Below are 57671 nucleotides of genomic sequence, written 5' to 3'. Positions count from 1 at the left end.
CCCTGTCTCCGGGGACTACGTTAGTGACGCCATCGCCCACAGCACTGACGATGCCGGTGGCTTCGTGGCCCAGCAGGAATGGAAAGTCATCATTGATGCCACCCTGCTTGTAGTGCAGGTCCGTGTGGCAAACGCCGCTGGTCAGGATGTCGACCAGGGCCTCGCCCGGGCCCGGATCCGGGACCAGAATGGTTTCGATGGTGACGGGTGCGTTCTTGCTCAGCACCACTGCGCCCTTGACCTTGTGAACAGTCTTGTTAACCATAAGAGCTCCTTAAGCACCGTGTTCCGCCTCGGGAACATCCATGGGGTTACTGACAGGCTACACGGAATTGGTGCTTAAGGAGTCTCTGCTAAGGAGGTGACGGGTTGGTTCAGGCATCAGATATTGCTGCCTAAAACGCAGCCTAATGTTGCTGCCCTCGTTGCTCCTGGCTAGACGCCCAGTTTGACCTTGACATCCTTCAGTGAGGGGTTGGTGGCTGCGGAACCGTCCGGGAACAGCACCGTGGGTACCGTTTGGTTGCCGTTGTTCAGGTTTTCGACGAGCGCGGCCGTGCCGGGGACATCTTCAATGTTAATCTCCGTGTAGCCAATGCCCTCGGCGTCCAGCTGCTTCTTCAGGCGTTTGCAGTAGCCACACCAGGTGGTGGAGAACATGGTGATGGTGCCGGCGTCGGGGGTGAAATCCACGGTGGATGCTCCTTGGAGGAAAGTGTGCGGTTGGTATCTGTGACAACGCTACCGGGCGCAGGGGATATTCCGGGCTTCCTGCGCCACCAGAGAAAAGCTGTGCCACCATGGATGACATGTGTGGACGTTATGTCATGGCCAGGGCCGTGGGAGACCTAGTAGCGGAGCTGGAAGCTGAAGCGGAGGCCTCGCTGGAATTGCGAGCCTCTTGGAATGTTGCACCCACCACGGATGTGCCCATTGTGCTGGAGCGTCTCATTGACGGCGCCCTTCGCAGGCAGGTTCATGTGGCTAAGTGGGGGCTGGTCCCCGGCTGGGCCAAGGATTCCGCCGTGGGGGTGCGTGCCTTCAATGCCCGTAGTGAGACTGTCCTGGAAAAGCCCACGTTCCGTGCGGCCATCAAGGCTCGGCGCTGCGGGGTTCCTGTGCAGGGTTATTACGAATGGAAAAAGTCACCGGATGGCAAGAGCAAACAGCCCTACTTTGTGCACAGTGCCGATGGTGCCCTGATTGTTTTTGCAGGAATGTATGAGTGGTGGAAGGACCCGGCCAAACCGGAAGGGGCACCCGATCAGTGGCTGTTGAGCACCACCATCCTCACCATGGCCTCCCCGGTGGAGGGGGAGCTGGCCACCCTGCACGACCGCCTGCCCGTTCCTCTGGCCAAGGAGGCGCTGGCCGAGTGGCTGGATCCTGAAAATAAGGTCCCCGGCGCTCTGCTGGAGGCTGCGCTCGCAGAAGCGTGGGCCCTGGCCGCGGACTGGGTGCTCGATCCTGTCAGCACGGCCGTGGGCAATGTACGCAACAATGGCCCCGAACTCATCGAGGCCATTACGGTGTAGTGCTTCCTGGTTGCCGGTTCCCTGACTGTTGCCCGTGCGGCTGGTGTAGGTGCAAGGAGTGAGGTGCGGCTAAACGGTGACGTGTCCGGCGTCGTCCACGGTCCAGGTGGGATTGTAGGCAACTTCCCAGCGGAAGCCATCCGGATCGGCAAAATAGCCGCTGTAGCCGCCCCACTCCTGCTGAATTGCGGGATGGTCAACGGCGGCACCGGCCTCGCGTGCCTGCGCCAAGACTGCATCAACCTCGGCTGGGCTGGCAACGTTGTGACTCAGTGTGAGGGCAGGGACGCCGTCGGAGGGCTCAACGCCGAGCTCGGCGGCCATGGCGGCTCGGTCCCACAGGGAAAGGATCAGCCCGTGGTTGAGCTGCAAGAAGATGACTTGGCCGGGGACTTCGTGATGCGCCGTCCAGCCAAGCCGTGTGAGATAAAACTCCCGTGAGCGCAAAACATCCCTGACACCCAAGGTAATGAAGTTCAGCCGCTGCTCCACGGAAGCCCTGGGTGGCGTCTTAGTCGTCGTCTTCTTCGGGGGACCAGCGGTGGAAATCTAGCGAGAGGTACAGGGCCAAAGCTGCAGAGTTGGTGGCTTCAACCCGCAGGGCAACGTCCTTGTGGCCATTGTTGAACAGGGTGTCCAGCGTGGCCAGGACCAAGTCCTCTGCCAGGCCGCGACGGCGGTGTTCCCGGTCGGTGATCAGCTCAATGATGAAGGGGGCATCCGGGGTGTCATTGCCCAGAGCATGCTCCACGACGAGCACGGCGGCGACAATCTTGCCGTCCTCATCCAAGGCAACGTGGGAAGCATCGGGAAGCAACTCGCCGTATTTGCCGGCGTACGATGCCCGCATGTCAGCCATGGCGGCTTCCAATGACTCTGCAGCAACGCCTGCGTCATAAGCGGTGAAATAGAGTTCGCCGAGACGGGCGACGTCGGATTCCTGCACTGTGCGGGAAGCTGTTTTGAGCTCCCGTTCAAGTGGTGTGGTTTTGGCGATGAGGGTGACCATGTCAGTCATGGAACGCTCCTTTAAGTTGTTGTGGCGCCTGCGGGTGGGGCTCAGCCGGTAGCCATAAGGCCATGCTAGACGCAAGAGGCGTTCTCAGCCATCTAGCTAGGTAACGTTTTGTGCACTCGTTTTGTGCCCGCTCTGGTGTTTTTTCCCAAGGCGGCGGATGGGTGCTGCGTGAAATTGAGCGTACACTTAAATTCATTCGAAGATATGTACTAATGAATCGTGTCTACCCTGAACGTATCTCGTGGTTGTCCTTGTCGGGTGGAGATTGGAGTACGCACATGGGCACCTTTACTGAGTCCGTCACCATGGAATGTTCCCCTGACGGGGAGCCTGTGCGGATGTGGTGGCGCGGGCTGTGCCACGAGATTGTTGCCAAACCCCAGAGCTGGTATCAGCGCCGTCCTTGGTGGCAGGACCATACGAGTCTGCGCCCAGGTGAAGGCGTGGGGTATGTGGACACTCAAATCTGGCGGTTGCAGGTGGTTCGGGAGGGTGAACCCGGGATCTTGACTCTGGATGTGGTGTTGTACCGGCCTAGCCTGCGCTGGCGTGTCATCAAAGTTCACACACGGGTGGAGCCGGAGCCTGAACCCGAGCCGTTGGAGAGTGACACCTTGGAGACTGGCACCTTGTTGGCAGACACGTTTGAAGCAGACGCATTAGAGATAAGCCCTGGGGAGGGTGAAGACAGTGCGTAACTTTATTCACCTGCATGCAGCCACTGCCTTCAGTGCCCATTATGGGGTGTCCTGGCCCGAAGATCTGGCCCAGGCGGCTGCAGCTGACGGTGCCGATGCCCTGGCCATCACCGATAGGGACGGGCTATATGGGGCGGTCAAGCATGTCAAGGCGTGTATGGCTGCCGGTATTGATCCGATCATCGGGGTTGACTTAGCCGTTCTCGAAGAAGGGGAACACGCGCCGGTCGTTGCCGGGCGGGTTGTGGTGTTGGCTCAGGGCGGAGCAGCGGGGAATCCGGGTGCGGGCTATGGGGCACTGTGCCGTCTGATCTCACTGGCCCACCATCACTCCAAGGGGCCTGTGGGCCTGACCTTAGAGCAGTTGGCTCAGGGTGTGGTTGATCCGGCGTCTGGGCATCCTGTGCTGACAGTGTTACTTGGCCCGCATTCTCCTGTGGGCCGGGCCATGGCGAGCCGTAAATATTTGCTGCCCCGCAGCAAGTTCAAGCAGTGGCGCGAAGCCATGCCGGTAGGCTCCCTCGTGGCGGAAATTACCAGCCACCTCAACACCCCAGGAGCTCCCCTGAGCACCACCCATGCTGTCCGCATGGTGAAATTGGCGCACGAATTTGATGTTCCAGCGGTCTTGAGTAACGCCGTCCGCTATGCCGGGCCAGAGGACGCACCGGTGGCTGATGTTCTCGATGCTGCCAGAAACATTGCCCCCTTGGCACAGCTGTCAGATCTGCAACCTACGGGGCAAGCGTGGTTGAAAAGCTCCGCTCAGATGGAGAAGGTGGTCCGGGATATTGCGGACTACGGCGGCTACGGCACCACCGGGCTTCAGCAGTTGTGGACCAACACGGCTCAACTGGCGGATAAGTGCCGGCTCGACCCGCCAACGGATTTGGGCTGGAAAAAGCCACGCACCCCGGAAAGCGATGTGCTGGGCCTGAATCAACCTGCCGGCAAGGAATTGCAACAGCGCACGGAGTCGGCCCTGCTCCAACGCTTTGGTGGGCTTGCACCCAGCCAGCTAGAAAAAGCCAAGGACAGGTTGTCGGTAGAGCTGGACACCATCTCCAGGTTGGGTTTTGAATCGTACTTTCTCACCGTGGCCGAGGTTTCGGAGATGATCCGCACCATGGGGGTGCGTCGAGCCGCACGAGGTTCCGGTGCGTCGTCGTTAGTTAATTACTTGCTCGGGATCAGTGCGGTGGACCCCCTGGCCAACGATCTCCTCTTTGAACGGTTCCTCTCCAATGACAGGGCTACCCTGCCTGATATTGACCTCGATGTGGAAAGCGCGCAGCGGCACAACGTGTACCGGGCCATCTTTGAGCGCTTCGGGCCCAAGCGGGTGACCCTGATGAGTATGCAAAACAGTTACCGGGCTCGGGGCGCCGTACGGGATGCGGGCCTGGCGTTAGGGGTTGAGAAAGGTGAGATTGATCAGATCGCCAAGCAGCTGTGGCGGTTCTCGGCCGGTTCCTTCCGGGAGGCGCTGGAGGAAAAGCCGGAACTGCGTGAGCTGGCAGCCCATATACACCAGTCCCGTTTTGCCACGGAGGACGGGGATGGGCCCGCACCCCAGCTGGATCTGCTGGTGGACATCACCCAACGCCTGGATAGTTTGCCCAGGCACATCTCCATGCATCCGTGCGGGGTGATCCTGGGGGATTCCACCCTGCTGAACCGCACCCCCGTGCAGCCCAGTGGCATGGGCCTGCCCATGAGCCAGTTCGACAAGCACGATATGGACGCCATGGGCATGCTCAAGCTCGATGTCCTGGGCGTGCGCATGCAGAGCGCCATGGCCCATGCGGTGCGGGAGATCATCAAGCTGCACCCCTCACGTGAGTCTGTAGCGGCCGACGGCGGTCACGCTGCGGATGCGCCGTTCATAGGGGAGGGCGGGGCCATTGACCTTGACGCCGTACCGCTCGACGACGAACCCACCTTTGAGCTGATCCGCAGCACCCACACGCTGGGCTGCTTCCAGATCGAGTCCCCAGGCCAGCGGGAGCTAGTAGGCAAGATGGCCCCCACCGAGTTCAGCGACCTCGTCATCGATATTTCCCTATTCCGTCCCGGCCCCATGAAATCCAATATGGTCAAGCCCTTCCTGGAAAGCCGGGCCGGGTTCGCCAAACCGCACTACGCCCACCCCGACCTCATCCCTGCGTTGGCCGAGACCCATGGGGTGACGGTGTTTCATGAACAGGTGCTGCGGACCTTCGCCACCTTGACCGGTTGCACCCTCTCCCGTGCCGACGAATTCCGGCGCGGGCTGGGGAACCCCGCCGTCGAACCCGTCGTGGAGCAGTACTTCAGGGACAAGGCTGCGGCTAAGGGGTACAGCGCCGACGTCATTGAGGAGGTGTGGGGGACCCTGGTCGCCTTCGGGAGCTTCGGCTTCTGCAAAGCCCATGGGGCCGCCTTTGCCGTACCCACCTACCAATCGGCCTGGCTCAAGGCCCACCACCCGGCAGAATTCATGGCCGGACTCTGGGAACACGATCCGGGCATGTACCCGCGCCGCCTACTCGTCGCCGAAGCCCGCCGCATGGGCATCCCCATCCTGCCCCTGGACATCAACGCCAGCGCCGGCGAATACCACGCCGAGCGCACCGACACAGGGGAGACGGGAGTACGGCTGAGCCTGGCCGGGGTGTATGGACTTTCCGCCACGGAGCTCAAGCGAATCCTGGCCGGTCAGCCCTACAACTCCCTTGCGGAACTGCGGGACCGGGCCAGACTCAGCCGGCCAACCCTGAAACGGCTGGCCCAACTGGGCGCCCTGGACTCACTGCACCGCCAAGCCAAAACCGTTACGGGAAGCACCGCCAACCGGGCAGACCTGGTAGCCCACGTCAACAGCCTGCCGGGGCATCATGGCAGCAAACGCAATGAACCCATCGCCGGGCAGCTGTCACTGCCCATGGATGATGTAGAGCTGGGTGCGCTCGCAGCCGAGCACCCCGATGCCGAACTGGCCGAAACCGTGAGCACGGAGCTGGACCTGCTGTCCCTGGATGTCAGCGGCCACCTCATGGAAAGCTATGCGCCGCTGCTGGACCGTCTGGGTGTGAGCCGGGCGCAGGAGCTCCTGAGCCTGCGCAACAACAGTGAAGTGTTGGTGGCCGGGGTGCGGGTGGCCACCCAAACCCCGCCCATGAGGGGTGGAAAACGGGTGGTGTTCATCAGCATTGACGACGGCACCGGATGTGTGGACAGCACCTTCTTTACGGAGGCGCAGGAGAAATCCGGGCCCTTACTCTTTGGCACCCGGATGCTGTTGATCCGCGGGCTGACCCGGCGCACCGGCCCCCGCGGCATCACGGTCCAGGCGCTGGAGGCGTGGGACCTGCAAAATCTGCCGCCAGGCCTAGAGCTGCCACTGCCGCGCGTGCCCTTGGTGACCGGCTAGTGACCCGCCGAAAATTTTGGCATAAATCGGTGCCAGCACTGATGCCAAGCACGGCCGGGACATGCATACTGAGGCATGAGTTAAGGTCTCAACCATCTCCGGTGCTGGCGCAGTCTCCAATTGGCCTCAGCTGACGGACCGCAGCCGTTACACGGAAGCCGTCAGATGCAGACCACGCAGTTCCTGACAGCAGCACTTGCAGGGTTGGGCACAGGGCTGGCACTGATCATCGCGATCGGTGCGCAGAGTGCGTTTGTGCTACGGCAGGGGCTCCGCGGCGACCACGTTGGCTTGGTGGTCTTGGTGTGCCTGCTCAGCGATGTGGTCCTTATTGCAGTGGGCGTTGCAGGGGTGGCCAAGTGTTGCGGGCTGTGCCAGCAATGGAAGCCGCAGCCCGGTTTGGCGGGGCCGGATACCTCTTTGTCTACGCCGCCCTGGCGGGAAGGCGTTGTCTGCGGGCCAGGGGCGGACTGCATCCCAGCCGCGGAACCGCCCTCACCACAAAGCCGGTCCTGCTCGCGGTGTTGGCTGTGACGTGGCTGAATCCCCACGTGTATCTGGACACCGTGCTGCTCTTGGGTTCTCTGGCCAGCGTCCACGGACAGATGCGCTGGGGTTTTGGGCTAGGGGCCTTTGGTGCCAGTCTGCTCTGGTTTACGGTGCTGGGGTACGGCGCAGCAGTGTTGCGCCCCATGTTTGCCAAGCCGCAGGCATGGCAACTGCTGGATGCTGGGACAGCTGCTGTCATGGTGCTACTGGGTGTGACCATGCTGGCCCGGGGCTGATCAGAAACCCAGGCAGGACGGTTGGGTTCCCCCTGCCGAGGAGAAGCCCGGGTTGGTTGGGGCCCCGGCAAACCGATACCATCGAAGAGGCCCACAGCAACCCCCGTATGTTGCTTGGATATGGGGCCATACATGACAAACAAGGAGTTACCAGTGTCAGTGGATTCACAGATCACCATTAATGTCGACGGCGAGACGACTACGGTGGCCACAGGCACCACCGGAGCGGAGCTGTTCTTTGAACGCCGCGACGTTGTTGTCATGCGCGTTGACGAGGTTTTGAAGGATCTTGCCGCCGTATTGGAAGACGGTGCCGCTGTGGAATCGGTCACGATTGATTCCCCCGATGGGCTCGATGTGCTCCGTCACTCCACCGCCCACGTCATGGCCCAGGCCGTACAGCAGTTGCGCCCCGATGCCAAGCTCGGCATTGGCCCGTACATCACCGACGGCTTCTACTTCGATTTTGATGTGGCCGAGCCCTTCACCCCCGAAGATCTGAAGACCCTTGAGAAGATGATGCTCAAGATCGTCAACCAGAACCAGAAGTTTGCGCGCCGTGTTGTCTCCGAGGAGGAGGCCCGCGAAGCCATGGCCAACGAGCCGTACAAGCTGGAGCTGCTGGGTAAGAAGAACGACGACGTGGCTGACGCCGCCGAAGGCGTCAACGTCGAGGTTGGCGCAGGTGACATCACCATCTACTCCAACATTGACCGTAAGAGCGGGGAAGAAGTTTGGTGCGATCTGTGCCGCGGCCCGCACCTGCCCAACACGAAGCTGATCTCCAACGCCTTTGCACTGACCCGCACCTCCGCCGCCTACTGGCTGGGTAACCAGAAAAACCAGCAGCTGCAGCGCATCTACGGCACGGCATGGCCCACCAAGGATGCCCTGAAGGCTTACCAGGAGCGCATTGCCGAGGCTGAGCGCCGCGATCACCGCAAGCTCGGTGTGGAATTGGATCTGTTCTCCTTCCCTGATGAGTTGGGCTCGGGTCTGCCGATCTTCCACCCCAAGGGCGGCATCATCCGCAAGGAGATGGAAGACTACTCACGCAAGCGCCACGTTGAGGCCGGCTACGAGTTTGTCTACACCCCGCACATCACCAAGGGCCACCTCTACGAGGTCTCCGGACACCTGGACTGGTACCGCGATGGCATGTTCCCGCCCATGCATGTTGATGCTGAGCTGAATGAGGACGGCACGGTGCGCAAGCCCGGCCAGGATTACTACCTCAAGCCCATGAACTGCCCCATGCATAACCTGATCTTCCGCTCCCGCGGACGTTCCTACCGTGAACTGCCGTTGCGCCTGTTCGAATTCGGTTCGGTCTACCGTTACGAGAAGTCCGGTGTGGTCCACGGTCTGACACGCGTGCGCGGTATGACTCAGGACGACGCCCACATCTACTGCACCAAAGATCAGATGAAGGACGAACTCACCGAGACGCTGAACTTTGTGCTGTCTCTTCTGAAGGACTACGGCTTGGAGGACTTCTACCTGGAACTCTCCACCAAGGATCCGGAAAAGTTCGTGGGCGATGACGACATCTGGGAGGAAGCCACCCGCACCCTGGCAGAAGTGGCCACCGAATCCGGACTGGAGTTGGTTGCTGATCCCGGTGGCGCAGCGTTCTACGGTCCCAAGATCTCCGTGCAGGCTAAGGATGCGCTGGGCCGCACCTGGCAGATGTCCACCATCCAGCTGGACTTCAACCTGCCTGAGCGTTTTGAGCTTGAATTCCAGGCTGCCGACGGCACCCGCCAGCGTCCCGTCATGATCCACCGTGCCCTATTCGGTTCCGTGGAGCGTTTCATGGGTGTGCTGACCGAGCACTACGCCGGCGCGTTCCCGGCCTGGCTGTCCCCTGTCCAGGTCGTGGCCATCCCCGTGGCTGAGGCGTTCAACGATTACATGTTCGACGTCGTCGCCCAGCTTAAGAAGGCAGGCATCCGTGCCGAGGTGGATATCTCCAGCGACCGCTTCCCGAAGAAGATCCGCACGGCGTCCAAGGACAAGATCCCGTTCGTGCTGATCGCCGGCGGGGATGACGCCGATGCCAACGCAGTGTCCTTCCGCTTCCGTGACGGCAGCCAGGACAACGGCGTGCCCGTTGAAGAAGCAGTCCGTCGGATTGTTGAAGCAGTACGGAACCGCACGGCGTGAGTGAACTCGGTGGGGCGTCGGAGCCCGTTGTAGTTGATGACTTTGAACTCCCCGGGGTTCCGGACGCCTTCCAACGACTCTGGACGCCCCACCGGCTCGCCTATGTCAAGGGTGGGCAGGAGCAGGTTACCGGCAAACACGATTGCCCGTTCTGCGAGGCCCCTGGTCGTAGCGATGAGGATTCCCTCATTGTGTACCGCGGTGAACTGGCCTATGTGGTCTTGAACTTGTTCCCGTACAACCCGGGGCACCTCTTGGTGTGCCCGTACCGGCACGTTCCCGACTACACGGATCTGACTCTTGCAGAGACGGCAGAGTTTGCTGCCCTCACACAGCAGGCCATGCGGGTGTTGCGCGCAGTTTCCAACCCCTCCGGTTTCAACCTGGGCATGAACCAGGGCGTCACCGGTGGGGCTGGCATTGCAGCTCACCTGCATCAACATGTGGTGCCGCGGTGGGGAGGTGACGGTAACTTCATGCCGATCATCGCCGGCACCAAGGCCATTACCCAGACCCTCGGTGACGCCCGCCAGCAGGTGGCTGCCGCCTGGAACAACGCCGAATAGGGGCAGTGATGCTCAACAAATACGCCAGGGCACTTTTTGCCGCCATCTTCACCCCCGTTGCCGCTCTGTTGGTGCGCCTGAAAGTCTCACCCGATGCCGTGACCATCATCGGCACCTTGGGTGTTGCTGCCGGTGCGCTGATTGGTTATCCGCTCGGTGAACTGTTCTGGGGCACAGTGGTCATCACCGTCTTCGTTTTCTCGGACATTGTGGATGGGCTCATGGCACGCATGTTGGGCCGTTCAGGCCCTTGGGGAGCGTTCTTGGACTCCACCCTTGATCGGGTGGGGGACGGGGCGGTCTTCGCCGGTATCGTCATTTGGTTCTACACCGGTGGCAACAACCACTTCATCGCAGCCATGGCCCTGACCTGCCTCGTGCTTGGCTCCATTGTCTCCTACGCCAAGGCACGCGCCGAGGGTCTGGGTATGACTGCCAATGTGGGCATTGCCGAGCGGTCAGACCGGCTCGTGGTGGTCCTCGTGGCGACCGGGCTGGTAGGCCTGGGAATCCCCGAAGCCGTGCTCGCCGTCGTTCTTGTTCTGCTAGCCATCGCCAGCCTGGTGACGGTGTTCCAGCGGATGGGAACCGTCCGGCGTCAGGCTATGGCGGCGGTTACGTCGCAAGGACAGTAACACTTGTTTTTATCCCCTCTGGGGGCCGGAATAGACTGGCCGCACCCGTGAAGCATGTCACGTTTGCGGGTTCGTGAACTTTTTCCGTTCCTTCCCAGAGGGGTTTTTTGTGTCTACATCTGAGGTAACACCTGTGACCGGCAGCAGCCGGGTCAAGCGCGGCATGGCCGACATGCTCAAGGGCGGCGTCATCATGGACGTGGTCAACGTTGAGCAGGCCAAGATCGCCGAAGACGCCGGCGCCGTAGCCGTCATGGCACTCGAGCGGGTCCCTGCCGACATCCGGGCACAGGGTGGCGTGTCCCGCGCCAGCGATCCGGACATGATTGACGCCATCATCGCCGCCGTGTCCATCCCGGTCATGGCCAAGGCCCGTATTGGCCACTTCGTTGAGGCGCAGGTCCTGGAGTCCCTCGGCGTGGACTTCGTGGATGAGTCCGAGGTCCTCACCCCGGCCGACTACGAGCACCACATCGACAAGTGGAACTTCAAGGTGCCCTTCGTCTGTGGCGCCACCAACCTCGGTGAGGCCCTGCGCCGCATCAACGAGGGTGCTGCCATGATCCGTTCCAAGGGTGAAGCCGGCACCGGAGACGTCTCCAACGCCACGGGCCACATGCGCAAGATCCGTACGCAGATCGCCCAGCTGGCGGCACTGCCGGCGGATGAGCTGTACGTTGCCGCCAAGGAACTGCAGGCCCCGTACGAGCTCGTGAAGGAAGTTGCGCAGGCCGGTAAGCTCCCCGTGGTGCTGTTCACCGCCGGCGGCATTGCGACACCGGCTGATGCGGCCATGATGATGCAGCTCGGCGCCGACGGCGTGTTCGTTGGCTCCGGCATCTTCAAGTCCGGCAACCCGGCACAGCGCGCAGCAGCCGTGGTCAAGGCCACCACGTTCTTCGATGACCCTTCCGTGATTGCGGGTGTTTCCCGCGGCCTCGGCGAAGCCATGGTGGGCATCAACGTGGCCGACATCCCCGAGCCGCACCGCCTGGCCGAGCGCGGCTGGTAACCCGCCCTACCAACGCCGCATCACTTTACGGCGTGTTTTTCTCGACGCGGCACCACTTTACGGCGCCGCTGGCGTGCAAACGGTTGAGGGAGATTTAGTTCTCCCTCAACCGTTTGTGTTCTTGGCTCCTCCCAGCCAAGATTGACACCATGACGCAGCCCTTCGCTGGCCTTCTGGCCTACCCCATCACGCCCCTGAGGGACGACGACGAACTTGACTTAGCGTGGCTAGCTCACCTCGTGCGCAACGCGTCTTTTGCGGGCATATCAGGGATGACCGTGCTCGCCACCTCTGGTACGGGGGTAACTTTCGACCGGGGTGAACGGCAAGCAGTTGTGCAAATGGCTGTCGAGTCAGCAGTCATGGTAGGTACCTCGGAAGGTTTGCGGGAATCCGCCATGCCCGTGTATGCGGCAGTGAGTGCCCCGTCCACACGCGAGGTGGTGCGCTTGGCGCAGGATGCCGAGAGTGCGGGAGCCTCCGGGTTACTTCTAGCCCCGTTTTCTTATTTGCCGCTTTCGGATGCGGAAGTTCGTGCGCTATTCTTGGCGGTCTCTGAAGCAACGACCCTGCCGATCTGCTTTTACAACAAGCCGCTGCAGACGCATTTTGATGTCAGCCCCGCAACCCTGGCCTATTTAGCAAGCAATACCCGCCTACGCGCAGTTAAGGACACCATGCGTCGCGAGGATGTCGCGGGCCGCGTTAGCGAGCTCAGGGCAGCAGTCGGTCCTAACTTTTCCATCGGACTCAGCGCCGATGTTCAGTTGCTGGCCGAACGCCCAGAAGTTGATGCCTGGCACACTGGACTGGCGGGACTGCTGCCGGGTGACTACATCGAGGTGTGGCGGCTCGCCCAGGCAGGAGCGCCACAGGGTGCCAGCTTGGCGCGGTTGCAGGCCATCGCGCACGCCCTGGCTGGCATGCCTCACGCCATCGGCGCACTCCACGCGCTGTCCAACGTCATCGGCGTTCCGACGGCTGCGCCCCGGGGTCCTTTTGCCGCGGCCACTCAAGAGGAAACCTGGCAGCTCAGCGCCGCCCTTAACGGGTAGCCAGCTGCGCGATCGTTGGGAAAGGGCCGTAAAGTGGTGCGGCGTCGCTCAAAAAGGGCCGTAAAGTGGTGCGGCGTCGGAAGGGGTTACTGCGGCGGGTGGAACCACCACGTCTGGCCTTTGCCAATGAGTTCGAAGCCGCGGTTGCGGTAGAGCCGTTGCCCATCCGGGGTGGCGTTGAGTAGCAAGTGCTCTGCTCCGGCGTTGAACGCCGCTTCGGCCAGAGAATTCAACAGGGCGGTACCGAGCCCGGTGCGGCGATGCTCGGGATCCACCACCATGTCAAAGATGCCCGCCAGGTTTTTTCCGCCCTGCTGGTTCGGCGGCAAAAACGCATAGGAGCGTCCCGCCCAGTCCTGCCCATTGCGGGCAGTCGCCAGCCACACTTGATCGTCAGCGAGACAGGTCAACTCCACACGGTCATCGGAAGTTTCGCTAGCGGCCGCCACACTCTCAACGTCCAGGGCGCGGGTCATCCACCACGGCTGCCAGCCGCGCTCAAAACGGTACGCCGGCAAGATTCCCTCCCGCACGGCAGCATTCATCCACACACCGACAGCGGTGGCACCGCGGCGTTCGGCTTCGGCCAAGGCAGGCTGTAGGCCGGCGTCGGTAATTTCCTGGGGGAACAGGCACAACATTTCCCGGGTTTCCGGGAGCCACACCCAGTCCATGCGGTGCGTGGAAAACGCCCGCCCGCCCGTGGCCTCAGCCAGTGCACGGAACCATGCATGCTGTGTACGTTGGCAATCTGCAAGTGTCACCATGCGCTTAGACCAACCCCCGTCGGGCAAGTAGGGGAGCGGTATCGGCGTCGCGGCCGGCAAAGTCGGCGAAGGCTTGAAGGGGGTCAACGGAGAATCCACGACTCAACAGTGTGGTGCGGAAGTGCTCGCCGTTGGCGCGGGAAAGCCCGCCATTGGCTTTGAACCAGGCCACGGTGTCGGCGTCGAGTACCTCCGACCAAATGTAGGAGTAGTACCCCGCCGCATATCCTCCAGCGAAGATGTGGTTGAAGTAGCCTGTCCGGTAGCGTGGCGGTACCGCGGCAAGATCCACACCTGCAGAGGCCAGCGCTGCGGCTTCGAAGGCCAGCGGATCCGTTACGGGAGCGCTTGGTGGGAGCTCATGCCATGCCAAGTCCAGCAACGTTGCACCCAAGTATTCGGTGGTGGCAAAACCCTGACCCCAGAGTGCTGCTGCCTCGAGTTTCTCCGCCGTCCCAACAGGCAGTGGTTCACCCGTGTGGTGGTGCTTGGCATAGTTGGCCAGCACCTCCGGCCACAGGATCCACATCTCATTCACCTGTGACGGGTATTCCACAAAGTCACGCGGAACATTGGTCCCGGAAAACTTCGGGTACCTGACGGCCGAGAACAAGCCATGCAGGGCATGACCGAACTCGTGGAAGCAGGTCACCACTTCATCGAAGGTCAACAGTGTTGGTTCGCCCGCCGGAGGCTTGGGGATGTTGAGGTTATTGACCACCACGGCATGGGTTTCCTCGAGGAAGGACTGCTCCACGAAGGAGTTCATCCAGGCTCCGCCACGCTTGGTTTCGCGCGTAAAGAAGTCACCTAGGAACAGACCCAGCGTGGAGCCATCGGCATTGGAAACCTCCCAGATACGGACTTCAGGATGGTAGCCGATGAGATCACTTCGACGCTTAAAAGTAATTCCATAGAGCTGTGTAGCCGCATAAAAGACGCCGTTCTCCAGCACCGAGTCAAGCTCAAACCAGGGGCGTAGCGCTGCAAGATCCACACCGTACTCATCACGGCGGACCTGCTCGGAGTAAAACGCCCAATCCCACGCCTCGATGGGGTGCCCGGCTGTGGCAGCTAGTTTCTCCGCTTCCAAGCGTGCATTGCGTACAGCCGCGGCCGTGATGGGGGTGAGCATGGCGTGCACGGCTGCCAAAGACGGTGCCGTCTGCGGTTCAATGGAGCGTTCAGCTTCGGAAGAGAAACCAAGCAACGCTGCCTTCTCTGCCCGCAGCGATGCCATGGTGGCTGCCAAGCCCAGCACGTTGGAACCACCAGAACCGCCAGAACCGCCAGAACCACCAGAACCACCAGAATCGCCAGAACCACTGCCACGACCCACCGAGGCCAGATGCAGCTTCCGCCGGGTTTCCCGATTAGTCAGCGCCTCAAGGGCAGGCTGTGCCGTGGGCAGAATTAGCGTCAGCAGGTAGCCATCCGCATGACCGGCCGCGCGGGCTGCGGCCGCCGCCGTTGCCACATCATCGGTGCTCAGCCCATCGAGCAACGCCACATCCAGCACATGTAAGGCGGCCTCGTTCCCCGCCTGCATGACGAGTTGTGAAAACTCGGTGCTGAGGGAGGACAACTGGCCATTGAGTTCGCGCAGACGTTCTTGCGACGGCCCCGGAAGAGCCACCCCGGCGCGCGTAAACGACTTGCGGTATTCCTCGAGCAAGCGCGCAGCTTCAGCATCCAGTCCCTGCGCCGGCACGGCGAGCATCCGCTCATACAACGCAGCGTTCAGCTGCACCGTATCCGCATGCTCCGCCACCAGCGGGGCAACAATTGCCTCCAACGCCTGAATCTCTGTGGTTCCATGGGAACTGGCAATGTTGAAAAACACGTTCGCCACCCGCATCAGCACGGCCCCGCTACGCTCCATGGCCAGCACGGTGTTCTCAAACGTTGCCGCCGCTGGATCTTCGGTAATGGCAGCAATCTCCGCCAACTGTTGGGCAAAACCGGCCTCAAAAGCGGGCAGGTAATGCTCCACATCGATGGCGGCGAAGTCCGGTAGCTGACAATCCAGCGTGCTGGCCATCAAAAACGGGTTGGGTGAGTTTTCCTCGGTCATGCTTTAACTCTTTCATGGATTAACCGAAGGACGACGGCGAAACGAGAGTTTCGCCGTCGTCCTTGGGGAAGGTGCCGCTAAAGGTTGCGGTGGCTTACTTCTGTGTAAATACGAGGGACATGGGAGTGGTCTCCGTGGTCTGGCCCTGCGGGTTGTCACGGAAGATGTTTTCCAGAACCGTCTTGGTCAACGCAGTATCGTGACCCAAGGCGACTACGCCCAGATCGTTGGCGTCCATGATGGCAGTGCCGGCAAACGATGCCGCGTACTCAGCCGGAACTGAAGCCCGGACAAGTGCGCTTAGGCGAGCCGCTACGCCGTCGGGGTCAATCGGTGCGTACTTCACTGAGTGGGTGGAGGTGCCCACCTGGTACCCGGCAGCGCCGTCGATCGCGTTGATGTTGTGGCCCACCACTTCATAGAACACGCCCGACTTGCCCTGCAGTTTGCCAATGACGGAACGGGCGGAGGCGTACATGATCCTCGGCAAGCCCACCTCGTCAATGGCCAGTTGCATGGACCAGGGGCTGGCCAAGCCAATGCCACCGGGGTTGCGGGTGACGAACTTGGAGAAGATGCGAGCCGCGTTGGAGACCTTGATGTCCCAGACCGGGATGGACCGGCCCTGGGTCATGGCCACAATCTTTTCCGAGAGGAACAAGTACCACGGAGCGTCCGCGGTGGCGGTGCCATGGTCCCCGCCAGCGGCAGGCAGACCGTCAAAGAAACGCTTGACGTAGGTCATGACTGTGGGGTCGAAGTCGGTTTCCTTGTAGAAAACTTCGGTGCGCAACGGGTAGCGGCGGAACGTCCCGGCGCCATCGGGAACCGTGATGTCCAGCTGCTTGTCGGCGTTGGGGATGTAGTCGCTCTTGCCCTCAATGCCGGCCTTGACTTCGGGCTCATCAAAGAACTCGCGCAGCCACAGCTCGGTGTTGATCAGGCGCCAGAAGACCATGGTGGAACCGCCGCTCTTGCCGCTGAGGAGTTCCTCGAAGGCGTAAATGACGGCATCCTGGTTCCAGTACGGGCGGTTGCCGAAAGAGGTGGAGAGGAAGATCTCGTAGATCTTTTCCTTCATGTGCCCAAACCACTCCGCTTCCGGGGTGGTGAAACCGATCTTGTTGCGGCGGTTGCTGATCATTTCCGGCAGCAGCTCACGGGTGGCGTCACGCAGAATGCGCTTGTTCCAGCCGCCCTTGATGATGGATTCGTCATCGAGGCTGAAGAGGAACTTCACCACTTCCTTGTCCAAGAACGGCACGCGACCCTCCAAGGAGAAGCGCATGGTGTTCTTGTCCTCGTAGCGCAGCACAGCCGGCAGGGACTTATGGAAAAGGTCATCGATGAGACGCAGCTTCAAGTTATCCGGGATATTGGCAAATGTCTCTGACTTGTACTTTGCCGTGAACTTCTTGTTCAACAGCGCCGAAACGCCAACTTCCTTCTTGAAGCTGAGCATGCCCTGAATCCTGAAACGAGCCAGACGGAACAGGATATCCGAGCTGGACACCAATTCCTTGGCCAGTTTGGCGTTCTGGCCGTTCTTCTTCAGCTGACGCAGGTAAGCGAAGTAGTACGGGATGTAGCCGGCCATCATTTCGTCGGCACCCTGGCCATCGAGCAGCACGGTCACGTGCTTGGAGGCCTCGCGCATCACCTGGTACTGGGCGTACGGCCCGGAGGAGATGATGGGTTCTTCCATGGTGCGGACAAAATCTTCCAAATCCTCCACAAATTCGCCCGGCTTGGGCAGAATCTTGTGGCTGATGACATTGCCCTCACAACGAGCCAGCACGGCGTCGGCGTACTTTTCCTCGTCGTTGATGGAGTTGGGGAAAATAGCTGAGAAGGTCTGCTGCTTGGCACCGAGGGAGTCTGTGGCAGCGGCGTTCTCTTGCATCAGTTTGTTGATGGTAACCACGACGGCGGACGAGTCCAGTCCGCCTGACAAGGCGGTACCCACGGGTACTTCAGACTGCAGACGCAGACGAACACCTTCCGTGAAGCGTTCCCGGTATTCATCAATGACAGCCTTCGAGTACGGCGTTTCAATCTTGGCCAGCTCGGCCAGTTCTTCCTTGAAACGCGTGTACGAGCTGATGGTGGCAGTTCCTGCCGGTCCGGCTGCCGAATCCACTGTGTTCAGCACCAGCTTCTCGCCGGGCATGAGCTTGTTGACGCCGGCGAAGAAAGTGCTGGATTCGTCGTCGTGGATTCTGAACTGCAGGTAGCGGTACAAGATCCGCTCATCGACCTCTGCGGTGATCTTGCCGGTGGCCAGCAGCGGCTTGATCTCGGACCCGAACAGCAGGGTGGGAGCCTCGGTGGTGCCGGCTGTGGCGTAGTACAGCGGCTTGATACCGAAGTGGTCGCGAGCCAGAACCAGACGGCTGTTTTTGCGGTCGTGGATGGCGAAGCCGAACATGCCGTTGAACTTGTCAAAGGCAGCGTCTCCCCATTCCTCGTAGGACTGCAGCACAACTTCGGTATCCGATTGGGTGGAGAAGGTACGTCCCAGTGCCTCCAGCTCGGCACGCAGCTCGAGGTAGTTATAAACCTCACCGTTGTAGACCAGCACAGTTTCGCCGTCGGCGCTGTACATGGGCTCCTGGCCATGGGCCACATCAATGATGGAAAGACGACGATGCGCCAACCCAACACTGCCGTGGGTGTAGACACCCTCACCGTCTGGCCCGCGGTGCACCATGCACGCATTCATCTGCTGCAATAGGGTTTGATCTTCCCCATAACCGTAGTATCCGGCGATTCCGCACATACTTACTTACCTCATCTTTAGCACGTCAGTCCTGCCGACAATGCTACTTGCTTAGCGGACCATCCCCGCCCACCATGCTCGGCGCGGGAGGGAAGTTAAAGGTGTGAGATAGAGCCCACAAAGGCGCATATATGATTAAAGCGTGACTTTTGACTCCACCTTAAACCCGGCTGTTGGCCCCACCGTAGGAATTTTGGCGTTGCAAGGTGATGTCCGCGAACACGCCCGTGCCATTGAAGAATGCGGTGGGCGTGCCGTGGCGGTTCGCCGCCCGGGCGAGTTGGCCGCCGTCGACGGTTTGATCATTCCTGGCGGGGAATCCACCACCATTGACAAACTCACCCGAATCTTCGGCATGCGTGAGCCGCTGCGTGAAAGCATTGCCACCGGATTGCCCGTGTACGGCAGTTGCGCCGGGATGATCATGCTGGCCCATGACATCGCCGACCCCGCTACGGATATGGACGGCAAACCCCAACAGACGCTTGGTGGATTGGACATTACGGTGCGTCGCAACGCCTTTGGCCGTCAGGTTGATTCTTTTGAAACCGAGCTTGATTTCACTGGTCTGGCACCAGCTGGCCAGCCCGAATCGCCGCTGCATGCCGTCTTTATTCGGGCGCCGTGGGTGGAGCGTGTGGGTGCCGGTGTTCAGGTGCTTGCCAGCGTGAAACTGCCAGATGCCGGGCAAAACGATAGGATTGGTTCAGAAGTTCGTGCTGTCGCCGTTCGTTCACGGCATTTGCTGGCCACCTCCTTCCATCCGGAAGTGACGGGGGAGCGCCGCATCCATGAACTGTTTATTCGAATGATTAGAGGAGAAGCGTAACTATGTCAGGCCACTCCAAATGGGCAACTACCAAGCACAAGAAGGCAATTCTTGACAGCCGCCGGGCTAAGTCCTTTGCCAAGCTGATCAAGACCATCGAAGTTGCTGCCCGTGGTGGTGGAGCCGATCTGGCCGGTAACCCTGCGCTGGAACTTGCCGTCACCAAGGCCAAGAAGACCTCGGTGCCAGCTGACAACATTGACCGTGCCATCAAGCGTGGCGCGGGCCTGCTCGGTGACGCCGTCGATTACCAGACCATCATGTACGAAGGTTATGGTCCGCAGGGCTCGGCGATCTTGATCGAGTGCCTGACCGACAACAAGAACCGTGCAGCCTCTGAGGTGCGTTTGGCCGTGGGTCGCAATGGCGGCAACATGGGAGATCCCGGCTCCGTTGCCTACATGTTTACCCGTAAGGGCATTGTGGGTTTGCCCAAGAATGAGCTGACCGAGGATGACCTGCTCATGGCTGTTCTGGACGCCGGTGCCGAAGAGGTTAAGGACCAGGGCGAAAGCTTTGAAGTCATCTCCGATCCTCAGGACCTGCCGGCCATCCGTGCCGCACTGACCGAGGCCGGCATTGAGTACGAATCCGATGAGGCCGGCTTTGTCCCCTCCATGCAGGTGGAACTCGATGTCGAGAACGCCCGCAAGTTCATGAAGCTCTACGATGCTCTGGAAGATCTGGATGACGTCCAGAACATTTACTCCAACGCCGACATGAGCGCAGAGGTTCTTGCTGCGCTTGAAGAGGACTAGGAACTGCGTGTTCTAGGAGTGGATCCGGGTTTGACCCGGTGCGGGCTCGGCGTTGTTGACGTCGCCGCCAACCGCCAGGCCACCCTCGTGGGTGTTGGTGTGGTGGGAAGCTCGCATGAATTGAGCCTTGACGCCCGGCTGCTGGTCATCGCGGAAGCGCTTGACCAGTGGCTGGACGCGTTTAAGCCCGATGTTTTGGCCATTGAACGCGTCTTTGCCCAAACCAACCTCAGCACCGTGATGGGCGTGGCCCAAGTTTCCGGGGTGGTCATGGTAGCTGCGGCCCGGCGCGGCATACCCGTCGCCATGCACACTCCCTCGGAAGTTAAGGCCGCAGTAACCGGCAATGGCCGCGCTGATAAGGAGCACGTCACCGCCATGGTCACTCGGCTCCTTCGCCTCGCCGAACCGCCCCGTCCAGCCGATGCCGCCGACGCCCTGGCGCTGGCCATCGCCCACGCATGGCGCAGCGGCAATTCCTTTGCCGGGAATTCGGGAAGTACGACGTCGGCCCAGCAGCTTTGGCGCGACGCCGAACGAAAGTCTGCGGTCAAGAAGAACAAAGAAAAACCCGACGCCAAGTGGCGCTAGCTGTTTAGTACGTATGTTCTATATGATGGCCAGTAAGTAGTTACCAGTTGGTCCGGTTCTTATCAGGAGACGCAAGCAATGATCAGTTTTGTCCGTGGGCCGGTGGCTTCGCTTTCCTTGGCTCAGGCCGTCATCGACGTCAATGGGGTTGGCATGCTGGTGCATGCCACACCAAAGACCCTGGGTGGATTGCGGCTAGGTGAGGAAGCCACCCTCACCACCGCCATGATTGTGCGCGAAGACTCCATGACGCTGTACGGCTTCGCCGATGCCGGTGAGCGAGAAGTTTTTGACACGCTCCTCACTGTTAGCGGCATTGGACCGCGGCTGGCCTTGGCGATCTTGTCTGTGCTGGAGCCGGAAAGCATCAGGATTGGTGTGGATACCGGCGACGGCAAGGCCTTCACCAAGGTCCCCGGCGTGGGTCCCAAGGTTGCCGGGCGCATAGTCCTAGAGCTCAAGGGCAAGCTCAAGCCAACGGGGGAGGCAGTGACAGCTGCCCTGTCCGCTACGCCCGCTATGGAATGGAAAGAGCAGGTTGTGGCTGCCATGACCAGCTTGGGCTGGAATGAACGCGATGCGCTCAAGGCCATTGACGCCGCCGTAGCTGCCGAACCCGAACTGGCCGAAGGCGCCAATGTACCGGCCGTACTGCGGGCAACGCTGCGCTGGCTCGGCCAAGATCACACCAGAGCCAAGAGCGGTGTGCGCTAGAACATGGCTGCTAAGGATGATTCAATCCCGCTGTTGCCAGGGCAGATCAGTATTAGCGAAGCTGGTGGCAACGCCGGCGCTGGCCGGGCTCCGGCTAAGGGTGCCGCCAGCGAACTAGCCGCGCCCGTGGCGGAACCTGAAGAACGCGAACTCGAAGCTGCCCTGCGGCCCAAAAACCTTGACGATTTTGTGGGTCAGGAACGTGTTCGCAAACAGTTGGCGCTGGTACTGGCAGCCTCGAAAATTCGTGGGCGCAGCGCCGATCACGTGTTGATGTCAGGCCCTCCTGGCCTGGGTAAAACCACCCTCGCCATGATCGTGGCCGCCGAAATGAACGCGCCCTTGCGCATTAGCTCGGGCCCGGCCATTCAGCACGCCGGGGACCTTGCAGCAATCTTGTCTTCGCTCACCGAGGGCGAGGTGCTGTTCTTGGATGAAATTCACCGCATGTCGCGCCCTGCTGAAGAAATGCTGTACATGGCCATGGAAGACTTCCGGGTGGACATCATCGTCGGCAAGGGAGCAGGAGCCACGGCCATTCCGTTGGAGCTGCCGTCCTTCACTCTGGTGGGAGCCACCACCCGCGCCGGTCTGTTGCCAGGCCCCCTGCGAGATCGCTTTGGCTTCACCGGTCACCTGGAGTTTTACTCAGTAGCTGAGCTTGAACTGGTGCTGCGTCGTTCCGCTGGGATGCTGGACCTGCGCCTAACGAGTGCGGGATTCGCTGAGATTGCAGGCCGATCCCGGGGCACCCCGCGGATCGCCAATAGGCTGCTACGCAGGGTCCGTGACTGGGCGCTGGTTCATGGCATCGAGTCTATCGACGCCCGCACCGCTTCAGCAGCGTTGGATATGTATGAGGTCGATGCCCGTGGCTTGGACAGGCTGGACCGCTCGGTACTGCAGGCGCTGGTCAACAAGTTCAACGGTGGCCCCGTGGGCTTGTCCACCCTGGCTATCGCTGTGGGGGAGGAACCTGAAACGGTGGAGACCGTGGCTGAACCTTTCCTAGTCCGCGAAGGACTGCTGGGCCGCACGCCGCGGGGCAGAATTGCCATGCCTGCCGCGTGGGATCACCTAGGACTCAAGATGCCTGGCAATGCTGTTGCGGCCGCCATGCTGCCCTTCGATGAGGATGACAACGATAACTAGCTGAAACATCGCGTATCCGTATCCGTATCCGTATCCGTATCCGTATCCGTATCCGTATCCCGATATATTTTGCGACGAACAGCGATTGCGCTCTGAGCGGGAAAATTCTTCGCCCCAAGAGTAGAAAAGAGTGCAAACCACGTATTTTTATCTGCAATATGTGTAAATATGGGCGGTTCTGGGTGAATACTCATCCCACGTCCAGCTTTAACCTCTAGACTGATATGACCTCCGGCACGTCCACAGCGTGCGTGGAACTGAAATGTTTGCTTAACGAATGGAACCCCAGCTGTGACCCTCAGTAGTGTTTTGGCCACCGACTTCGCCCTCCGGGGGTTTTCATGGACCCGATGAGTATTCTTCTTTTTGCCATGTTTGGTCTGCTCATCTTCATGATGATGCGCAAGCAAAAGAAGGCGAAGGCCGCTGCTGAAGAAAAGCGTTCCAAGCTGGCTCCCGGCGTCGAGATCATGACCAACTTTGGTCTCTTTGGTACCGTTCTGTCGATTGACACGGACGAGAACAAGATCCTCATGGAGATCTCCCCGGGGACCACTGCCACTGTTCACAGCCAGACCGTTGCTAAGATCATCGATCCTGCTGACGCGCAAGATGTCGAGGCCATTGTGCCTAACGATGCTTCGTCGCTGACGCTGAATCTTGACAAGCAAGCTGATGCAACGGAGTCCGTCGAGGAATCCCTTGAGCGCTTGAAGAACGAAAACAACAAAGACAACTAGCCTTATCCGGGTTGGCTGCTGCTGCACCAAGGTCTCACCCCGGTGCAGCAGCATTGCCATGTTCACAATCCCGTGACCAATAGAAGGATCCCTTGATGGCACGAACAGGTCCGGCGTCCACGGCCCGCAGAACTCTTCTGTGGCTTGCGGCGCTCATCATTGCATGCACACTGGCGGTAGGTGCTGGTGTCCTTAGCGGGGCTGCCACTTGGGCGCCCAAGCTTGGCCTCGACCTAGAGGGTGGCACCCAGATGATTCTGGCGCCCAAGGTTGAAGGTAGCGGTAACATCGCCCCCGAACAATTGGACCAGGCTGTGTCCATTATTCGCCAGCGTGTGGATGGTTCGGGTGTTTCCGAAGCTCAGATCTCCACAGAAGGCGGTCGCAACGTTGTTGTGAGCATGCCGGGCAAGCCAACCGACGAAGAGCGCAACCTCATCAAGGCTTCGGCCAACATGAACTTCCGCCCCGTCATTGCGGCCACTCAGGTGCCTACTGGTGCTGTCCCGGAGGCCGAGAGGACTCCCGAGGACCAGCTTCCAGTGCCTACCGCGGCGCCGGTGGACTCCAGCGACCCCAACTGGGTTGATGCAGCGGTCATGAAGCAGTTTGAGGCCACTAGCTGCCTTCCGCCGCTGACTGAGCGTCCCACCACCTCGGATCCTGACAAGCCACTTGTTAGTTGTGAACCCGAGACGGGCATCAAGTACATCCTTGGTCCGGTTGAGATCCCCGGCAAGTGGATTAAAACTGCGTCCTATGGTCTGCAGTCCGGCGCTCAGGGTGCCACCACTAACGAGTGGTCAGTTCAGTTGACGTTGGAGAAGCCTGAGGGTGCTGCGGCATTCAAGGCCGTGACTCAGCGCTTGCACGCGAAGTACTTGGTCAATCCCAACGATCCTCAGGCTCGTTTCGCCATCATCCTCGATGACAGCGTCATCGCAGCGCCTGCTTCCTTGGCTGTCATCACGGATGGGCAGTCCTCTATTACGGGGCAGTACACCGAGGCCACGGCCAAGGCTCTGGCTGATCAGTTGAAGTTCGGTTCACTGCCCATCAGCTTTGAAATTCAGAGCGAAGTCCAGATTTCGGCAACCCTTGGCCTGCAGCAGCTTGAAATGGGTCTGTTGGCAGGATTGATCGGTCTGGGCCTCGTGGTTATTTACTCACTGTTCCAGTACCGCGCCTTGGGCTTGGTGACGATCTCCTCGCTGATCATTGCCGGTGTCATCACTTACCTAGCCATCATCTTGCTGGGTTGGGCGGAAAACTACCGACTCTCCCTGGCTGGTGTGGCTGGAATCATCGTGGCCATTGGTCAGACTGCCGACTCATTTATTGTTTACTTTGAGCGAGTCAGGGATGAACTACGTGACGGACGCGGTCTGGTTGCCGCTGTGGAGAATGGTTGGGAGCGCGCCAAGCGCACCATCCTTGCTTCTAAAGCTGTCAACGTCTTGGCCTCCTTGGTGCTGTACTTTGTCTCCGTGGGTAGCGTCAAGGGCTTTGCTTTTACACTTGGCCTGACGGCGGTAGCAGACCTCATTGTGGTCTTTATGTTCACCCACCCCACCTTGCAGTTGCTGGCACGCACCAAGTTCTTCGGTGAGGGCCACAGCTTCTCGGGCCTGGATCCGAAGCAGTTGGGCGCAATTCCCTTGTACCGTGGCGCGGGCCGTTTCCGCACTCCGGAAGAGACCGCTGCTGTGGCCACGGGCAAGAACGTCCGTGCCGCGGGCGAAGCCGAACGCCGCCAGACTATTGCCGAACGGCGGTTGGCTGCCAAGGAAGCGCAAATGGTTGGCAGCAGGGGCGCCGGGGCTGCACAGCCCGAGTCCAGTGACTCGAAGGAGAGCAAATAATGAAGAGTTTCGCCACTTTCGGAAACGAACTGTACACCGGTGAACGGTCCTACGAGTTTGTTGGAAAACGCAAAATTTGGTTCAGCATTACGGGCGTTCTGCTGGTGTTGTCCATCCTGATCCCACTGTTTGGGGGCGGGTTCAACTTCGGGATTGATTTCCGTGGCGGTTCCCAGTTCACTATTTCCTCGGTAACCCATACAGATGTTGCCACCGGTGAATCCGCTGTTGCAGCCGCTGTGCCTGGCACCGCTGCTGTGGTCACCAACATTGCCGGTGACACCATGCAGGTGCAAACCGACCGGCTCAGTGACGACCAGACTCTGGCCGTCAAGGATGCGCTGAAGACGGCATACGGCGTCACTGAAGACCACATCACCTCCACCTTCGTTGGCCCCAGCTGGGGACAGGACGTTTCCCGGCAGGCCATCATTGGCTTCATCGTGTTCGTGCTGCTCGCTACGGTCCTGATGGCCCTATACTTTAGGACCTGGCGGATGTCCATTGCAGCCATGGTGGGCTTGTTGGTGGTCATGGTAGTCACCGCAGGAATCTACGGAGCGTCAGGCTTCGAAGTCACGCCATCAGCCATCATCGGCTTCTTGACCATCCTGAGTTACTCGCTGTACGACACAGTTGTGGTGTTTGACAAGATCCGAGAAAACACGGCAGACATTACTAAATCTGAGCGGCGGACGTTTGCTGAAGAAGTCAACCTCGCCGTGAACCAGACCCTAGTGCGCTCCATCAATACCATGATGGTGGCTGTGCTGCCGGTGGGCTCGATTCTGTTTATCGGTGCCTTGCTCCTGGGCGCAGGAACTCTGCGTGACCTTTCACTGGCGCTTTTCATCGGCATTATTGTGAGCACCTTCTCCACGGTGTTCGTGGCTGCACCTATGTACGCCTGGCTGCGTGAGCGCGAACCCGATCACCTCAAACAGGCCAAAAAGGTACAGCAGCGCCGCGCGCATGAGGCAGAACAGGATGCTACTGAGGTAGCTACTACGGCCTAGGCTCCGTCTATTTAACTCCTCAGGCACCCAACAGGGATGGGGCCGAATGCTATGCATTCGGCCCCATCCCTGTTTTGGTCAACAATGATCTTCCCTGCACCCTAGAATGGGGTAATGCCCCGCAGTAGGGGCGCACAGAACGTACGTGTGTGAGGGAGGAAATGCGTTGACCGATGAATCGCCCTCGCATGAGCTAGTTACCAATTCCGGGTCGAAAGCTGTGCCAGGCAAGGATAAATCCACTGCTGCTGGAGTTACTAGTGGTGCTTCGACTCGTGCCGGTTCAACTAATGACGTTTCCGGCCAGCGACCAGCAGATATTCGCCCCACCTTTCCTGGGCGGCGCGAACGAACCCGATCCCGCCTGGCAAGACTGGCTGGCTGGTCCACGGAGAGCTACTCGCCCATTCTGGAACCTTTGCTGCGCATTGTGCGGGCCAAGAACCCCAAAGAAGACCTGGACTTGCTCCAGCGAGCCTTCGCCGTGGCAGAAAAGTACCACGAAGGCCAAAAACGCAAGAGCGGCGATCCTTACATCACCCACCCAGTTGCGGTCGCGACCATTCTGGCGGAAATGGGCTTGGGAGGAAGTACCCTAGCGGCTGCCCTGCTGCACGACACGGTGGAAGATACGCCGTACACCTTGGCCCAGTTGGAGCATGACTTCGGCAAGGAAATCACACTGCTGGTGGATGGTGTCACCAAGCTCGACAAGGTAGATTACGGCGAAGCAGCCCAAGCTGAAACTTTGCGCAAAATGGTCGTGGCCATGTCCAAGGACATCCGGGTGCTGGTCATTAAGCTGGCCGACAGGCTCCACAACGCTCGCACTTGGCGTTTCGTTTCAGCCCAGTCATCGAGTAAAAAGGCCCGCGAAACCCTAGACATTTTTGCTCCATTGGCCCACCGCCTTGGTATGAACGCCATGAAGTGGGAATTGGAGGAGCTCTCATTCGCAGCGCTCTATCCCAAGGTATACGAGGAAATTGTTCGGCTCGTACAGGACCGCTCACCCGAGCGCGAGAAGCAGTTGAGCCTGATTCGCCGTGAACTCCTTGAAGTGTTGCGTGTTTCCAAGATCAAGGGTGAAGTCAGCGGTCGTCCAAAGCACTACTACTCCATCTACCAAAAGATGGTGGTGCGCAGCAAGGAATTCGATGACATCAACGATCTCATCGGAGTCCGGGTCATGGTGGATACGGTAGGGGACTGCTACGCCATGCTGGGCGAAGTGCACTCCCTGTGGACACCGCTGGTGGGGCGTTTCAAAGACTACATTGCCCTGCCCAAGTTCAACATGTACCAGTCACTGCACACCACGGTGTTGGGACCCGGTGGCAAACTGGTGGAGATCCAGATCCGCACCAGAGAGATGCATCAGCGGGCCGAATACGGTGTTGCAGCGCACTGGATGTACAAGAGCGGCAACAAGGCGCCCTTAGCGACAAACCAGGATGATATGTCTTGGTTGCGGTCCCTCATGGATTGGCAACGCGAGACCGCTGATCCGGGTGAGTTCCTGGATTCCATGCGCTTTGAAATGAACGCCAAGGAAGTCTACGTCTTCACGCCCAAGGGCCAGGTTGTGGCGCTGCCGGCCGGGGCCACGCCAGTGGACTTTGCCTATTCCGTGCATACCGAGGTGGGACACCGGACCATTGGCGCCCGCGTCAACGGAAAACTTGTGCCGCTTAACAGCGAACTTGCCAACAGCGACACCGTGGAGATCTTCACCAACAAGGCCGAAGGTGCCGGTCCCAGTCAAGACTGGCTGAACTTCGTCAAGAGCCCCCGCGCACGTAACAAGATCCGCCAATGGTTCAGCAAGGAACGCCGCGAGGAGTCCATTGAAAAGGGCAAGGAACTGCTGACGAAGGCCCTGCGCAAGCAGAACCTGCCTCTGCAGAAAATGATGACCCATGATTCCCTCATGGCTGTCACCGAGCACTTCCACTATCAAGACATCACTGGTCTCTACGCAGCAGTCGGTGATGGGCACACATCAGCTCAGTCGGTGGTTGAACGCCTCCGCGAGGTGATGGGGATGGCAGATATTGAAGAGGTTGCCCCGCCGTTGGAAACTCACGTTTCCAACGCCAGGTCACGAGTTTCCAATTCTGGTGTCATTGTCCACGGCGTGGACGATGTTTTGGTGAAGCTGGCCAGGTGTTGCACTCCCGTGCCGCCTGACCCCATCTCGGGATTTGTCACGAAGGGTTCGGGCATTTCGGTACACCGTAGCGATTGCCCCAACCTGTTGAATCTCCAGCAGGAGCCGGACAAACTGGTTGAGGTTGATTGGGCACCCACCCAGTCAGGTGTTTTCTTGGTCGAGATTCAGGTGGAGGCACTGGACCGCAAGAGCCTGCTATCAGATGTCACCCGGATTCTGGCCGAAAACCATGTCAACATTCTGGCCGCCAGCGTCAACACCAGCACCAATCGGGTGGCGATATCCAAGTTCGCTTTCGAAATGGGTGATCCCAAGTACCTTGACCACGTCTTGAACGCGGTGCGCCGGATTGACGGCGTGTATGACGTCTACCGTTCCACCGGTTCGCACCGCCGCGCCTAAGCCTGCGGACCTCAAGGCAGCCGTGCTTTGAGGTCCGTGCTATGAGTGCAGCGCCCAAAAACTGCTGACCCTAGCCCAACTCCGAACCCGGCAGCTGAGCGGTGTCTAACAGTGTTTGCACAAGCTCTTGGGCCCGCAACTTCCCGGGGACGTGCGGGGCTGCAAGCAGTGCCTGCTGGATTCGCTTGAGTGGACATGCCAAGGTAGCGTCGCGAGACATAGCCACAAGCACGGGTCTGGCCAAGGCCGGGGGAGCGCTGCGGGCCACGTCCAGCGCGGTGCGTAATGCGGTGGTGACTGGCGTGGTCCCCACGAGTTGAATATCCTGCGCTTCGAGACGGACTTGGCGCACCGTGCAGCCGCTGTGGCGCGGCACGGCCGCACTGTTGCCATCGTTGTCCACCAGCAGGGCAACCTCAGCTGGCGCAGGAGCACAACCGTAGACCCAAGCTGCCGAGAGCTGGGCTAACACCGCCCGGTGGCTCAGAAATGCCGGGATGTGGTGTGCCAGTGCCGCAGCCCGCACGGCCGGAGTCTCTGCCAGTGTAGAGGGTCGAAATACTTGGCCGAAAACATGGCACAATACGCCGTCCATGACCATGGCAGAGAGCTCGGAAAAGATGAACAGGGTTCCCGGTGCCAGCAGCGACTCTTGCGATGCGGCTGCGGGTGGGTTTTCTTGACTTGTCATCTCTCAAGGGTGCATCGCCAACCCGAGAAGAAAAAGGCCTCCGGGCCGGGCTGTGGACAACCCGGCCCGGAGGCCCTGTAAAACACTCAAAGAGACTGCGAAATCATCCCGCAGCTACTCAGTTACGCAGAATCAGGAGAAGTCCTGAGCTGCTTTCTGGATTTGCTCCAGCCACAGCTCACGGGCGGCCAGTGCTTCGGTAGCCTTGGCTACCTTGCGGGCGTCCCCGGCCTTCTCGGCGGCAGCCAGATCGTCCTTGAGTCCTGCAATGGTTGCTTCCAGCTGGCTCAGCGCGCTGCTGGTGCGTGCCTTGGCTTCGGGATCGCTGCGGCGCCAGTTGTCGTCTTCGGCGGTACGGACGGCATCCTCGACCTTGCGCAGGCCAGCTTCAACCCGCTGCATGTCATTGCGCGGAACCTTGCCGGCTGCTTCCCAGCGGTCACGGATGGACTGCAGGGCCTTCTTGGCGGCGCTGAGGTCCTTGATGGGCAGCAATGCCTGCGCCTCGGTGATCAAGGCCTCCTTGACCACCAAGTTGGCGCCGAACTCTTCATCCAGAGCGCTGTTGGCGGCCTGACGGGCAGCGAAGAACTTGTCCTGTGCCCCACGGAAGCGTGCCCAGAGTGCGTCATCATCCTTGCGGCTGGCGCGAGGTGAGCTCTTCCACTGGTCCATGAGCCGGCGGTACTCTCCCGCGGCATAGCCCCACTCGGTGGAGGTAGCTAGTTCCTCGGCGGCTGCAATCAGCGCTTCCTTGGTGCTCTTGGCGGAGGCGTTGTTGTTATCCAGCTGCGAGAAGTAGGCGCGGCGGTGGCGGTCAAAAACCGTGCGGGCGCTGCGGAACCGCTTCCACAGTCCTTCTTCCGTGGCCCTGCCCAGACGCATACCGGACTTCTGCGCCGTCTTCCATGACTCGAAGAGCTCGTTCATGCGGGCGCTGCTGACCTTCCACTGAATTGTGGCGGGGTCCTCGGCAGAAATGGTTTCTGCCTCGGCCACAATTGCTTCCCGAGCGGCAAGTTCGACGGCGCGGGCCGAGTCGTGCGCGGCCCTCTCCGCAGCAGCCAGTGCCTTGATGTTCGCTTCAAGGGCAAGCAAACGGGCCAGTGCTGCGTTGACGTCACCAACGGAGGTGCGCTCACCCAGCTGCTCGCGCAGGTGGGTGACCGTCTTATTCATGTCCGTGGTCGGTGCCTTGGCCTCAACACGCTGCTCCAAGAGAATGATCTGGGCCAGGATGTCATCAAACTTGCGCACAAAGTAGCTCAGCGCCTCGTCCTTGGTGGCGCCAGGGTACTGGCCAACAGGGAACTCTTCACCATCGAGGATCAAGAAGACGTGACCATCTTCTTCGGCGCGGCCAAACTTGGCAGCTTCAGCCAAGTTGACGGCAGGAACTGCCGGTGCTGCGAGCGGAGCCGGAACCGCTGCGGGCGCCGGCACCTTGGGGCGGGCGGCAAACGCGGCCGGGGAAGGTGAGGGAACAGGAGCAGATGCCGGTGCCGGGGCGGGAGTGGCCGCCGTCGTGCTTTCGACAGGGGCATTTTCCGTTACGGGAGGCTCTGTTGTTGAGGCAAGTGTTTCGTCGGATTCTTGACTGTGTGTCACCGCTAAAAGTCTTTCGCTTGATGGATACGGGCAGGTGGTGCAAAAACTACCTGGCCAGGATCGTGGTGGAGCTTTTCCCGGGGAACACGGCTGTGCCGCACCAGGGAAGGCCTGATGAAAACTAGTTGAGCTTGAACGAGTCTATCGTCACCTTGGTGTTGGGCGCACCGTCGGTTGCACCATTGGCGATCCCGTCCTTGGCAATTCCTGTCACGACGTCGAGGCCGCTGGTGACCTTTCCAACAATGGTGTAACCGCCATCGCCTTGGGGGAGATTGGTGTCTTCATAGGTGATAAAGAACTGGGTGCCGTTGGAATAGACCGTGTTGGCGCGCGCTACAGCAATGGTTCCTGCAGGGTATTTTCCATCTGCTGGGGTGTTTTCCACCGGGCCCCACTGGTAGCTGGGGTCGCCAGCGCCGTCGCCCTTGAGCGAGCCGCACTGCAGGACGCCGAAGTTGGGGGAGTTGGTCAACCGGTGGCAGGTCTTGCCCGTCATGAAGCCCTCGTCGGCGAGGGACTTGAACACGGCGGCGGCCTGGGGCGCCTTGGTGCCGTCAAGTTCCACCCCCAGTGGTTTGCCGTTGAGCGTCAGGGTTCCGGTAAACGTCTTGCCTTGGGCAGTCTCTGCCTTCGGAACCGTGGGGCTGTTGGTTTCTACCGGGGCTGATGCGGAGGGAGCTGGAGTGCTCGGCTCGGCCGATGCGTCGGCCGAGGAGGTGCTGGCATCAGTGCCCGTTGCGTCGGCGTCCGATTTAGGGCTGAAAACCGTCAACGCCAGCACGGCTGCGAGGGCCAGTGCAGCACCAATCGCAATGAAAGCAATGAGATTATCGCGCTTGCGCCGCTGGAGCTGTTCCTGGTGCAAGGCCTGGTTGGCCTCCATGCGGGCCACGCGTGCTTTGGCTTCACGGGCGGACTTGTTGCTGTTGGCCAACTGTGCCTCTTCCTTCAATTCAAGCGTCAAATCGAGCGGTATGTTCACCTAGCGCTGTCGCGGCCGGGTAGGTTAGGGGTGGGCTGTCAAACCTTATAAAATGGCAGCCGGTGCCAGTTTACCCATGTAATGCCCGCTCTGCGGTGAGCATGACTTGGGCTTCGACGCGCCGTTACGTTTACCCGCCCCGCCGGATCCAGTGACCGACTTTTTGGATCCGGTGCATGTTAGGAGAGCAACACCCATGGCACGCAACGCCTCCTTGTCCGGTTTTCCCGAGTGGCTTCCCGAGGAGCGGCTGGTGGAGCAACATGTGCTGGACACCTTGCGCCGCACCTTTGAACTGCACGGATTCAGCTCCATCGAGACACGGGCTGTGGAAACTGTTGGCCATCTCCTGCGCAAGGGTGAGATCGATAAGGAAGTGTATGGGCTTTCACGCCTCCAAGACGACGACGGCAACGTCGCCGTTGCCTCCAAGGATGATCCCAATGCGCTGGCCCTGCACTTCGATCTGACGGTGCCCTTTGCCCGCTATGTAGTGGAAAACGCTGGCTACTTGTCCTTCCCCTTCCGCCGCTACCAGATCCAGAAGGTCTGGCGCGGCGAGCGTCCCCAGGAGGGCCGCGCCCGCGAGTTCACCCAGGCGGATATTGATGTCGTGGCCGACGGCGTACTGCCGTTCCGCTATGACGTGGAACTTGCGCTGGTCATCGCTGAGGCTCTCTCTGCCCTGCCGATCCCTGCGTTCAAGCTGCGGATCAACAACCGTAAGCTGGCCGAAGGCTTCTACCGCGGCATTGGTCTCACCGACACCGCTGGTGTTTTGCGCAGCATCGACAAGCTGGAGAAGATCGGCGCCGAGAAGGTAGCCGAACTGCTCAAGAATGAGCTCGGCGCTACCGACGAGCAGGCTGCCAAGGCTCTGGCACTGGCATCCATCCGCACTGAGGACACCTCCTTCGTGGCAGCCGTGCGTGCCCTGGGCGTCACCGATGAGCTCATGGAAGAGGGCCTGAACGAGCTCGAACAGGTCATTTCAGCGGCCGTCAAGAGCGCTCCAGGCTCGGTTGTGGCCGATCTCTCCATTGCCCGTGGCTTGGATTACTACACGGGAACTGTGTACGAGACTGTGCTGGTTGGCCACGAGCAGTTGGGGTCCATCTGCTCGGGCGGGCGCTACGACGCCCTCGCGTCCAAGGGCAACCGCAAGTTCCCCGGCGTTGGGCTGTCTATTGGTGTCACCCGCCTCGTGGCACGCATCCTGAGCCAAGAATTCGCCAAGGCCTCCCGCTCTGTCCCCACGGCCGTGCTTGTCACTTTGGTCGATGAGGATAGCTGGAGTGAAGCCCAAGACGTGGCGACTGCGCTGCGCGCCCGCGGAATCTCCACCGAAGTAGCTGCCAAGGCGGATAAGTTCGGCAAACAGATCAAGTACGCCGACAAGCGCGGCATCCCGTACGTCTGGTTCACCGACGAGAGCGGTGCGCACCAGGTCAAGGACATCCGCTCCGGCGATCAGGTAGCAGCGGACCCCGCCACCTGGATGCCGCCCGTTGAGGACCTGACCCCACAAATCGTCGTCGCATAGCACTCGATTCCCGGCTGGGCTGCATCGATCCGTGAGAAATGGTCGGTCTGACCCACGAGAACGACCTTTTCTCACGGATCGATTCACTAGCGGGGTCTCGACAAGCTCTGCCACCGAGCGGGACCACGGCGATTGTCAATCACCGGTAAACTTCTAACAACGTCTCTTTTAGGCCCGGAATCGCGGGCCGAACACCACCATTGAAAGGAATGCTGTGCTGCGCACACATGACCTAGGCTCCTTGCGGGCTGAACATATTGGCCAAACCGTCACGCTTTCGGGCTGGGTTGCCCGCCGCCGTGATCACGGTGGAGTGGCTTTCTTGGACCTGCGTGACGCATCTGGCGTGGCACAGATTGTGGTGCGTGAGGAAGAAGTCTTCCACGCACTGCGTAACGAATTTGTTTTGCAGATCACCGGAACGGTTTCACGCCGTCCCGAGGGCAACGAAAACCCGGCCCTCGCCACGGGTGAGATCGAAGTCATGGCCGATGACGTCGTCGTGCTTAATGAAGCAGCACCGCTGCCCTTCCAAGTTGATGACCACACTGAGGTTGGTGAGGAAGCGCGTCTGAAGCACCGCTACCTGGACCTGCGCCGTCCGGTCATGCAGCGCAACATGCGCCTGCGCTCCGAGGCCAACCGGGTTGCCCGCAACCTGCTGCACGATCAGGGTTACATCGAGATTGAAACCCCCACACTGACGCGCTCCACCCCTGAGGGTGCCCGAGACTTCGTGGTGCCGGCACGTCTGGCTCCCGGTTCTTGGTACGCGCTGCCGCAGTCGCCTCAGCTGTTCAAGCAGCTCCTGCAGGTGGGCGGCTTCGAAAAGTACTACCAGATTGCCCGTTGCTACCGTGACGAAGACTTCCGTGCGGATCGCCAGCCGGAATTCACCCAGCTCGACATCGAGGCCAGCTTCGTTGACCAGGACGACATCATCGCCTTGGGTGAAAAGATCGTCGCCGAGCTGTGGAAGCTGATCGACGTTGAGATCCCGATGCCGATCCAGCGCATGACGTACCGCGATGCCATGGCTCGCTTTGGTTCGGACAAGCCGGATCTGCGCTTCGGCCAGGAACTGAGCGATCTCACCGAATTCTTCAAGGACACCGAATTCGGCGTCTTCAAGGCTCCCTACGTGGGTGCCGTGGTCATGCCCGGCGGTGCTTCGCAGCCTCGCCGCCAGCTCGACGCTTGGCAGGAATGGGCCAAGCAGCGCGGTGCCAAGGGTCTGGCATATGTGTTGATCAAGGAAGAGGGCGAGCTCACCGGACCGGTAGCCAAGAACCTCACCGAGACCGAACGTGCCGGCCTGGCCGACGCTGTTGGTGCCAAGACCGGCGACTGCATCTTCTTCGCCGCCGGCGAGGTGTCCCCCTCCCGCGCGCTGCTCGGCGCCGCTCGTGTTGAGATCGGTCACCGCACCGGCCTGATCAACCCGAAGGACTGGGCGTTCGTATGGGTTGTTGACGCGCCCATGTTCGAGCCCACCAGCGTTGCCGTTGGTTCCGGCGACGTGGCCCTGGGGCACAGCGCCTGGACGGCCGTGCACCACGCGTTCACCTCACCCAAGCCCGAATTCATGGATAACTTCGACACCGATCCGGGCGAGGCGCTGGCTTACGCCTACGACATCGTCTGCAACGGTAACGAAATCGGAGGAGGATCCATCCGTATCCACCGCCGCGACGTCCAGGAGCGCGTCTTCGGTGTCATGGGCATCTCCGAGGCCGAGGCTGATGAGAAGTTCGGCTTCTTGCTGGACGGCTTCAAGTTCGGCGCCCCGCCGCATGGTGGCATCGCCATTGGCTGGGACCGTGCCGTGTCACTTTTGGCCGGTGTTGACTCCATCCGCGACGTCATTGCCTTCCCGAAGTCCGGCGGCGGCTACGACCCCATGACCGAAGCTCCGGCCCCGATTACGGCGCAGCAGCGCAAGGAAGCCGGCGTTGACTTCAAGCCGGAGGCCAAGAAAGCTGACCCCGAAGACAAGGGCGACACCGACGCCAAGTAGTTCTGCGCCACGTAGTTTTATGCGGTTCTGAAATGCCTGCCTTCCCATTGTGGGGAGGCAGGCATTTTGCTTGTCAACGCACGACGGTGGATCCCTCACCTAAGTGGTGGGTGTCCCTCACCTAAGCGGTGGCTGACGACTCGGCAGTGTGCAGCACCCGGTCTGCACGAATGCGAATTCTCTAGAATCGCTGGATGCCCACCAAGACCCAACGCTTGTTCCTTGACCGCCCCCGTTGTGAAGATGCCGATGGCTTGCACCAGATCTGTAGCGATCCACGCGTCTGGAGTCATTTCCCCAGCCTGAGGCATGGCGACATTGAACAGACACAGGTGATGGTGAGCAGATTCATTTCGGCGTGGGACCGTGCTGAGTTAGGCCCGTGGGTTGTCAAGAACCCCAGTGACCAGAGCATCATCGGCTACGGCGGCTGTTCCATCAAAGATGACATCTTTTGGAACCTGGGCTACCGTTTCGCCTTCGATGCTCAAGGCCAAGGCTTCGCAACGGAGCTCTCGCGAGAGGCTGTGAGGCAAGCGAAGCTGAGCCGCCCCGAGCTTCCTCTTGTGGCCTATTTGCTTGAACATAACGTGGCTTCGGCACGCGTTGCCGAGAAGGTTGGCCTGACCCTGCTCCATAGGGGCATCGATGCAGGCAACCCGGATTCGAAAGCGATTCGGCTCGTTTATGCGGACCGGGCTCTGACGGAGGAGCAGCTGGCCCACATCATGCTCTGAGCCTCCGGCAGCCTGCTCCCGGGTTGTTGCGTGCTACCAATCCACTCCCGCAGCTCTGAGGATGGAATTGATCTTCTCCTCGTGTTCGGCGTCCCATTCATCAAGTGTTTGGGCTTGCTCTGCCTGAGCCTTGTCAGAGACGGACTTAAGCACTGATTCGAGGATCTTCGCCGGCACGGCAACGATCCCTTCCTCATCCGCTACGAGGAAGTCGCCAGGATGCACCAGGACTCCGCCGCATTTTACGGGTTGCTGCAACGGCAGGACTACAGCCTTCAGGCCAGGTTTGGGTACTACGGCACGGGCAAATACGGGAAAACCCAGATCACGGATTTCCTGCACGTCACGGATGGCACCGTCAATTATGAGACCGGCGATCCCGCGCCGCTGCGCCACAGCACAGACGTTGCCTCCTGCGATCGCGTGGGAAGAGTCGCCGCCATCGACCACGAGCACGGATCCGGCCGGTGCCCGGTGGATCGCCGCATGGAGCATCAGATTATCGCCCGGAGCGCAGCGGACTGTGTAGGCCGGCCCGCTCAGCCGAGCACCATCCCACAGAGGGCGAATGCCAGGGGACAGGACTTGCTCCCGACTGAGCTGTTCGGCGAAGGCTGTGGGGGAAATGAAGTGTGATGAATCGTTCATTGTGCTTCCTTGTCGGAATTGCGGAGTCTCGTCTATGTGATCCTACGGGTTGGGGCTCAGCTGCCATTAAGCTGTTGCAATGACAATTGCGGCAGCCGGACATCTCGATAAAATTGAGCAGCTCATGAACGCTGCGTGGCCGGCCCCGGATGCCGTAGACGTGGACGGGTGGCTCTTGCGCTCCGCCGGCGGTGTCACTCAACGCGCCAACTCCGTGTGGCCCGTGTCAGCGCCCAGCGATACGGCAGCTGCGCTGGCGTCCACGACGCGTTGGTACGCTGACCGCCACCAACCGGTGATTTTTCAGCTGAGCCACCGTGCTGAAAATGTGGCTCTGGAAGCGCTGCTCGATCAACAGTCCTATAGCAAGCAGTCGCAGACACTCATCATGACCGCCACGGCAGCACTGCGCTCAGCTGATGAGGCCACCCATCCGCCACCGTCAAAAAGCACTATCACCATGACTACTATCCCCACGCAGGACTGGTTGGAACTGTGGTGGAGCGTTGATGGCCGTGGCGGGCCGCAGGAAATGGCTATGGCCCACAGCATTCTTGTAGCCGCCACGGCCCTGTATGCCACGGCCCATGATGATGAGGGCAGGGCCGTGGGTACCGGGCGCCTAGCCATGCCGCAGCTAGGCAAGCCAGCAGGCTCCGAAGCATGGGGAGGGATCTACTCCATGGCCGTCCACCCTCAAGCGCGGCGCCGCGGCATCGCCACCCAAATCCTCAACGCCCTGACGGCGGCCGGGACAGAGCGGGGTCTGCGCAACTACTGGCTCATGGTGACAGCTGCCAACGATGGAGCCCAGGAGCTGTACGGTCGCGCCGGATTCGCCGAACAAGGCCGTTACCACTACCGGCAGGCACCTCTGCGGCGTGCCCTCGGCGCCTGCTGAGACGCTGACTAGGACCCTATTCGGCACAAAACGCGGGTGATCCGCTGGCACATGATCCTGGCACACCCGTGTTAGCTGCCCAAACGATTCGCGCATCGCCGGCGTAGGCTAGCTAGCTCCCCACGGGATCGGTGATGGTGATCCGGACGGAGCAGAAATCACCGGCGGCCTTCTGCAGCACTGCCATGTTCGGATCGGTGACGGCCAACGGGGCTAAACGGGACTGCTGGGCAACAGCACCGAGCGCGGGCGTCGCCAAGACCGATTCCACCAGTGCCTTATCGCCTCCCGTAGCCACATATTCGAAGCCCTGACCCGAAAAAACTTTGGCGGCCTCGCCAGCAGCGCGCTGCACTACGGCGGCGCCAGCGTCCGCGCCGCGGGACCGTGCCCCTGCCGTTCCCACCTTGTGTGCCAGCAACTTCCCACCCACAGCGACGCCCACTGCAAAGCCGCCCCGGCGTACCAACACCAAACCAAGACGGCGTTCCTGGGCCGCTAAGGAAACCACCCGGTCCATCAGCCCGGCGCCCCGGCCGGGACGTCCGTCGTCGGGCCACGGCGGGGTGACTAGCGCGGTGGCGCCGTCGCGCATGGCCAGCATGACGCCGTCGTCCGTGTCTGTTGTGGCGGCCAAGCCGCGGTGGGAGGCGGCGAAACGATCCACCCAACCGAGAAGGCGGGCGGGCGGAACAAGGGCGGTGCGCTGGGCTGGGTTCACGCTGCCAGACTACCGGGCGATAGCCTAGAGGGGTGAGTGACCTCTTTAGCGCCCTGCACGGGGACGATGACGCGGACGACGACGGCACCCTCGCCTTGGGCGGCGGGACCTTCGGCGGTGCCAGTGCCGAGCCGGGATCGCGCCCGCGCAGCCCGCTAGCCGTGCGCATGCGCCCCCGCAGCTTGGATGAAGTGGTGGGCCAACAACATCTGCTGGGACAGGGATCGCCCTTGCAAATGCTGGCCGCCGGCGGCAGTGGCGGGGGAGCGGCTGGGCCTGCATCGGTCATGCTCTGGGGCCCTCCGGGAACGGGTAAGACCACGCTGGCCCATGTCATTGCCCGCGGCCCGGGGCGAAAGTTTGTTGAACTCTCCGCTATCACTGCCGGGGTCAAGGACGTGCGCCGGGTCATGGATCAGGCACTGACCGACAGAGACTTGCACGGGCGCACCACAGTGCTGTTCCTGGATGAGATCCACCGCTTCAACAAGGCCCAGCAGGATGCGTTGTTGCCGGGAGTGGAAAACCGGTGGGTGGTGCTGATTGCTGCCACCACGGAGAACCCGTCGTTCTCCGTGGTGGCGCCGTTGCTCTCACGGTCTATTTTGCTGACCCTGCAACCGTTGACCAATGCCGACATTCAAGGTCTGCTCGAGCGGGCGATCACTGATTCGCGTGGTTTGGATGGGCTGGTCACTGTCACCGATGATGCCATGGACCACCTGGTCCGCTTGGCCAGTGGCGATGCCCGGCGAGCCCTGACAACATTGGAGGCCGCCGCCGGCGTGGCGCTGTCCGAACTGTCTGTCTCCGAAGTGGCTGCCGATGCTGCAGACGAACCCGTGGTAGTTGATCTGGCTGTTGCCGAGCGCGCCATTGACGCTGCCGCTGTCCGCTACGACCGGGCTGGGGATCAGCACTATGACATCATCAGTGCCTTCATTAAGTCTGTACGCGGTTCCGACGTTGATGCCGCATTGCACTACTTGGCCCGGATGTTGGAGGCGGGGGAGGACCCTCGCTTCATCAGCCGCCGCATCATGATCTCTGCCTCAGAGGATGTGGGCATGGCGGATCCAACGGCGTTGCAGACTGCCGTGGCCGCAGCCCAAGCGGTGGCCTTGATTGGCATGCCGGAGGCCCGGATAATTCTGGCCCAGGCCGTGGTTCATGTGGCGACGGCACCCAAGTCGAACGCTTCCTATAACGGCATCAATGCGGCGGTGGCCGATGTTCGGGCAGGTAAGGGCACCACCGTTCCGGCGCCGCTGCGCGATGCTCACTATGCGGGCTCTGCCGGATTGGGTCATGGCAAGGGCTACATTTACGCCCACGATGCCCCGCACTCCATCGCCGTGCAGCAATATCCGCCGGATGACTTGGTGGGCAAGAACTACTACACGCCCACAGCCAACGGCCATGAACGCGATCTGGGCCCGCGGCTCACCCGGTTGCGAGAAATTGTTCGTGGCACCGGTCCTGTGAAATAGCACGTCCCACCGGGGTACTCTGCGCCGTCGGGCATGGGCGGTGATCCGGGGCGGCGGGCGCGGGCAGGGGCACCCGGGTAGCAGCTACCAGGCCGCTATCAAGTGGTAGAGTTGACTCCGCACTGGCAAGCTCTGGCTCCATGCACAACATCCTCGTACGGTGATACCGGCTTTCGGCCGCTTATTTACCGTGCTTTCAAGGATCTGTTGTCTATGCCCAGGTGCTGTAGCAATGGGTTGCAATAGCCCAAACTCTCCACAATGGAGGCCAGACAATTACGTATTGCACATATTGGAAGGACACAAGTGGCTAACAACACACGTGCCCGCCGTCAGGCCCGCCTTTCGCGGTCCCTCGGCATTGCCCTGACTCCCAAGGCCGCCAAGTACCTGGAGCGCCGCCCGTACGGCCCCGGTGAGCATGGCCGCGCCCGCAAGAAGCAGGACAGCGACTACGCCGTACGTCTGCGCGAAAAGCAGCGTCTGCGCGCCCAGTACGGCATCCGCGAAGCACAGATGACCCGTGCCTTCGAAGAAGCCAAGCACACCAAGGGCATGACCGGTGAAAACCTGGTTGAGATCCTTGAAAGCCGTTTGGACGCCCTGGTTCTGCGTGCAGGCTTCGCCCGCACCACCGCCCAGGCTCGCCAGCTGGTTGTGCACCGCCACATCATGGTCGACGGCGCCCGCGTGGACCGCCCGTCGTTCCGCGTTGCCGAGGGTCAGCTGATCCACGTGCACCCGCGCAGCCAGACCATGGTTCCCCTGCAGCTTGCTGCAGCCGGCGCCCACCGCGACGTGCTCCCCGCCGTCCCGGCATACTTGGACGTGAAGCTGGAGAGCCTGCAGGCTCGCCTGGTTCGCAAGCCCAAGCGTGCCGAGGTTCCCGTAACCTGTGAAGAGCAGCTGGTTGTTGAATTCTACTCACGCTAAATCTTCTTAGCATTGAGTAGAGCTCGATTCATTCGATGCTTGAAACACAAAACAGCCCGTGGCATCCGCCGCGGGCTGTTTTGTACCCACCCACCGATACTTTTGGACTAAGGTACTTTGGGGAAAGATGTTGCATAAGGTCAAAGCCGAGCAAAGCTCAGTAATAGCTCAGCAATAGCTCAGCAGTAGCTCAGCAATGGTTGGGCAACATTGGCCACACGTGTTTAAAGACGAGTTAACGAATTGAGGCGGCACACAGATGAGTGGTGGCGACATTGCAGGACTGATCGCAGCAGGAGTTTTTGCCGTTTTAGTGGCGTTGCTGGCAGTGCCGATCCTCAAACTAGGCAAGGTCTTCGACGAAGTCCGCGTGACCATCAAGCAGATTGGTGATGGCACCACGCCCCTGATCGACGAGGTCACGGCCACCGTTGCCACGACCAACACGCAGCTGGGCAAGGTGGATGGAATCTCCAATAACGTCTCGGACGCCACCGCCAACATCTCAGCTCTCTCCGCGCTGGTGGCCGCAACCATCGGCTCCCCGCTGATCAAGGTTGCCGCATTCTCCTACGGCGTCCGCCAAGCCTTTGCTGGCCGCGGAAAACCCACCCGCGCCCGGCGCAGCCGCTAAACGGAACCTCCTCAAGGAAAAACCATGAAGAAAATCTTTTGGCTCGGCGTCGGCATCACTGTTGGTGTCATCGCAGCCCGTAAAATTACTGCCGCCAAAGGCGCGCTCGGTCCTGCCGGACTCAACCGTGCCGTGGGACAAATGAGCGACGCCGTTCACGACTTCGCCGACGCTCTCCGTGAGAACATGAATCAACGCGAAAGTGACCTCCGGATTGCTTTGGGTGTGGATCAGGACCCCTCCGCCACTCGTCGCTGATCTACTACTGATGCACAAACCGGCCGGCATCTGCCCGTCCACCATGCTGCCTCACCACGCTGCGCGGCAGTCGCCAGTGCAGCCAAGCTTTTGCCCGATAGAACTATTGAAGGAGCCACCAGGCTAATGAAATCGCACGATATTGCACGCCGCTGGGTAGATTTTTTCACCAGCAAGCAACATACCCCCGTGCCCTCGGCCTCACTGGTGTCCTCCGACCCGTCATTGCTCTTTACCGTGGCCGGCATGGTCCCGTTCATCCCGTACCTGACAGCCCGCGAGGTGCCGCCGTTCAAACGCGCAACCAGTGTCCAAAAGTGCATCCGCACCGGTGACATTGAAGAAGTCGGCAAGACGGTCCGTCACGGCACCTTCTTCCAGATGTGCGGTAACTTCTCCTTCGGGGACTACTTCAAGGAAACAGCCATTCCCTACGCCTGGGAACTGCTCACCTCCTCCATTGACGACGGCGGTTACGGACTCCCAGCCGATCGACTGTGGGTCACGGTGTACACCGAAGACGACGAAGCGTACGGCATCTGGCGCGATGTGGTGGGCGTGCCCACCGACCGGATCCAGCGCATCGGCAAGGAAGATAACTACTGGTCCACCGGCCAGCCCGGCCCGGCTGGCCCCTGCTCGGAAATCTTCTACGACCGTGGCCCCGAATACGGCATTGACGGTGGCCCGATTGCCGACGAAACCCGCTACATTGAAATCTGGAACCTCGTGTTCATGCAGTACCAGATTGACAATGTCACTTCCAAGGTTGACTTTGACGTGGTGGGCGAACTGCCCAACAAGAACATTGACACCGGTCTGGGTCTGGAACGTTTGGCCATGATTCTCCAAGGCGTGGAGAACATGTACGAGACCGATCAGGTACGCCCCGTCCTGGATAAAGCCGCAGAGCTTTCCGGCAGGAGCTACACCTCCACTGAGGAACCCGCCGATCCGCACCACATCGACGATGTGCGCATGCGCGTTGTTGCCGATCACATCCGTTCAGCTTTGATGTTGATTTCCGACGGCGTCACCCCCTCCAACGAAGGCCGCGGGTATGTGCTGCGTCGCCTGATCCGCCGTGCCGTGCGCTCCATGCGGCTCCTCGGTGTGGAAACCGCCGTGTTGCCTGAGTTGCTGCCGGTTTCCCGCGACGCCATGAAGGGCGCCTACCCCGAGGTTGAGACTGACTTCGCCCGGATCTCACGCATCGCTTACGCCGAAGAAAAGTCCTTCCTGCGCACCATCGCCAGCGGCACCGCCCGTTTGGAGGAAGCGGTCAAGGAATCCAAGGCTGCCAACACCAACCTCTCGGCCACCGAAGCGTTCGCGTTGCATGACACCTACGGTTTCCCGATCGATCTGACGCTGGAAATGGCCGGCGAAGCTGGTCTGGCTGTGGACGAGGCCGGATTCCGTGCCCTCATGCTCGAGCAGCGCCAACGCGCCCAGAAGGACGCCAAGTCCAAGAAAAGTGGCCACGCCGATCTTTCCGTCTTCCACGAGCTGCTGGCCCAGGGCGAGACGGTCTTCACCGGATACACCGAGCTGGAAGGTGAGGGCCGGGTTCGCTCCATCCTCGCCAACGGGGTCTCGGTGCAGCACGCCTCCACCGGCGATGAGATCTCCCTCGTTTTGGACGCCACCCCGTTCTACGCCGAGGCTGGTGGCCAGGCTGCCGATACCGGTCTGATCACCGGTGACGGCTTCGTTGTCGAGGTACTGGACGTACAAAAGCCCATCAAGGGACTGAGTGTGCATCAGGCCATCGTGCGCGAAGGTGAACTGCCGGCCGACGCTTTGGTGCGTGCCGCAGTCGACCGTGAACGCCGTCATGCCGCGGAACAGGCGCACACGGGAACGCACATTGTGCACGCTGCACTGCACCAGATCCTCGGCCCGGAAGCCCTCCAGCGCGGTTCCTATAACAAGGCCGGCTACCTGCGCTTCGACTTCTCCTGGGGCGAGGGCCTGAGCACGGCTACCCGCTCAGAAATCGAGGAAGTGGCCAACCTGGCCATCCGCAACAACTTCCGCGTTGACACCAAGGTCATGGACCTCGATGCTGCCAAGTCCCTGGGCGCCATGGCACTCTTCGGGGAGAACTACGGTTCAGAGGTGCGGGTTGTGGAGATCGACGGCGCCTGGTCCCGTGAGCTGTGCGGCGGTACCCATGTGGATAGCACCTCCCGTATCGGTTCGCTGACCCTGTTGGGCGAGCAGTCAGTTGGCTCCGGAAACCGCCGTGTCGAAGCTTTTGTCGGCATGGACGCCTTCCGTCACCTGGCTGCCGAGCGCGCCCTGGTCAGCTCTCTCTCTGAGATGTTGAAGGTTCCCTCGAACCTGGTGCCTGAGCGTGTGGCCGCAACCTTGGCCAAGCTCAAGCACGCCGAGAAGGACCTGGAGCGCCTGCGCAAGGAACAGGTCAGCGCCGCCGCGGCCACACTGGTGGGCTCCGCTGTGGACGCCAACGGTGTGCGTGTTATTGCGCACGACGCCGGTGAAGTCAGCAGTGCTGATGACCTGCGTGGGCTGGCACTGGACCTGCGCGATCGTCTCGGCTCCGCGCCGTCGACCATTGCCGTGGCAGGCGCCAGCAACGGCCGCCCCATCATCTTGGTGGTCACCAACGAGGCCGCCCGCGAGGCAGGCGTCAAGGCCGGCAACTTAGTCAAGTTGGCCTCCGGCATCTTGGGCGGTGGCGGCGGTGGAAAGCCGGATATGGCTCAGGGTGGCGGCCAGGACGTCAACGCTATCGGCGCCGCACTGGCTGCCGTCAGCGATGCCGTAAAGACGCGATCCTAGGGCTTTTGTGGCTGCGAAGAATTACCCGCAAGGGGTCAAACTTGGTGTGGATGTAGGCATGGTTCGGGTGGGGTTGGCAACATGTGACCCCGACGGAATTCTGGCCACACCCGTGAAGACCCTGAGCCGGGACACAAAGAAGAATAGTGACATCAAGGTGGTCGTCAAAGAGACGGCCAACCGTGGTGCGCAGCAAATCTTTGTGGGCCTGCCCCGCACCATGAAGGGTGAGGAAAAGGCGTCGGCCGAAATGGCCCGCAGCTACGCCCAGCAGCTTGCGAATATGCTGGCGGCCGCGGGGCAGGATGTCCCGGTGTTGCTGGTGGATGAGCGGTTGACCACTGTCAGCGCGCACCAAGCACTACGCCAAGCTGGTCTGGACACCCGCGAACACCGTAAAGTAGTAGATCAAGTGGCGGCGGTTGAAATACTGCAACATGCCTTAGATATGCAAAAAGCGCGCAATTCCGATGTCGGGGAGCTCGTGCGCGCAGTCAAGTCGGACGTTTTGGGGACAGCCGATTCACCTGAACACGAAAAGGGTCTCACCATTTCCAGCTCTTACAATGCGCCCGTCGCCACGCAGGAGGCGCCATGAGTGATCAGTTCCGAAAGCGTGATCGGACCCCTCACGGGAGTCAGGGCGCCGATCGCCATGGTGCTGCCCCATTTGACGCTGCCCGGCCTTTTGACGCTGCACAGCAGCAGGGTGCCACTCATCCCTATGACGACGAGCAGCCCGACGGCGAAACGTACTGGCAGGACGGCAGCGAGGACACGCTGTACACCGGCCACTCTGACTACGAGCATTACGAAGAGAACGAGCACGGGCAAGAGCAAGAGCACGGGCACGGGCACCCCGAGGCTTACGAGTCTGAAGCTTATGATCCGGCAGCAGCGGCAGCTTTGCCGTCCCGCCGCACCAGCCGTGTCTCCAAGCGTGTGCGCAAGCGCCGCCGCACCCTAGTGTTCTTGGTGATCTTGGTCTTGTTCGGCGCCGTGGTCTACTTCGCGGTCCAGACCGTTAAACCTATGCTGGGCGGATTCACTGTGCCGGACTATCCAGGTCCCGGATCCGGAAACGTGCAGATTGTGGTGCCCGAAGGTGCCACCGGACGCACGGTAGCCACTGAGCTCAAGTCCAAGGATGTGGTGGCCAGCGAGCAGGCCTTCCTTGACGCACTCAAGGCCGCCGAAGGATCGGCATCGCTGCAGCCGGGCGAATTCTCCATGAAGACCCAGATGAAGGCCGCCGACGCGGTCACCATTTTGTTGAACGTCAGCGATTCCAAGGTCCATTACGCGGCCGTTGCCCAGAACCTGCGCATCAACGAGGTGCTGGCAGTACTGGCCAAGAGCACCGGGCTTCCCGAAGCTGAGTTCACCGCACTCGCCAATCAGCCGAAGCTCTTTGGGCTGCCAGCTCAGGCTAAAAACCTTGAAGGGTATCTGGCCCCGGGGGAGTACCGTTTCCCGATTGAGCTCGACGCCAAGGAGATCCTGACCGAGATGGTCACCGGCACCATGAAGTCCCTCACGGACACCGGCGTCACCGATCCGGCGGAGCAATTCCGTGTGCTGACCATCGCCAGCATCATTGAATTCGAAGGCAACGAGGCTAACTACGCCAAGATTTCCGGTGCCATTGAGAACCGCATCAATAACCCCAACGGCGAAACGGGCGGACGCCTGGAATCCGATGCCACCGTGGCCTATGGTCTGGGGCTGAAAACCTATAACATCACGGCTGCGCAGAAGGCCGACGCGTCGAATCTGTACAATACCTTCGCTAATCCAGGGCTTCCCGTGGGTCCCATTGGTTCCCCGGGTATCAAGGCGATTCAGGCTGCCGCGCACCCTGAAACCAATCCGTACTACTTCTGGGTCACGATTAATCTGAAGACTGGCGAGACCCTGTATGCAGCGACTTTTGCTGAGCACCAGGTAAATGTTGCCAAATACGTGGCTTGGTGCGACGCCAATCCGGGGGCGTGCAGCTAAGTGACGAGCCAGCGACAAGGAGCGGTGTTGGGACACCCGATTGGGCATTCCAAATCACCGGCCCTGCACAACGCCGCCTATCAGCTGCTGGGGGCTGATTTCAGCTACCGCGCCATCGACGTCGAGGAATCGGGGATGGCTGACTTGCTGGCGCAGGTGCGTGCTGAGGGGAATTGGTACGGCCTCTCGGTCACCATGCCCTTGAAGAACGTGGCTGTGGAGCTGGTCGATGAACTCAGTGACGTGGCCCGTACCCTGGGCGCAGTCAACACCATCATCGCTACCACGGACGACGCCGGAGCCACCTTCCTGCGCGGCGATAACACCGATGTGGCTGGCATTGTGAACGCCTTGCGGCACGCCGGTGTGGGGGAGCGGCCCCGCGCCGCTATTCTCGGCGGCGGCGGCACCGCTGTCTCTGCCCTTGCAGCGTTGGTTGATTTGGAAGCCACGGACATTGTGGTGTTCGTGCGTAATCCGGTCAAGGCTGCTGGGACCCTCGAGGTGGCTGCTGCCTTGGCCGCCCCTGCAAGACTGGAATCCTTTGCTGGTACAGCACAGGATCTCGGGGACTTTGACGTGGTCATTTCCACCCTACCGCCGCGGGCTGCCGATGGCTTGGCAGCAGAATTTTTGGCCACCGGTGATTCGCCGGCCGGTGTCCTCTTGGACGTGGCCTACGATCCTTGGCCCAGCGCACTGGCGCAGGCATGGGAGTCACGCGGGGGAACCGTGGTGGCAGGCATTGAAATGCTTTTGTACCAAGGTGTGGAACAAGTCAAGCTGTTCGCGGAGGCCGGAGGATACGGCACCATCGCAACAGATACACAAGGGGACGTCATCAATGTGATGTGCGACGCAATTGGCGTGCACAGGCGGAATCCCCACGATGAGAACATGGCAGGATAGAGAGTATGTTGCGTTGGTTGACCGCCGGAGAATCACATGGCCCGGCCCTAGTTGGAATTATTGAAGGCGTCCCCGCCGGTGTGGAGCTCACGAGCGCCCACATCCGGGACGCCCTTGCGCGCCGCCGTCTAGGCTATGGCCGCGGCGCCCGCATGAAGTTTGAGCAGGACGTGGTCACCATTTTGGGTGGCGTCCGCCACGGGCTCACCCAAGGCGGTCCGGTGGCCATTCAGATCGCCAACTCCGAATGGCCCAAGTGGGAGGCGATCATGTCCGCTGACCCCGTGGATGCCGCCGAGTTGGAGGGCCAAGCCCGGAACGCTCCCTTGACGCGCCCTCGCCCCGGCCATGCAGATTTCACCGGCATGCAGAAGTACGGCTTCAGCGAAGCGCGTCCCGTCTTGGAGCGCGCCAGCGCCCGCGAAACAGCCACCCGCGTGGCCCTCGGCGTAGTGGCTGCACAGATGCTCGCCGCCGTCGGCGTCGAACTGGTCAGCCACACCGTGCAGATTGCCGGTGTCGCCTCACCGGAGACAGCCGCACTGCCGGTACTCGCCGACGTTGCAGCCCTAGACGCCGATCCGCTGCGCTGCTTTGACGCAGCTACCTCAGCGGCCATGGTGGAGGAAGTCGATACCGCCCAGAAGCAGGGCGAAACCCTCGGTGGTGTGGTTGAGGTGCTCGCCTACAACCTGCCTCCCGGCCTAGGCAGCTACGTGCACTGGGACCGCCGCCTGGACTCCCGCCTGGCCGGAGCCCTCATGGGCATCCAGGCCATCAAAGGCGTTGAAGTTGGCGACGGTTTTGCCACGGCAGCCCGCCGCGGTTCCGCAGCACACGACGAAATTGTGCGGGATGACTCCGGGCGAATCATCCGCACCTCCAACCGCGCAGGCGGCATCGAGGGTGGCATGAGCATTGGCGACGTACTGCGTGTACGCGCTGCCATGAAGCCCATTGCCACCGTGCCCCGGGCGTTGAAGACCATTGACGTCGCCACGGGTGAGCCCGCCAAGGCCCACCACCAGCGCTCGGACGTGTGTGCGGTTCCCGCCGCCGGCGTCGTCGCGGAAGCCATGACCGCTCTGGTGCTGGCCGAGGCTCTCGTGGAGAAGTTTGGTGGCGACTCCATCCAGGAGACCAAGCGCAACATGGACAGCTACCTGGCAGCAATCCCTGCCAATCTGGATACTCAGGACCACTGATGGTTGTGGGCAGGGATTCGGTGGGGGCCCCGGACTTCACCCCCCAACGGCCTATCGTCATGATCGGCCCCATGGCTGTGGGAAAGTCGGTCATTGGGGCCGAACTGGCCCGCGTGCTGGGCCTGCCGTTCGTGGATTCTGACCACAAGATCGTGGCCAAGCACGGGCCCGTTCCACGGATTTTCGCGGCCCGGGGTGAACACCACTTTCGGCAGCTCGAAGCCAAGGCCATCGCCGATGTCCTGGACTCCCCAGATCCAGCGCCGGTGGTGCTGTCCTTGGGTGGCGGCGCTGTCCTGGACTCCGGAACCCAGCAATTGCTGGCCCGGGCCACCGTAGTTTTCCTGCGTGCAGAACTGGACACCGTCCGGGAGCGCATTACTCGCAACACCGGCCGGCCCCTGTTGGCGGCCGATCCGGTAGCCACCTGGGAACGCTTGGCCGCCATCCGTGGCCCTGTGTACGCCCGGCTGGCCGACATCACCCTTGATGTGGGCCATTCAAATGTGCCGCAGCTCGTTGAGCGGCTGATCCACCTGCTGGCAGCAGAATCCAGAAAAGAGAAGCTCTAAACCGTGAACACCGTGAACACCGTGAACCCCCAGACTGCTCCGGCAGCAGAGACACCCAACACCGTCATCAAGGTCACCGGTGTCCTTCCACAGGAAAACTACGACGTCGTAGTGGGCCGTGGACTGCTATCCCACCTTCCTGAGCTCTTGGGTGAGCGGGTCAAAAAGGTTTTGGTCATCCACCCCCGTGCGCTGCGCATGACCGGAGACGCTGTCCGCGACGATCTGGAAGCCGCAGGCTTCACCGCCCTCACCGCCGAGATCCCCGACGCAGAAGAGGGCAAGCACATTCAGGTGGCCTCATTCTGCTGGGAAGTCTTGGGCAAGAACGATTTCACCCGCTCCGACGCCATTGTGGCTGTGGGTGGCGGCGCCGTGACCGACCTTGGCGGTTTTGTTGCAGCAACCTGGCTGCGCGGGGTCAAACTCGTGAACATCCCCACCTCGCTGCTCGGCATGGTGGACGCCTCCGTAGGTGGGAAGACCGGAATCAACACCGCCGAGGGCAAGAACCTGGTGGGTTCCTTCCACCCGCCTGCAGGGGTCCTGGTGGATCTGGATACCCTGGCCACGCTGCCCCCGAACGAACTCATCTCCGGCATGGCCGAGGTCATCAAGTGTGGCTTCATTGCCGACCCCATCATCTTGGATTTGATCGAGGCCAACCCGGACGCTGTCAAGGACCCCGCATCGCCGGTCCTGCGTGAATTGATTGAACGTGCCATTGCCGTCAAGGCGAAGGTGGTCTCCGAGGACCTGAAGGAATCGGGCCTCCGTGAAATCCTGAACTACGGACACACCTTGGGCCACGCTATTGAACTGGCCGAACGCTACTCCTGGCGCCACGGCGCGGCCGTTTCTGTGGGCATGATGTTCGCCGCCGAATTGGCTCGCAGTGTGGGCCGTCTCAGTGATGAGGACGCTGACCGTCACCGCACCATCTTGGATCTGCTGGGTCTGCCGCTGACGTACCGCCGGGACCGCTGGCAGGCGCTGCTGGATGGCATGAAGCGCGATAAGAAGTCCCGCGGGGACCTGTTGCGCTTTGTGGTCCTTGACGGAGTAGGTCGGCCCGGGATCCTCGATGTCCCTGACCAGTCACTGCTCTTTGCCGCCTACCAAGAGATTGCTTCGTAATATGGGATTGAAAGATTGGCCCTCTGCCGGTTTTCCCGGGATAGCCGTGAACCCCGAAACACTCATGCCCGAGGTCGTGGACGAAGATGCCTGCACGCTGGCACTGAAAGAATCCGGTGACGCGGCGGATCGGGTGTTTGTGCTCCTGGCCCGTGGACTGACTGCCGAGGCTGCCGAGGCGGCCGCCGATGCCCGCCTGATCGATCCCGGCTCCTTGCGCCTGCAGGTGCTCGATGCCGAGATTTTACGCGCTAGCAAGCACTATGACAGGGCTGAGCGAATCCTTCGCGGGCTACTGCCGGAGGTGAGCGGCACACCCATGGAGCCGTGGGTTTTCCAACAACTCGGCAAGGTCCATTTCAGCAGCGGAGCCTTTGAAGCGGCTGCGAAAATCTTCGCTACCGCACTGGAACTCAGGGTCGCATCCGGATCCGACGCCACGGCTATCTACTCCGCCACGGTGTCGCTCAAGCGGGCGCTGGACCTAGCAGAACGCGCCTAAAGGCCCCTCGAGACCAACGGGAGTTCACCTCACTGGCGGCAGGCCGGCGTCGTGCTTGTCGTGGTGGGGTGAATCATACGGCGCACCGTGGCCGGATGCGGTAGTATGGTCAATGGATTTTTGATAATACTTATACGCTAAGAGGCAACTGTGGCAACGACTAATGACATTAAGAACGGAACCGTTCTCAAGCTTGAGGGCCAATTGTGGAACGTCATTGAGTTCCAGCACGTCAAGCCGGGCAAGGGCGGTGCGTTCGTTCGCACCAAGATGCGTAACATTCTTTCCGGCAAGGTAGTCGATAAGACCTTCAACGCTGGCTTGAAGATTGAAACTGCCACTGTTGATCGCTCTGACTTCCAGTACCTGTACCAGGACGGCGAAGACTTCGTGTTCATGGACAACGACAACTTCGATCAGCTCACTGTCTCGGCTAAGACTGTTGGCGACGCCACGAACTTCATGCTGGAAAACCTGAACGTGACCATCGCGCTGCACGAAGGTAACCCGCTGTACATCGAACTGCCGCCGTCGGTTCAGCTGCGCATCACCTACACCGAGCCGGGCCTGCAGGGCGACCGCTCCTCCGCTGGCACCAAGCCTGCAACCGTTGAGACCGGCTTTGAAATCCAGGTTCCCTTGTTCGTTGAGAACAACACCTTGGTCAAGGTCGACACCCGCGACGGTAGCTACCAGGGACGTGTAAGCGAGTAGTGGCAAGCACTAAAGACAACCCCTCGGGCAAGCCGAACTCGGCACGTAGCAAGGCCCGCCGCCGAGCCCTAGACATCTTGTTCGAGGCCGAGCAGCGCGAAGTCAGTGCCATGTCGGCGTTGACGGCGCGGCGCGAAATCGCCGACCAGATCATCAACCTCTACACGGTTGACGTGGTCGAAGGCGTGACGGCAATGACCGAGAGCATTGACGAATTCCTGCAGACTTACTCACAGGGCTGGACGCTTGAGCGCATGCCCGCAGTGGACAGGATCATCCTGCGCATCGGCACCTGGGAACTGCTCTACAACGACGACGTCCCCGACGGTGTCGCTGTCAGCGAAGCCGTGGAACTGGCGAAGATTCTCTCAACGGATGAATCACCGCAGTTCATCAACGGTCTCCTGGGCCGATTGCAGCAGATCAAGCCGACACTCTTGGCTTAACTGTTTCAGGCGTAACTGTTTCAAGAACAGTTGCACCAGTTGCTCCTCTCAATGACCCGTAGCCGGGCTCGAATACACCGCGAATTGCCGTGTATTTCAGCCCAGCTGCGGGTCTTTTTGTTGCGGGCGTTTCAGAAGTCTCGCAGCCGTTCAGCTCTTGAGCACCGAGGACACAAACTTAACTCTTCGGATACGCACTAGAGCCTTGGTGGCCCTGAAGCGTACAACAACTGCACACTCGAGGCAGAATCCCGGTCTTGGCCGGTCTCTATCGGCATATACCTGGACATCTTGCGGCTCTACCGGGGTCTCGGCCAGGCTCCAGTCCGGAGCGGGCCGACCAAGCAACTCCACTAGACAGTGCTCCAGATGGTAGGCAGCCCGGCAGTTATTGGGGCTGCTGCCAATTGTTGTGGGCTTGTGGCTGTTGCGCGTGCAGCTGCTGCACTTGGAGCTGCTGAGCCTGCACGTTCTGCGCCTGCCATACCGCTTGCGAATGACGGCCCAGCAATTCCGTGCGGACGCCGGTGATCTCATTCAGTAGTTGCATCTCCAGCTCTTGGCCGGCGCTGAATCGGTTCGCCGCGCTGGTGCCAGCGACGCCTCGCGCGTCCACCAGTAACCGCTGCCGGGTGAAGGCCAACCGTGTGGCCAACCGGATAAATTCCTTCATGATGGGTCCTGCCGCAAAGGTCTTGGACCATGTCAAAGCCCGACGCCGGCCAGAACCTGTGGCCAGCATCGGCACCTCCTGCTGGGTGAACCATCCGGACGGGACATAGTCGGCCAGACGGTTGCGGGTCAGTTTCGCTTCTGAACGGCGCAGCAGGATGATGCCCACAATGCTCAGGATGAACAGGGGCACCTGTAGCACCACATAGACCAAGAAGAAGTTGCCGCCCAGGAACGCCGATCCGTTCCACAGCCCGTGCAGGAGCATGGCCGGGACCAATCCCACCACCCAGGCACCGAGAACCATCAAGGTGCCGCCGTTGCGGGCTGCGTAGCCCACGCAGACCCCAAGGGTGGCAGTGAACATGACATGGGCAAAGGGAGACATGAGCCCGCGCATGATGAAAATACCCACCAAGCCGCCCACGGCTCCGTCGGCCTCGGACAGAGCCTGACCAAAGTACAAGATGTTCTCAGTGAACGCGAAGCCTGCTGCGATCATGCCCGCGTAGACCACCCCGTCGATGGGGCCATCAAAGGTGCGCCTTCGCAGGAAGAACAGCAGTAGGACGCCAGCGCCCTTGCACAGTTCCTCAACCAAGGGAGCCTGAATCACGGCGCCCACCAAGTCGGCATCCGCCGAAGGATTAGTGCCCATGAGCAGAGGCTGCACCCAGCTTCCTACCAGCAAGGTGGTGATGACTGCCATCCCTGCACCCCAACAGAAAGCCAAAAGCAAAGCGGTGCGGGGTTCTGGCTCCCACCGGTCAATCCACATCAGGGTCGCGATGCAAATAGTTAGTGGAATCAATGCCAGTGCGCCGCAGATCAAAAACACGTTGGCGCCGATCGACAGGGCAAAGAAGGCCAATGTCAGCATTGTTACCAAAGCAAGGACACACAGCAAGATGATGTTGCTCACCTTCGCCGTCAGCCCGCGGCTTCTACGTTTCGACTGGATTGGGGCGGGGTGCGCCCAATAGTCGGGCGTGTAGCTCAACGCGGTTCCCGGTGCCTGCACTTGAGGAAGTGGGGCCTGGGCGTAGTGCGGTTGCTGCTGCGGGGCACCTGCAGCGGAGTTTTGCCAGTGGCCGGGATCAGTCATGCTCTCAAGCGTAGGGCCACCACAGTCTCACTCAAAGATGACGCGCTCACCGCACCCCATTCCCCACATCATCTACCGCCGCAGCCGGTATCTACTGCGGCACCCGGTGCGAGCGACACAGGCCCGAGGACCTCTTACGCAGACCCTGACGCAGACCCTCGCGTACGCCTCGGATCACGCTCTGGCACCGCTGCAGCGGACACGGGAGCTACCTGCTGCTGTGGTAGTTTGAGGTGTACGCAATCAACCTTTTAATTCCGTCCAGTGAGGCGGGGAAAGGGGACGCGAGAAAATGAGCAATTCCTCTGCAGCAATTGGGGATGTTCCATCAACCTCGGCGCCTGTCACTGTGTCCCGCGTGGTTCTCAACGCCGCGGACATTGAACGGGCACTGACTCGTATCGCCTATGAAATCTTAGAAGCCAACAAAGGCTCGCAGGATCTGCTCCTCTTGGGCATCCCGCGCCGCGGCTTCCCGTTGGCTCAACGCTTGGCCGCAAAATTGGCCGCCAGCGATCCGGCGATCGACCCCACCGCCATTGTCGGCCAGCTCGATGTCACCATGTTCCGTGACGATCTAGCCCACCAGCCCACCCGAGCACCCCAGCGCACACAGCTGCCCGTCTCCGGCATTGATGGGAAAACCATTGTGCTCGTCGATGACGTGCTGTACTCCGGTCGCACCATCCGGGCGGCACTGGATGCCCTCGTTGATTTGGGCCGCCCCCGCGCCGTCCGCCTGGCGGTACTCGTTGACCGCGGCCACCGCGAACTCCCTATCAGGGCAGATCATGTGGGTAAGAATCTGCCCACATCCTCGAGCGAAAAAGTGCGCGTGCACCTCGTTGAGATCGACGGCGGCATTGCTGCTCATGACGAAGTTGTGATTGAGGCCGGCGTATGAGGCATTTGCTGTCTACTGAGCAACTGAGCCTCGAAAGCGCTATTCAGATCCTGGACACTGCTCAGGAAATGAGCGCCGTGGGCGAACGGGAAATCAAGAAGCTCCCGGCCCTGCGGGGCCGCACCGTGGTGAACCTCTTCTTTGAGGACTCCACCCGCACCCGCATCTCCTTCGAAGCAGCCGCAAAGCGACTCTCCGCAGATGTCATCAACTTCAGCGCCAAGGGCTCCTCGGTGTCCAAGGGTGAATCCCTCAAGGACACCGCCCAGACCCTCGAAGCCATGAGCGCCGATGCCGTGGTCATCAGGCATTGGGCCTCCGGCGCTCCCGCGCAGTTGGCCAACTCGGGCTGGATTGACGCCGCCGTCATCAATGCCGGCGACGGCACCCACGCCCACCCCACCCAAGCCTTGTTGGATGCGTTCACTATGCGTGCCCACTGGTCCAAGATTCAGGGCACCGCTTCGGTGGGAGCCGATCTGGCCGGCATGCGCGTGCTGATCGTGGGAGATGTGCTGCATTCTCGCGTGGCTCGATCCAACGTCTGGCTGCTGCGTACCCTTGGTGCCCACGTGACCTTGGTGGCGCCGCCCACCTTGCTGCCGGTCGGCGTCGAGCATTGGCCTTGCGAGGTCAGCTACGATCTCGACGCAGCTCTGGAAACCGGTGTTGACGCCGTCATGATGCTGCGCGTTCAAGCCGAGCGCATGAACGCCTCCTTCTTCCCCTCAACGCGCGAGTACGCCCGCCGCTGGGGGTTCGACGACGCCCGCCTCGCCAAACTCGATGCCCTGAACCTCAAGGACACCATCATCATGCACCCCGGGCCCATGAACCGCGGCCTGGAGATTTCTTCCGCCGCCGCCGATTCACCCCGTTCCACCGTGCTGGCCCAGGTTCGCAACGGTGTCTCGGTGCGGATGGCGGCCCTGTACCTGCTGCTGTCCGGGGAGATGCGTGAGAACCCCGCACCAGCCGCCCCGGCGCAGCCACTGACTTCACACACTCTGCCTCTTGTAAAGGACCCGTCATGACTTCCGTAAGTTACTTGATTCGTTCGGCCTCCCTCTTGGGTCAGGAAAGAGCAGACATCTTGGTGCGCGACGGCGTTATTGCCGCGGTGGGGGAGGGCCTCGCCGCTGATGTGGTGGGAGACGCCACCGTCATCGACGCCAGCGCGTTGGTAGCGCTGCCCGGCATGGTTGACCTGCACACCCACCTGCGCGAACCTGGCCGCGAAGATGCCGAAACCGTTGAAACCGGAACCCGCGCCGCTGCTTTGGGGGGCTTCACCGCCGTCCACGCCATGGCCAACAGCTCACCGGTGGCCGATACCGCCGGTGTGGTGGAGCAGGTTTACACCCTTGGCCGTGAGTCCGGTTGGGTGGATGTGCGCCCCGTCGGCGCCGTCACCGTGGGCCTGGCCGGTGCCCAGCTGGCCGAGCTCGGCGCCATGGCTGATTCCCGCGCCCGCGTCCGGGTCTTCTCCGACGACGGCATCTGCGTGAGCGATCCCGTCCTGATGCGCCGCGCGCTGGAATACGTCAAGGCGTTCGACGGCGTGATTGCTCAGCACGCGCAGGAACCTCGCCTCACCGAAGGCGCCCAGATGAACGAGGGCGTGGTCTCGGCAGATCTCGGCTTGGCCGGTTGGCCAGCTGTTGCCGAAGAGTCCATCATTGCCCGCGATGTCCTGCTGGCCCAGCACGTGGGCTCACGCCTGCACGTGTGCCACGTCTCCACGGCCGGATCGGTGGAGATCATCCGCTGGGCCAAGGAACGCGGCATCTCCGTCACGGCAGAGGTCACCCCGCACCACTTGCTGCTGACCGAAGAACTGGTCCGCAGCTACAACCCGGTCTACAAGGTCAACCCGCCCTTGCGCGCAGACGCTGATGTGCACGCCCTGCGCGCAGCCCTGGCCGACGGCACCATTGACATTGTCGGAACCGACCACGCCCCGCACCCCAGCGAAGCCAAGGAATGCGAATGGGCTGCCGCGGCGATGGGCATGACAGGCCTGGAAACGGCCCTGTCGGTGGTGCAGGAAACCATGATTGAAACCGGTCTGATGACGTGGGCGGACTTTGCCCGCGTCACCTCCACCACCCCGGCCCAGATTGGCCAGTTGGCCGATCAGGGACGACCCTTGGAAGTGGGGGAGCCGGCCAACATTGTGCTGGTTGACCCTGCAGCCCGCTGGAACGTGGACCCGTACGCCATGGCCACCAAGGGCCGCAACTCACCGTTTGCCGGCTTGGTGCTGCCGGGCAAGGTGGTGGCCACCTTCTTCAACGGCCACCCCACCGTGCTGGATGGCAAGCTCAACACCCCTTTCGTTCACGGAGCTAACTAGTGGATGAGCGGATAGTGCCAGGCATTCTGACGCTGCTGATCGTTGCCGTGGCCTTCACCTTGATGTGGTGGGGCTGGCGCAATAAGCTCAAGCGCCAGGCCGACGTCGGACAACTCCCCGAGGTGCCTGCTGAGCTAGGCGAAGCACTCATTAGCGTCCCGGGACAATACGTAGTCACCACCTCCGGCGGAGACTGGTTGGATCGGCTCGCAGTTCACGGGTTAGGCATCCGAACCCCCGCAGTGGTCCACGCCTACCCGTCAGGGATCCTCGTGGAGCGCTCCGGTGCGCAGGATATTTTCATCGCCAAAGAGCACTTCACGGAACTTGCCACACAAGCCGGGATGGCCGGGAAATTTGTGGAAAAAGACGGGATCGTCGTCATCAGCTGGCTTCTAGCTGGCGCTGAAGTTGACACCGGATTCCGCACCACCG

53 protein-coding genes (2 of these 53 cut by a window edge) are annotated in these 57671 nt (G+C 61.0%); 40 read left to right on the top strand and 13 right to left on the bottom strand.

What is annotated here, in order from left to right; all coding sequences use genetic code 11:
• Positions 1-265 carry the beginning of an S-(hydroxymethyl)mycothiol dehydrogenase gene (locus tag AB0P14_RS07615; protein ID WP_363839960.1) on the bottom strand. 836 nt of this gene lie to the left of the window's left edge, so only the first 265 of its 1101 coding nucleotides appear in the window; its start codon is at positions 263-265; its stop codon lies off the left edge, out of view.
• Positions 266-435: 170 nt separating this feature from the next.
• Entirely contained in the window at positions 436-693 is a 258-nt protein-coding gene (locus AB0P14_RS07610) for a mycoredoxin (RefSeq protein WP_363839957.1), read from the bottom strand.
• 116 nt (positions 694-809) lie between these two features.
• Here AB0P14_RS07610 and AB0P14_RS07605 point away from each other — a divergent pair, with 116 nt between their 5' ends.
• Positions 810-1535 (top strand): SOS response-associated peptidase, encoded by a 726-nt coding sequence (locus AB0P14_RS07605; protein ID WP_363840441.1) that lies wholly within the window; start codon positions 810-812, stop codon positions 1533-1535.
• Positions 1536-1604: 69 nt separating this feature from the next.
• Here AB0P14_RS07605 and AB0P14_RS07600 read toward each other — a convergent pair whose 3' ends face one another.
• Positions 1605-2027 (bottom strand): VOC family protein, encoded by a 423-nt coding sequence (locus AB0P14_RS07600; protein WP_363839954.1) that lies wholly within the window; start codon positions 2025-2027, stop codon positions 1605-1607.
• A gap of 19 nt (positions 2028-2046) precedes the next feature.
• The gene (locus AB0P14_RS07595) at positions 2047-2553 is read right to left on the bottom strand and encodes a GNAT family N-acetyltransferase (RefSeq protein WP_363839951.1); all 507 of its coding nucleotides are present in this window, start codon (positions 2551-2553) and stop codon (positions 2047-2049) included.
• A gap of 278 nt (positions 2554-2831) precedes the next feature.
• On the opposite strand from AB0P14_RS07595, the gene AB0P14_RS07590 reads away from it, so the two are divergent.
• The 8 genes from AB0P14_RS07590 to AB0P14_RS07555 all read left to right on the top strand — a co-directional run bounded on the left by AB0P14_RS07590 (position 2832) and on the right by AB0P14_RS07555 (position 12882).
• On the top strand, positions 2832-3251 hold the full coding sequence (locus AB0P14_RS07590) for a hypothetical protein (RefSeq protein ID WP_363839949.1): 420 nt from the start codon (positions 2832-2834) through the stop codon (positions 3249-3251).
• Complete coding sequence (gene dnaE / locus AB0P14_RS07585; protein ID WP_363839946.1) at positions 3244-6663, top strand: DNA polymerase III subunit alpha; 3420 nt, start codon at positions 3244-3246, stop codon at positions 6661-6663. Before AB0P14_RS07590 ends, dnaE begins: the two co-directional genes overlap by 8 nt.
• A 380-nt stretch (positions 6664-7043) precedes the next feature.
• Complete coding sequence (locus AB0P14_RS07580) at positions 7044-7448, top strand: LysE family transporter (RefSeq protein WP_363840438.1); 405 nt, start codon at positions 7044-7046, stop codon at positions 7446-7448.
• A gap of 153 nt (positions 7449-7601) precedes the next feature.
• On the top strand, positions 7602-9614 hold the full coding sequence (gene thrS / locus AB0P14_RS07575) for a threonine--tRNA ligase (protein ID WP_363839943.1): 2013 nt from the start codon (positions 7602-7604) through the stop codon (positions 9612-9614).
• Positions 9611-10180: an HIT domain-containing protein gene (locus tag AB0P14_RS07570; RefSeq protein ID WP_363839940.1), complete on the top strand. Its 570-nt coding sequence runs from the start codon at positions 9611-9613 to the stop codon at positions 10178-10180. Before thrS ends, AB0P14_RS07570 begins: the two co-directional genes overlap by 4 nt.
• A gap of 8 nt (positions 10181-10188) precedes the next feature.
• Entirely contained in the window at positions 10189-10815 is a 627-nt protein-coding gene (pgsA, locus tag AB0P14_RS07565; RefSeq protein WP_363839937.1) for a phosphatidylinositol phosphate synthase, read from the top strand.
• 109 nt (positions 10816-10924) lie between these two features.
• Positions 10925-11827: a pyridoxal 5'-phosphate synthase lyase subunit PdxS gene (gene pdxS / locus AB0P14_RS07560; RefSeq protein ID WP_363839934.1), complete on the top strand. Its 903-nt coding sequence runs from the start codon at positions 10925-10927 to the stop codon at positions 11825-11827.
• Between the two features lie 149 nt (positions 11828-11976).
• Complete coding sequence (locus AB0P14_RS07555; protein WP_363839931.1) at positions 11977-12882, top strand: dihydrodipicolinate synthase family protein; 906 nt, start codon at positions 11977-11979, stop codon at positions 12880-12882.
• Positions 12883-12968: 86 nt separating this feature from the next.
• On the opposite strand, the gene AB0P14_RS07550 is transcribed toward AB0P14_RS07555, so the two are convergent.
• From AB0P14_RS07550 to asnB, 3 genes are all read right to left on the bottom strand, one after another.
• Positions 12969-13649 (bottom strand): GNAT family N-acetyltransferase, encoded by a 681-nt coding sequence (locus tag AB0P14_RS07550; RefSeq protein WP_363839928.1) that lies wholly within the window; start codon positions 13647-13649, stop codon positions 12969-12971.
• A 4-nt stretch (positions 13650-13653) separates the two neighbouring features.
• Positions 13654-15723 (bottom strand): M3 family metallopeptidase, encoded by a 2070-nt coding sequence (locus AB0P14_RS07545; RefSeq protein WP_363839925.1) that lies wholly within the window; start codon positions 15721-15723, stop codon positions 13654-13656.
• Positions 15724-15817: 94 nt separating this feature from the next.
• Positions 15818-18502 carry an asparagine synthase (glutamine-hydrolyzing) gene (gene asnB / locus AB0P14_RS07540; RefSeq protein WP_363839922.1) on the bottom strand — a complete coding sequence of 895 codons (2685 nt, stop codon included), beginning with the start codon at positions 18500-18502 and terminating at the stop codon, positions 15818-15820.
• A 142-nt stretch (positions 18503-18644) separates the two neighbouring features.
• On the opposite strand from asnB, the gene pdxT reads away from it, so the two are divergent.
• The 9 genes from pdxT (at position 18645) to AB0P14_RS07495 (ending at position 28739) form a co-directional block, all read left to right on the top strand.
• Positions 18645-19331, top strand: coding sequence for a pyridoxal 5'-phosphate synthase glutaminase subunit PdxT (gene pdxT / locus AB0P14_RS07535; protein ID WP_363839919.1), 687 nt, complete (start codon positions 18645-18647; stop codon positions 19329-19331).
• A 2-nt stretch (positions 19332-19333) separates the two neighbouring features.
• Complete coding sequence (locus tag AB0P14_RS07530) at positions 19334-20089, top strand: YebC/PmpR family DNA-binding transcriptional regulator (protein ID WP_363839916.1); 756 nt, start codon at positions 19334-19336, stop codon at positions 20087-20089.
• A 3-nt stretch (positions 20090-20092) separates the two neighbouring features.
• The gene (gene ruvC / locus AB0P14_RS07525; protein ID WP_363840435.1) at positions 20093-20680 is read left to right on the top strand and encodes a crossover junction endodeoxyribonuclease RuvC; all 588 of its coding nucleotides are present in this window, start codon (positions 20093-20095) and stop codon (positions 20678-20680) included.
• A 78-nt stretch (positions 20681-20758) separates the two neighbouring features.
• The gene (gene ruvA / locus AB0P14_RS07520) at positions 20759-21394 is read left to right on the top strand and encodes a Holliday junction branch migration protein RuvA (protein WP_363839913.1); all 636 of its coding nucleotides are present in this window, start codon (positions 20759-20761) and stop codon (positions 21392-21394) included.
• 3 nt (positions 21395-21397) lie between these two features.
• Complete coding sequence (gene ruvB / locus AB0P14_RS07515; protein WP_363839910.1) at positions 21398-22546, top strand: Holliday junction branch migration DNA helicase RuvB; 1149 nt, start codon at positions 21398-21400, stop codon at positions 22544-22546.
• Between the two features lie 350 nt (positions 22547-22896).
• A complete protein-coding gene (yajC, locus tag AB0P14_RS07510; RefSeq protein WP_363839907.1) occupies positions 22897-23286 on the top strand; it encodes a preprotein translocase subunit YajC in 390 nt (129 codons plus the stop codon).
• Between the two features lie 95 nt (positions 23287-23381).
• Positions 23382-25148, top strand: coding sequence for a protein translocase subunit SecD (secD, locus tag AB0P14_RS07505; RefSeq protein ID WP_363839904.1), 1767 nt, complete (start codon positions 23382-23384; stop codon positions 25146-25148).
• Positions 25148-26164, top strand: coding sequence for a protein translocase subunit SecF (gene secF / locus AB0P14_RS07500; protein ID WP_363839901.1), 1017 nt, complete (start codon positions 25148-25150; stop codon positions 26162-26164). The genes secD and secF overlap by 1 nt, the downstream gene beginning before the upstream one ends.
• A gap of 319 nt (positions 26165-26483) precedes the next feature.
• Positions 26484-28739: a bifunctional (p)ppGpp synthetase/guanosine-3',5'-bis(diphosphate) 3'-pyrophosphohydrolase gene (locus tag AB0P14_RS07495; protein WP_363840432.1), complete on the top strand. Its 2256-nt coding sequence runs from the start codon at positions 26484-26486 to the stop codon at positions 28737-28739.
• Positions 28740-28809: 70 nt separating this feature from the next.
• Here AB0P14_RS07495 and AB0P14_RS07490 read toward each other — a convergent pair whose 3' ends face one another.
• The 3 genes from AB0P14_RS07490 to AB0P14_RS07480 all read right to left on the bottom strand — a co-directional run bounded on the left by AB0P14_RS07490 (position 28810) and on the right by AB0P14_RS07480 (position 31975).
• Positions 28810-29430, bottom strand: coding sequence for a hypothetical protein (locus AB0P14_RS07490; RefSeq protein WP_363839898.1), 621 nt, complete (start codon positions 29428-29430; stop codon positions 28810-28812).
• A gap of 132 nt (positions 29431-29562) precedes the next feature.
• The gene (locus AB0P14_RS07485; RefSeq protein WP_363839895.1) at positions 29563-31038 is read right to left on the bottom strand and encodes a DUF349 domain-containing protein; all 1476 of its coding nucleotides are present in this window, start codon (positions 31036-31038) and stop codon (positions 29563-29565) included.
• 121 nt (positions 31039-31159) lie between these two features.
• On the bottom strand, positions 31160-31975 hold the full coding sequence (locus AB0P14_RS07480) for a peptidylprolyl isomerase (RefSeq protein WP_363840429.1): 816 nt from the start codon (positions 31973-31975) through the stop codon (positions 31160-31162).
• 244 nt (positions 31976-32219) lie between these two features.
• Between AB0P14_RS07480 and hisS the strand changes: the two genes are divergently transcribed.
• The 3 genes from hisS to AB0P14_RS07465 all read left to right on the top strand — a co-directional run bounded on the left by hisS (position 32220) and on the right by AB0P14_RS07465 (position 36320).
• Entirely contained in the window at positions 32220-33566 is a 1347-nt protein-coding gene (gene hisS / locus AB0P14_RS07475) for a histidine--tRNA ligase (RefSeq protein ID WP_363839892.1), read from the top strand.
• A gap of 214 nt (positions 33567-33780) precedes the next feature.
• Positions 33781-35583, top strand: a complete 1803-nt coding sequence (aspS, locus tag AB0P14_RS07470) for an aspartate--tRNA ligase (protein ID WP_363839889.1) — start codon at positions 33781-33783, stop codon at positions 35581-35583.
• Positions 35584-35777: 194 nt separating this feature from the next.
• Positions 35778-36320, top strand: a complete 543-nt coding sequence (locus tag AB0P14_RS07465; protein WP_363839886.1) for a GNAT family N-acetyltransferase — start codon at positions 35778-35780, stop codon at positions 36318-36320.
• A gap of 33 nt (positions 36321-36353) precedes the next feature.
• Here AB0P14_RS07465 and AB0P14_RS07460 read toward each other — a convergent pair whose 3' ends face one another.
• Positions 36354-36968, bottom strand: a complete 615-nt coding sequence (locus tag AB0P14_RS07460) for an RraA family protein (RefSeq protein WP_363839883.1) — start codon at positions 36966-36968, stop codon at positions 36354-36356.
• A 79-nt stretch (positions 36969-37047) separates the two neighbouring features.
• On the opposite strand from AB0P14_RS07460, the gene AB0P14_RS07455 reads away from it, so the two are divergent.
• Complete coding sequence (locus AB0P14_RS07455) at positions 37048-37869, top strand: GNAT family N-acetyltransferase (RefSeq protein WP_363839880.1); 822 nt, start codon at positions 37048-37050, stop codon at positions 37867-37869.
• 112 nt (positions 37870-37981) lie between these two features.
• Here AB0P14_RS07455 and AB0P14_RS07450 read toward each other — a convergent pair whose 3' ends face one another.
• Positions 37982-38590, bottom strand: coding sequence for an acVLRF1 family peptidyl-tRNA hydrolase (locus AB0P14_RS07450; RefSeq protein WP_363839878.1), 609 nt, complete (start codon positions 38588-38590; stop codon positions 37982-37984).
• Between the two features lie 95 nt (positions 38591-38685).
• On the opposite strand from AB0P14_RS07450, the gene AB0P14_RS07445 reads away from it, so the two are divergent.
• The 14 genes from AB0P14_RS07445 to nusB all read left to right on the top strand — a co-directional run bounded on the left by AB0P14_RS07445 (position 38686) and on the right by nusB (position 52199).
• On the top strand, positions 38686-40080 hold the full coding sequence (locus tag AB0P14_RS07445) for a replication-associated recombination protein A (RefSeq protein WP_363840426.1): 1395 nt from the start codon (positions 38686-38688) through the stop codon (positions 40078-40080).
• A gap of 306 nt (positions 40081-40386) precedes the next feature.
• Entirely contained in the window at positions 40387-41013 is a 627-nt protein-coding gene (rpsD, locus tag AB0P14_RS07440) for a 30S ribosomal protein S4 (protein WP_363839875.1), read from the top strand.
• Positions 41014-41272: 259 nt separating this feature from the next.
• A complete protein-coding gene (locus AB0P14_RS07435) occupies positions 41273-41647 on the top strand; it encodes a DUF948 domain-containing protein (RefSeq protein ID WP_363839872.1) in 375 nt (124 codons plus the stop codon).
• A 24-nt stretch (positions 41648-41671) separates the two neighbouring features.
• Positions 41672-41905: a hypothetical protein gene (locus AB0P14_RS07430; RefSeq protein WP_363839869.1), complete on the top strand. Its 234-nt coding sequence runs from the start codon at positions 41672-41674 to the stop codon at positions 41903-41905.
• 126 nt (positions 41906-42031) lie between these two features.
• Positions 42032-44713, top strand: coding sequence for an alanine--tRNA ligase (gene alaS / locus AB0P14_RS07425; RefSeq protein WP_363839866.1), 2682 nt, complete (start codon positions 42032-42034; stop codon positions 44711-44713).
• Positions 44714-44720: 7 nt separating this feature from the next.
• Positions 44721-45311, top strand: a complete 591-nt coding sequence (gene ruvX, locus AB0P14_RS07420) for a Holliday junction resolvase RuvX (RefSeq protein ID WP_363839863.1) — start codon at positions 44721-44723, stop codon at positions 45309-45311.
• The gene (gene mltG, locus AB0P14_RS07415; protein ID WP_363839860.1) at positions 45308-46714 is read left to right on the top strand and encodes an endolytic transglycosylase MltG; all 1407 of its coding nucleotides are present in this window, start codon (positions 45308-45310) and stop codon (positions 46712-46714) included. Before ruvX ends, mltG begins: the two co-directional genes overlap by 4 nt.
• Entirely contained in the window at positions 46715-47623 is a 909-nt protein-coding gene (locus AB0P14_RS07410; RefSeq protein WP_363839857.1) for a shikimate dehydrogenase, read from the top strand.
• 5 nt (positions 47624-47628) lie between these two features.
• On the top strand, positions 47629-48828 hold the full coding sequence (aroC, locus tag AB0P14_RS07405; RefSeq protein WP_363839854.1) for a chorismate synthase: 1200 nt from the start codon (positions 47629-47631) through the stop codon (positions 48826-48828).
• Positions 48828-49400: a shikimate kinase gene (locus AB0P14_RS07400; RefSeq protein ID WP_363839851.1), complete on the top strand. Its 573-nt coding sequence runs from the start codon at positions 48828-48830 to the stop codon at positions 49398-49400. The genes aroC and AB0P14_RS07400 overlap by 1 nt, the downstream gene beginning before the upstream one ends.
• Before the next feature lie 21 nt (positions 49401-49421).
• The gene (gene aroB, locus AB0P14_RS07395) at positions 49422-50537 is read left to right on the top strand and encodes a 3-dehydroquinate synthase (protein ID WP_363840423.1); all 1116 of its coding nucleotides are present in this window, start codon (positions 49422-49424) and stop codon (positions 50535-50537) included.
• Positions 50538-50583: 46 nt separating this feature from the next.
• Positions 50584-51039 (top strand): tetratricopeptide repeat protein, encoded by a 456-nt coding sequence (locus AB0P14_RS07390; RefSeq protein WP_363839848.1) that lies wholly within the window; start codon positions 50584-50586, stop codon positions 51037-51039.
• A gap of 150 nt (positions 51040-51189) precedes the next feature.
• Complete coding sequence (gene efp / locus AB0P14_RS07385) at positions 51190-51753, top strand: elongation factor P (RefSeq protein WP_363839845.1); 564 nt, start codon at positions 51190-51192, stop codon at positions 51751-51753.
• Positions 51753-52199 carry a transcription antitermination factor NusB gene (nusB, locus tag AB0P14_RS07380; protein ID WP_363839842.1) on the top strand — a complete coding sequence of 149 codons (447 nt, stop codon included), beginning with the start codon at positions 51753-51755 and terminating at the stop codon, positions 52197-52199. Before efp ends, nusB begins: the two co-directional genes overlap by 1 nt.
• 388 nt (positions 52200-52587) lie before the next feature.
• On the opposite strand, the gene AB0P14_RS07375 is transcribed toward nusB, so the two are convergent.
• Positions 52588-53976, bottom strand: a complete 1389-nt coding sequence (locus AB0P14_RS07375; protein ID WP_363839840.1) for a PrsW family intramembrane metalloprotease — start codon at positions 53974-53976, stop codon at positions 52588-52590.
• 292 nt (positions 53977-54268) lie between these two features.
• On the opposite strand from AB0P14_RS07375, the gene pyrR reads away from it, so the two are divergent.
• The 4 genes in view from pyrR to AB0P14_RS07355 are tightly spaced (each overlapping or abutting the next) and all read left to right on the top strand, a layout consistent with a single transcriptional unit that may run on beyond the window.
• Positions 54269-54880, top strand: coding sequence for a bifunctional pyr operon transcriptional regulator/uracil phosphoribosyltransferase PyrR (gene pyrR / locus AB0P14_RS07370; protein ID WP_363839837.1), 612 nt, complete (start codon positions 54269-54271; stop codon positions 54878-54880).
• Positions 54877-55914, top strand: a complete 1038-nt coding sequence (locus AB0P14_RS07365) for an aspartate carbamoyltransferase catalytic subunit (RefSeq protein WP_363839834.1) — start codon at positions 54877-54879, stop codon at positions 55912-55914. The genes pyrR and AB0P14_RS07365 overlap by 4 nt, the downstream gene beginning before the upstream one ends.
• Positions 55911-57236, top strand: a complete 1326-nt coding sequence (locus AB0P14_RS07360) for a dihydroorotase (RefSeq protein WP_363839831.1) — start codon at positions 55911-55913, stop codon at positions 57234-57236. Before AB0P14_RS07365 ends, AB0P14_RS07360 begins: the two co-directional genes overlap by 4 nt.
• Positions 57236-57671: the 5' portion of a hypothetical protein gene (locus AB0P14_RS07355; protein ID WP_363839828.1), read on the top strand. The gene runs 203 nt beyond the window's last position; 436 of the gene's 639 nt are visible here — the first part of the coding sequence; its start codon is at positions 57236-57238; its stop codon lies off the right edge, out of view. The genes AB0P14_RS07360 and AB0P14_RS07355 overlap by 1 nt, the downstream gene beginning before the upstream one ends.

This window comes from Specibacter sp. NPDC078709, assembly GCF_040686795.1.
GTDB lineage: Bacteria > Actinomycetota > Actinomycetes > Actinomycetales > Micrococcaceae > Specibacter.
This window is presented reverse-complemented; position numbering and strand designations above follow the sequence as displayed.

Bases quoted from the DNA above. Each gene is read 5' to 3' on its own strand.
- AB0P14_RS07455 (WP_363839880.1), top strand. From the start codon at position 37,048: ATGACAATTGCGGCAGCCGGACATCTCGATAAAATTGAGCAGCTCATG.
- AB0P14_RS07460 (WP_363839883.1), bottom strand. From the start codon at position 36,968: ATGAACGATTCATCACACTTCATTTCCCCCACAGCCTTCGCCGAACAG.
- mltG (WP_363839860.1), top strand. From the start codon at position 45,308: ATGAGTGATCAGTTCCGAAAGCGTGATCGGACCCCTCACGGGAGTCAG.
- alaS (WP_363839866.1), top strand. From the start codon at position 42,032: ATGAAATCGCACGATATTGCACGCCGCTGGGTAGATTTTTTCACCAGC.
- AB0P14_RS07490 (WP_363839898.1), bottom strand. From the start codon at position 29,430: ATGACAAGTCAAGAAAACCCACCCGCAGCCGCATCGCAAGAGTCGCTG.
- AB0P14_RS07590 (WP_363839949.1), top strand. From the start codon at position 2,832: ATGGGCACCTTTACTGAGTCCGTCACCATGGAATGTTCCCCTGACGGG.
- pgsA (WP_363839937.1), top strand. From the start codon at position 10,189: ATGCTCAACAAATACGCCAGGGCACTTTTTGCCGCCATCTTCACCCCC.
- AB0P14_RS07545 (WP_363839925.1), bottom strand. From the start codon at position 15,723: ATGACCGAGGAAAACTCACCCAACCCGTTTTTGATGGCCAGCACGCTG.
- AB0P14_RS07580 (WP_363840438.1), top strand. From the start codon at position 7,044: ATGGAAGCCGCAGCCCGGTTTGGCGGGGCCGGATACCTCTTTGTCTAC.
- yajC (WP_363839907.1), top strand. From the start codon at position 22,897: ATGAGTATTCTTCTTTTTGCCATGTTTGGTCTGCTCATCTTCATGATG.
- AB0P14_RS07430 (WP_363839869.1), top strand. From the start codon at position 41,672: ATGAAGAAAATCTTTTGGCTCGGCGTCGGCATCACTGTTGGTGTCATC.
- AB0P14_RS07400 (WP_363839851.1), top strand. From the start codon at position 48,828: ATGGTTGTGGGCAGGGATTCGGTGGGGGCCCCGGACTTCACCCCCCAA.
- hisS (WP_363839892.1), top strand. From the start codon at position 32,220: ATGGCACGCAACGCCTCCTTGTCCGGTTTTCCCGAGTGGCTTCCCGAG.
- ruvA (WP_363839913.1), top strand. From the start codon at position 20,759: ATGATCAGTTTTGTCCGTGGGCCGGTGGCTTCGCTTTCCTTGGCTCAG.
- AB0P14_RS07375 (WP_363839840.1), bottom strand. From the start codon at position 53,976: ATGACTGATCCCGGCCACTGGCAAAACTCCGCTGCAGGTGCCCCGCAG.
- aroC (WP_363839854.1), top strand. From the start codon at position 47,629: ATGTTGCGTTGGTTGACCGCCGGAGAATCACATGGCCCGGCCCTAGTT.
- AB0P14_RS07555 (WP_363839931.1), top strand. From the start codon at position 11,977: ATGACGCAGCCCTTCGCTGGCCTTCTGGCCTACCCCATCACGCCCCTG.
- pyrR (WP_363839837.1), top strand. From the start codon at position 54,269: ATGAGCAATTCCTCTGCAGCAATTGGGGATGTTCCATCAACCTCGGCG.
- secF (WP_363839901.1), top strand. From the start codon at position 25,148: ATGAAGAGTTTCGCCACTTTCGGAAACGAACTGTACACCGGTGAACGG.
- AB0P14_RS07360 (WP_363839831.1), top strand. From the start codon at position 55,911: ATGACTTCCGTAAGTTACTTGATTCGTTCGGCCTCCCTCTTGGGTCAG.
- AB0P14_RS07530 (WP_363839916.1), top strand. From the start codon at position 19,334: ATGTCAGGCCACTCCAAATGGGCAACTACCAAGCACAAGAAGGCAATT.
- AB0P14_RS07435 (WP_363839872.1), top strand. From the start codon at position 41,273: ATGAGTGGTGGCGACATTGCAGGACTGATCGCAGCAGGAGTTTTTGCC.
- AB0P14_RS07595 (WP_363839951.1), bottom strand. From the start codon at position 2,553: ATGACTGACATGGTCACCCTCATCGCCAAAACCACACCACTTGAACGG.
- AB0P14_RS07465 (WP_363839886.1), top strand. From the start codon at position 35,778: ATGCCCACCAAGACCCAACGCTTGTTCCTTGACCGCCCCCGTTGTGAA.
- AB0P14_RS07550 (WP_363839928.1), bottom strand. From the start codon at position 13,649: ATGGTGACACTTGCAGATTGCCAACGTACACAGCATGCATGGTTCCGT.
- AB0P14_RS07365 (WP_363839834.1), top strand. From the start codon at position 54,877: ATGAGGCATTTGCTGTCTACTGAGCAACTGAGCCTCGAAAGCGCTATT.
- AB0P14_RS07605 (WP_363840441.1), top strand. From the start codon at position 810: ATGTGTGGACGTTATGTCATGGCCAGGGCCGTGGGAGACCTAGTAGCG.
- secD (WP_363839904.1), top strand. From the start codon at position 23,382: ATGGCACGAACAGGTCCGGCGTCCACGGCCCGCAGAACTCTTCTGTGG.
- ruvB (WP_363839910.1), top strand. From the start codon at position 21,398: ATGGCTGCTAAGGATGATTCAATCCCGCTGTTGCCAGGGCAGATCAGT.
- asnB (WP_363839922.1), bottom strand. From the start codon at position 18,502: ATGTGCGGAATCGCCGGATACTACGGTTATGGGGAAGATCAAACCCTA.